Genomic DNA, 54,661 nt, shown 5'->3' on the forward strand with positions numbered 1-54,661 from the left:
AGCCCGGCAGCAGGCCCTGCCGTCCGTCTCACCGAGCTTCCTGCCCTTCATGCTGCTGCTGCCGCTCGGCCTCGCCGCCAACACCGTGCACATCTGGCGCCAGCGGATGCGCACCATGCAGACCGAGCAGGCCGCCGCCACCCAGCTCGCCGTCGAGCACGAAAGGGCCAGGATCGCCCGCGAGCTGCACGACGTCGTGACGCACAACGTCAGCATGATGACCGTGCAGGCCGGAGCCGCCCGCACGGTGCTGGACAAGGAGCCCGAGATGGCCCGCGAGGCGCTGCTCGCCGTCGAGGCCGCCGGTCGCGCCGCGATGGCCGAACTGCGGCACGTCATGGGCCTGCTGTCGATGACGACCACCGCGCCGGACACCCCCGGCGCAGGCGGACCCGGCACCGTGCCCGAGGCGGAGCTGGCCCCGCAGCCCGGACTCGGACAGGTCGGGGCGCTCGCCGACCGGGTGCGCGGCACGGGCGTGGCGGTCGCTTTCACCGTGACCGGCACCCCCGTCCCGCTGCCCGCGGGCGTGGACCTGGCGGCCTACCGGGTGGCGCAGGAGGCGCTCACCAACACCGTCAAGCACGCGTCGGGCGCGAGCGTCACCGTGAGCATCGCCTACCGCCCCGGCGAGGTGCAGGTCGAGGTGGCCGACACCGGCGGCGCCCCCTCCCCGGCCGCCTCCACCGGCAACGGCCGGGGACTGCTGGGCCTGCGCGAACGCCTCGCCGTCTACGGTGGGACCCTCGACGCCGGACGCCGCATATCCGGCGGCTACCGGGTCCGGGCCGTCATCCCGGTGGGGGACGCGTGAACGCAGCAGCGGAAGGGCCCCTGCGGGTCGTCATCGCCGACGACCAGGGCCTGGTGCGCACCGGCTTCCGGATGATCCTCACCGCCGCCGGCATCGAGGTCGTCGCCGAGGCCGCCGACGGCGAGGAGGCGGTGGCGGCGGTGCGCCGCACCCGCCCGGACATCGTCCTCATGGACATCCGCATGCCCGGACTCGACGGCCTGGAGGCCACCCGCCGCATCCTCAGCGGCGCCCCCGACGACCCCCAGGTCCTGATCCTCACGACCTTCGACCTGGACCGCTACGTCTACGCCGCTCTCGCCGCCGGGGCCAGCGGCTTCCTGCTCAAGGACGTCACCCCCGAGTACCTGGTCGCCGCCGTGCGCCTCGTCCGCTCCGGCGACGCCCTCCTCGCCCCCGCCATCACCCGCCGCCTCGTCGAACGCTTCGCCGCGAACCCCGGCGGGGCCTCCCCCGTCCACCGCGACCTCGCGGCGCTGACCCCGCGCGAATCCGAGGTCCTCCGCCACCTCGCGGGCGGCCTCAGCAACGCGGAACTGGCCGCGGGCCTGGGCGTGAGCGAGGCGACGGTCAAGACCCACGTGACCCGCATCCTCTCCAAACTCGGCCTGCGCGACCGCGCCCAGGCGGTGGTGGCCGCCTACGAGTCCGGCCTCGTCACCCCGGGCTCGGCCCGGCCCCGGTGAGGCGCCCCGCGCTCAGGAGGCAGCCGCCTCCAGGGCCTGGAACTGCTCGTCGGTGAGCTGGATGCCCGCCGCCGCGGTGTTCTCCTCCAGGTGCGCGACCGACGAGGTGCCCGGGATCGGGAGCATGGCGGGGGAGCGGCGCAGCAGCCAGGCGAGGGCCAGCTGCGAGGGGGCCGCGTCGTGCTCGATCGCGATGCGGGTCAGCGGGCTGTCGGTGCCCGCGAGGGCGCCCGTCGCCAGCGGGAACCACGGGATGAAGCCCAGACCGCGGGCCTCGCAGTGGTCCAGGACGTCCTCGGAGGCGCGGTCGGCCAGGTTGAAACGGTTCTGCACGGACACGATCGTCGCCGTGCGGCTCGCTTCCTCGATCTCCGCGACCGTCACCTCACTCAGCCCGATGTGCCGGATCTTGCCCTCCGACTGGAGCGCCGCCAGCTCCCCGACCTGCTCGGCGACCGGCAGCTTCGGGTCGATGCGGTGCAGCTGGAGCAGGTCGATGCGCTCGACCCCGAGGTGCCGCAGGCTCAGCTCGACCTGCTGCCGCAGGTACTCCGGCCGCCCCACCGGCACCCACACCCCGGGCGCGGGTCGGGTGAAGCCCGCCTTCGTCGCGATGACCAGGTCGTCCGCGTAAGGGTGCAGGGCCTTGCGCAGCAGCAGGTCCGCGGTGAAGGGCCCGTACGCGTCCGCGGTGTCGATGAAGTTGACGCCCAGCTCCGCGGTGCGCCGCAGGACCCGCACCGCCTCGTCCGGATCCGCGGGGTCCCCCCACACTCCCGGCCCGGTCAGCTGCATCGTCCCGTACCCCAGACGGGTGACGGGCAGATCCCCGCCCAGCAGAAAACTCCCGGACGCCAGGGCCACTGGCGTGGTGGGCTCAGACATTGACGTTCTCCCTTCGCTGACCTGACCTGACCTTATGCCTCCCCTCTGCGGGGCACCCCTTTTGCCGGGGGCACCCCCGCCCGCCGGGCACCCCGGGGGCGCGGGGCGCTGCCCTCCGCGCCGCCGGGCACCCCGGGGGCGCGGGGCGCTGCCCTCCGCAGAGGAGACGTCACCTCCGGGTCGCCCCGCGGACGCCCCCGCGTCGTACGCGGGCACGAGAGTGACGGCCGTGGGAAAGGGTTGGCGGGCCGCCGCCGCACTCGTACCGGGGGCCGCCCTCGGCGGCTGGGCCCTCGCGCACCGCGCGCTGCTCGCCACCGGGTGGCGGGACCTCGTCGCGGCGGACCGGACCTGGCTGTGCGCGGCACTCGCGGCGACCGCGCTCGGCTGGGTCGCCGTCGCACTCGCGCGACAGGGCACCGTGCTGGAGCCGCTGCCCGCGGGGCGCCTGCTCGCGACACAGTTCGCCGCGCAGGCCGCCAACCAGCTCACCCCCGCGGGCATCGGCGCCGGAGCGGTGAACCTGCGCTTCCTGCGCGGCTGCGGCCTGCCCCTGGGCCGTACCTCCGCCGCGCTCGCGCTGTACTCGCTCGCGGAATCCGTCGCCCGGGTGACGCTGCTCGCGACGCTGCTGCTGGCCTTCCCGCACGCGCTGCGGGTGCACGGGCTGGTGCCGACGGGCGGCACGGTCCTGGTGGTCGTCGCGGCGACCGCGGCCGCCGCCGTGCTCACCGTGGCCACCGCGGTGGCCGTACGCCCGCTGCGGCGGCTGCTGCGCGGCTTCCTGGCCACCGCGCTGGCGGACGCGCGCTCGCTGCATCTGCGGCCCACGCGGGCGCTCGCGCTGTGGGGCGGGTCGCTGGCCTTTCCGGCGCTCCAGGCGGCCGCGCTGGTCGCGGTGGCGCACGCCCTCGCGCTGCCCGTACCGGCCGCGCACGTGGCCATCGCGTACCTGGCCGCGACATGCCTGGCGGCGGGTGTGCCGACGCCCGGCGGCATGGGCTCGGTGGACGCGGCGCTCGGCGTCGCGCTGGTGGCCGCGGGGGCGCCCGCCGCGACGGCGACCTCGGCGGTGCTGGGCTACCGGATCATCACCGCGTGGCTCCCGGCGCTGCCCGCGGCGGTGATGCTGGGCGCGCTGGTGCGGCGCAAGGTCGTATAAAAGCGTACGGCGCCCGCGTGCGCGTCCCCCATAAGCGTGCCCGGCTGTTGACAGCACAGGTTTATCGGCAATACTGCCCGCCGTGGAGCAGCGCACAGGTTCGATCACACCGGCGATACACCCCGCAGGGACCGATCCGGCATTCGTGCCAGGTCTCCTGCCCCCGCGTTCCGACGCGGCCGAGGAGTCGGCCCCGGAAGCGGCCGACACGGATGCGCCGGAGGGCGCCACGGCGCCGGCGGCGGAGGACGCCTCCGCGGGCGCCGCGTCCGCCGTGCCCGAGGAGCGGTCCGAGGCGGAGGCGGCCGAGGAACCGGCCGCGGCCGAGGACGCCGACGACGCGGAGACGGACGAGGAACCGGACCGCGGCGAGCCGCTGTTCGAGGTCTCGGACCGCCGCGCCACGATCCTCGCCGACAAGGTGGGCATCGTCTTCCGCCTCGACGAGGAGGAGGCGGACTTCACCTGGGACGAGATCGGCGCCGTCGAGATCGACACGCCGCGTTTCGGCAAGCGGTTCAAGGTGACCGTCTACACCGGCCCGCGCCGGTGGTTCGAGGCGCACGTCGAGGCCAAGTCCCGCGGCCTGCTCAAGACCTGGACGGCCGAGCTGGACGCCGTCCTCGACGAGCACTTCGAGGACCCGGACGCCAAGGCCGAGGCTGAGGCTGAGGTCGAGACGGCCGAGGAGCCCGAGGCGACGGAGACCGGGACCGAGACCGCGGACACGGACACCACGGCGGAGACGGAGACGGAGACGGCGGAAGCCGACACCGACCCCGAAGCCGAGGCCGAGGCGACCGCTGACGCCGAGCCCGAGACCGCGGACGAGACCCCCGCCTCCGGCCTCACGGCCGACAAGCCCCTCAAGCCCGCCAAGCCCGCCACGTCGGCCAAGCCCCGCGGCAAGCGCACCGCATGAACCACCGCCGTCCGGCAAGCCCGTACGGCGTCAAGATCCCTCCCGCACGCGTTAAGAACGCGTATGGAAACCCCGCGCGGCTCCCCACGAGCCGCGCGGGCACCGCACTCTGACCGAGGCTTCCGTACGCGCCGCGGCCCCACCGGCCCGCGGCGCGCGCGGTGGCGCGCACGGTCGACGGCGACCAGACTGCGTAAATGACCAGGTCATCCCACCGATGGCCCGCCTCACCACGCCCTGTCGCCCCACGACGGCGCTGCACCTCTAGGAGCCCGGTCACCATGTCCACCACCGTCGGGGCGAAGGATCAGGACGCGCACCCGCATCGGACACGTCTGCGCGCCTGGATGCTCGAAGGCCTGTCCGACATGGCCAAGGACGAGCCCGCGGGCCGGAAGGCCGCCCCCGCCCCGGAGGAGAAGCCGCAGGCGCACGGCCAGCCCTGGTGGCGGGTCATGTGCCTGACCGGCGTGGACTACTTCTCCACCCTCGGCTACCAGCCGGGTATCGCCGCGCTCGCGGCCGGTCTGCTCTCCCCCGTCGCGACCGTCGTCCTGGTGATCGTGACGCTCGCGGGCGCGCTGCCCGTCTACCGCAGGGTGGCGGAGGAGAGCCCGCACGGCGCGGGCTCGATCGCGATGCTGGAGCGGCTGCTGTCGTTCTGGAAGGGCAAGCTCTTCGTGCTCGCCCTGCTGGGCTTCGCGGCGACGGACTTCCTGATCACGATCACGCTCTCGGCGGCCGACGCCTCCACCCACCTGGTGGAGAATCCGCACTTCTCGTCGGCGCTGCACAGCCACCAGATGCTCATCACGCTCGTGCTGGTGGCGCTGCTGGGCGCGGTCTTCCTCAAGGGCTTCCTGGAGGCGGTGAGCGTCGCGGTCGTGCTCGTCGGGGTCTATCTGGCGCTGAACGTCGTCGTGGTGGTGAACGGCCTGTGGCACGTGGTGACGGCCGGGCACCTGGTCACGGACTGGACGAGCGGGCTGACGGCCGAGCGCGGCAACGTCTTCGTCATGATCGGCGTCTCGCTGCTGATCTTCCCCAAGCTGGCGCTGGGCCTGTCCGGTTTCGAGACGGGCGTGGCGGTCATGCCGCATGTGAAGGGCGACCCGGACGACACCGAGGACCGGCCCGCCGGGCGGATCCGGGACACCAAGAAGCTGCTGACGACGGCGGCGCTCATCATGAGCGCGTTCCTGATCGCGACGAGCTTCATCACCACCGTCCTGATCCCGAAGGACGACTTCAAGACGGGCGGTCCGGCGAACGGCCGCGCGCTGGCGTACCTCGCGCACGAGAACCTGGGCTCGGGCTTCGGCACGGTCTACGACTTCTCGACGATCGCGATCCTGTGGTTCGCGGGCGCCTCCGCGATGGCGGGCCTGCTCAACCTGATGCCGCGTTTCCTGCCCCGCTACGGCATGGCGCCGCACTGGGCGCGCGCGGTGCGGCCGATGGTGCTGGTCTTCACGCTCGTCGCCTTCCTGGTCACGTGGATCTTCGACGCGAACGTCGACAAGCAGGGCGGCGCGTACGCGACCGGTGTGCTGGTGCTCATCAGCTCCGCGGCGATCGCCGTGACGATCGCGGCCCGGCGGGCGGGGCAGCGGCGCTGGACGGTGATCTTCGGGGTCATCGCGGTGGTCTTCCTCTACACGACGGTCGTCAACGTCACCGAGCGGCCCGACGGTGTGAAGATCGGTGCGTGCTTCATCGCCGGGATCATCCTGGTGTCGATCCTGTCCCGGCTCGCGCGGGCCTTCGAGCTGCGCGTCACGAGCGTGGAGCTGGATCCGCTCGCCGAGCGCTTCGTGCGCGACATCGCGACCCGCAAGGTGCGCTTCGTCGCGAACGAGCCGGGGCTGCGGGACGCCACCGAATACCGCGAGAAGCTCCAGCAGATCCGGCTGGACAACGACATCCCCGCCGAGGACGACCTGGTGCTGGTGGAGGTGACGGTGCCGGACGCGTCGGAGTTCGAGTCGGCGCTGAGCGTGCACGGGCAGGTGCTGCACGGGCGCTACCGGGTGCTGTCGATGGAGAGCGCGTCGGTGGCGAACGCGCTGGCCGCGCTGCTGCTGCACGTACGGGACGTCACCGGCTGCAAGCCGCACATCTACTTCGAGTGGACCGAGGGCAGCCCCTTCGCGAACTTCCTGCGCTTCTTCCTCTTCGGCCACGGCGAGGTCGCGCCCGTCACCCGCGAGGTGCTGCGCGAGGCCGAGCCGGACCGCTCCAGGCGGCCCCGCGTCCACGTCGGGTAGGCCCGCGCCACGTCCCGCGCGTCCGCGGCCGCCACCAGGTCCCGTACGGCGCCCGCGTCGGCGGCGGGCAGCAGGCCCGCGGTGTGCGAGCGGCGCACCCCCGTGTCGAGGGCGTGGCGCAGCAGCGGGCATTCGGCCAGCAGGAAGGTGTCCAGCTCGGCGCGCCGCCCGGCGGTGTCCCGCAGCAGCACCCGTTGTGCGGTGTGCCCTTCGACGCGGGCGGCGGCCAGCCGGTCCAGCCGCACCCGGTGCGACCGCAGCAGGGTGCGGACGGTCAGCTCGCCGCCGTCCGCGGTGATCCGCGGCGGGGCCAGCACGGCGAACAGGACGGCCGCGGCCGCCGCCCACAGCAGCGCCGCGGGCCAGGTGAGCCCGCCGGTGACGGCGCCGAGGACGAGGGCGGCGGCGAGCATGCCGCCGGAGAGGGCGGCCGCGAGCCGCAGCCGGGCGGGCCGGTCGCGGTCGAGGCCGCGCACCGGTCCCGCGCCGCGCCCGGGGGAGGAGGGGCGGCGGACCGTCGGGGGAAGGTATCCGCGCTGCACCCCTCCGACGCTAGGCACCGCGCGGCGCGCCCGGACCCCCGTTGACACCCCCCTGACGGCGCCCGAGCCCGTCCTGACGCTTCCCTTACGGCCCCCGGAACCGCTCAGCTCCAGCCGTACAGCTCCTTGAGCCGGTTCACCACGAGGTTGAAGCGGCCGCGGTCCAGGGCGCAGGCCTCGCGGCGCATGCCCTGTTCGTGCAGGCGCAGGACGCGGTCGACGTCGATCCAGGAGTCGCGGCCCTCACGGTCCCAGGGGCCGGCGCCTATCGCGATCCACTCGCGGTCGTGGTCGTGGCGCTTGCTGGAGAGCCGCACGGCGAGCAGCGTGCCGGCCGCCTCGCGGGCGACGACGAGGACGGGCCGGTCCTTGCCGCGGCCGTCGTTCTCCTCGTAGGGCACCCAGGTCCAGACGATCTCGCCCGGGTCGGGGTCGCCGTCGTGGACCGGGGCGTATTCGGTACGCACCCGGCCCACGTCCTTGGGATCCGCCTGCGTGGTGCGGTAGGGGCCACTGGCCCCGGGGAATTCGGCGTGGCTGTCGCTGTCGGTGAAGGTCGTCACCCGGATGACCGTATCGGCCGCCCCCGGGCCGCGTCACGGCCCTGCCGTCAGGCGCTCACCAGCGGTCGTGCACCTGGGCGCGGATGCGCCGGTCGTACAGGTCGCGCACGCCGTCCAGCACCGGCTGCGGCAGCGCGGGCAGTTCGGCCGCGGCGGCGTTCGCGCGGGCCTGCTCGACGTTGCGGGCGCCGGGGATGACGGAGGTGACGCCCGGCTGCTGGACGATCCAGCGCAGCGCGGTCTGCGCGGGGGTCGCGCCCTCGGGGGCGAGCGCGGCGAACTCGACGGCGGCCTCCAGGCCGGTCTCGTAGTCGACGCCGGAGAAGGTCTCGCCCTGGTCGAAGGCCTCGCCGTGCCGGTTGTAGGCGCGGTGGTCGTTCTCGGCGAAGACCGTCTCGCGGGTGTACTTGCCGCTGAGCAGGCCGGAGGCGAGCGGGACGCGCGCGATGATGCCGACGCCGGCGGCCTGCGCGGCGGGCAGCACCTTCTCCAGCGGCTTGAGCCGGAAGGGGTTGAAGATGATCTGCACGCTGGCCACGCCCGGCCGGGCGATCGCGGCGAGCGCCTCGTCGCACGTCTCGACGCTGACCGCGTACGCGGCGATGCGCTGCTCCTCGACGAGCGTGTCGAGCGCGTCGTAGAGGGCGTCGGAGGTGTAGACGGCGGTGGGCGGGCAGTGCAGCTGCACCAGGTCGAGGGTGTCGACGCCGAGGTTGGCGCGTGAGCGGTCGTTCCAGGCGCGGAAGTTGGCGAGGCTGTAGTTCTCCGGGAGCTGCTCGGCGCGGCGGCCCATCTTCGTGGCGACGAAGATCCCGGCGTCGGGGCGCTCCTTGAGGTAGCGGCCGATGAGCTGCTCGCTGCGGCCGTCGCCGTAGACGTCGGCGGTGTCGAAGAAGGTCACGCCGGACTCGACGGCGGCGTCCAGCACCGCGAGGGCGTCGGCCTCCTTGACGTCGCCCCAGTCGGAGCCGAGCTGCCACGTCCCGAGGCCGACGACGGAGACGGGTCGGCCGGTCCTGCCCAGTACACGCTGTTCCATGCCAGCGATGCTACGTCGCCGCCCGCGCCGGAGCCCCCGGCCCCGCCCGTTCGGCGAGCGGGCGGGACCGGGGGCGTGCTCCTCAGCGTCCGAGCGTCTCCAGCGCCCTGTTCAGGTCCAGGACGTTGACGCGCGGCTCGCCGAGGAAGCCCAGGTCGCGGCCGTGCACATGGGCGGCGACCAGGTCGTGGACCGCCGTGGGGGCGAGGCCGCGGGCCTTGGCGACCCGGTCGGCCTGCTCGTAGGCGTAGGCGGGCGAGATGTCCGGGTCGAGGCCGGAGCCGGAGGCGGTCAGGGCGTCGGCGGGGACGTCCTTGGGATCGACCCCGTCGAAGGCGGCGACGTCCTTGCGGCGCTGCTCGATCGCCTTGACCAGGTCGGGGTCGTTCGGCCCGAGGTTGGACGCGCCGGAGGCCAGCGGGTCGTAGGAGCCCGCCGAGGGGCGCGGCTGGAAGAACTTCGGGTCGGGGCGGGCGGCCTCGTTGGGGTCGTCGGGGTTCTTCTTCGGCAGGTCGAAGGTCTGGCCCAGCAGGCTGGAGCCGACCGTCCTGCCGTCCTGTTTCACGACCGAGCCGTTGGCCTGGTGGTGGAAGGCGGCCTGCGCGACACCGGTGACGGCGAGCGGGTAGAGCACGCCGGTGATCACGGTGAGCACCAGCAGCATGCGCAGCGCCGCGAGGTGCCGGCGGACGGGGGCGGGGAGGTGGTTGGCCATGGTGTGTGTCTCCTTTCGGTGCGGTCCGCCGGTCAGCGCAGGCCGGGGATGAACTGGACGACCAGGTCGATGACCTTGATGCCGACGAAGGGCAGGACGAGCCCGCCGAGGCCGTAGATCCGGATGTTGCGGCCGAGCAGCGCCCCCGCCGACGACGGGCGGTAGCGCACACCGCGCAGCGCGAGCGGGATCAGCGCGATGATGATCAGCGCGTTGAAGATGATCGCGGAGGCGATGGCCGAGGTCGGGCTGTGCAGCCGCATGATGTTGAGCGTGTCCAGGCCCGGGTAGGCGATCGCGAACATCGCGGGGATGATCGCGAAGTACTTGGCCACGTCGTTGGCGATCGAGAAGGTCGTGAGCGCGCCGCGGGTGATGAGCAGCTGCTTGCCGATCTCCACGATCTCGATGAGCTTGGTGGGGTTGGAGTCCAGGTCCACCATGTTCCCGGCCTCCTTGGCGGCCGAGGTGCCGGTGTTCATGGCCACGCCCACGTCGGCCTGCGCGAGCGCGGGCGCGTCGTTGGTGCCGTCGCCGGTCATCGCGACGAGCTTGCCGCCCGCCTGCTCGCGCTTGATGAGCGCCATCTTGTCCTCGGGCGTGGCCTCGGCGAGGAAGTCGTCGACGCCCGCCTCGGCCGCGATGGCCTTGGCCGTCAGCGGGTTGTCGCCGGTGATCATCACCGTGCGGATGCCCATCCGGCGCAGCTCGTCGAAGCGCTCGCGCATGCCCGCCTTGACGACGTCCTTGAGGTGGACGACGCCGAGCACCACCGCGGTCGTGCCGCCGTCGGCGTGGTGCACGACCTCGCCGACGACCAGCGGGGTGCCGCCGCTCGCGGAGATCGCGTCGGTCATCGGGCCGACCTCCCCGACCGGGTGGCCGCCGTTCTCCCGGATCCAGTGCATGACCGCGCTGGCCGCGCCCTTGCGCAGTTCGCGCCGGTCGCCGTCCTCGGTGAGGTTGACGCCGCTCATCCGGCTCTGCGCCGTGAAGGGCACGAATTCGGCCTGGCTGCCCAGCTCACGGCCGCGCAGCCCGTACTTCTCCTTGGCCAGCACGACGACGGAGCGGCCCTCGGGCGTCTCGTCCGACAGCGACGACAGCTGGGCGGCGTCCGCCAGCTCGTCGAGGGAGATCCCGCCGACCGGCAGGAACTCCGCCGCCTCGCGGTTGCCGAGGGTGATGGTGCCGGTCTTGTCGAGCAGCAGCGTGTTGACGTCACCGGCCGCCTCGACCGCGCGCCCGGACATCGCGAGCACGTTGCGCTGCACCAGCCGGTCCATGCCGGCGATGCCGATCGCGGACAGCAGCGCGCCGATCGTCGTCGGGATGAGCGCCACGACGAGCGCGACCAGCACGACGAGGGACTGCTCGGCGCCCGCGTAGATCGCCATCGGCTGGAGGGTGACGACGGCCAGCAGGAAGACCACGGTGAGCGAGGCGAGCAGGATGTTGAGGGCGATCTCGTTGGGGGTCTTCTGCCGGGCGGCGCCCTCGACCAGGGCGATCATCCGGTCGATGAAGGTCTCGCCGGGCTTGGAGGTGATCTTGACGACGATCCGGTCGGAGAGCACCTTCGTGCCGCCGGTCACCGCGCTGCGGTCGCCGCCGGACTCGCGGATGACGGGCGCGGACTCGCCGGTGATCGCCGACTCGTCGACCGAGGCGATGCCCTCGACGACGTCGCCGTCACCGGGCACGACCTGCCCGGCCTCGACCACCACGTGGTCGCCGAGCCGCAGGTTCGCCGCCGGGACGCTCTCCTCCGTCAGCGTGCTGTCGCCGTGCCGCCAGTCGGTCAGCCGGCGGGCGACGGTCTCGGTCCTGGTCTTGCGCAGCGTCTCGGCCTGCGCCTTGCCGCGGCCCTCGGCGACGGCCTCCGCGAGGTTGGCGAAGACCACCGTCAGCCACAGCCACACGGTGATCACCCAGGCGAAGACGCCCGGGTCCTTGATCGCGGAGAAGGTCGTCAGCACCGCGCCGACCTCGACGACGAACATGACGGGGTTCTTCGCCATGGCCCGCGGGTGGAGCTTGCGTGCCGCGTCGGGCAGCGACACCAGCAGCTGCTTGGGATCCAGCAGCCCGCCCGATATCCGGCGCTGCTCCTGCTTTCCGGGGGCGGCGCCTGCTCCGTGGCCGCCGGACGGGGCCGGCTGCTGCCGGCCGGTGGACAGGGACATCAGTGCAGACCTTCCGCGAGCGGACCCAGCGCGAGCGCGGGGAAGTAGGTGAGGCCCACGACGATCACGATGACGCCGGTGAGCAGGCCGACGAACTGCGGCCGGTGGGTGGGCAGGGTGCCCGCGGTGACGGGGACCGGCTGCTGTCTGGCCAGCGATCCGGCCAGCGCCAGGACGAAGATCATCGGCAGGAAGCGGCCGAAGAGCATCGCCAGGCCCAGCGCGGTGTTGTACCAGTGGGTGTTGACGCCCAGGCCCGCGAAGGCCGATCCGTTGTTGTTGGCCGCGGACGTGAACGCGTACAGCACCTCGGAGAAGCCGTGCGGGCCGCTGTTGAGCATCGCGGCGCGCTCGCCCTTGAGCGACATCGCCGCGCCCGTGCCGATGAGCACCACGGCGGGGGTCGCCAGGATGTAGAGGGAGGCGAACTTCATCTCCCGCGCCCCGAGCTTCTTGCCCAGGTACTCCGGGGTCCGGCCGACCATCAGCCCGGCCACGAAGACCGCGATGACCGCCAGGACGAGAATGCCGTACAGGCCCGATCCCGTACCGCCGGGCGCGATCTCGCCCAGCATCATGTTGAAGATCGTCATCCCCCCGCCGCCGGGCGAGTAGGAGTCGTGGAAGGAGTTCACCGCGCCGGTCGAGGTGAGCGTGGTGGAGGCGGCGAAGAGCGCGGAGGCCCAGACGCCGAACCGCTGCTCCTTGCCCTCCAGCATCCCGCCCGCGGTGTGGCCCGCGGTGCTGCTGACGCTGTGCAGCTCGTTGACGGTGATGAGGGCGACCGAGACGGCCCAGATCAGGCCCATGACGGCGAGGACGGCGTAGCCCTGCCGGTTGTCGCCGACCATCCGGCCGAAGGTGCGCGGCAGCGAGAAGGAGATGACCAGCAGCAGGTAGATCTCGATGAGGTTGCTGGTGCCGTTCGGGTTCTCGAAGGGGTGGGCGGAGTTGGCGTTGTAGAAGCCGCCGCCGTTGGTGCCCAGCTCCTTGATGGCCTCCTGCGAGGCCACCGGTCCGCCGGTGAGCGACTGCTTGTCGCCGATCAGCGTGCCGATCTCGTGGATGCCGTGGAAGTTCTGCACCGCGCCCAGCGCGACCAGCACGACCGCGAAGACGAACGCCATCGGCACCAGCAGCCGTACGACGATCCGGGTGAGGTCCACCCAGAAGTTGCCGATCCGGTCGGTGCGCTTGCGGGTGAAGCCGCGGATCAGCGCGGACACCACGGCGATGCCGACGGCCGCGGACACGAAGTTCTGCACGGCGAGCCCGGCCATCTGGACCAGATGGCCCATCGTGACCTCGCCGCTGTACGACTGCCAGTTGGTGTTGGTGACGAAGGAGGCCGCGGTGTTGAACGCCTGGTCCGCCTTGACCGGCGGGAAGCCCAGCGACAGCAGCAGGTGGTTCTGGAGCCGCTGCATCCCGTAGAGCAGGAGCAGCGAGACCGCCGAGAAGGCCAGCACACTGCGCAGGTACGTGCCCCACTGCTGGTCGGCGTCCGGGTCCACGCCGCCGAGGCGGTAGAGGCCCTTCTCGACCGCGAGGTGCTTGCCCGAGTCAAGAATGCGGGCCATGTAGTCGCCCAGCGGGCGGTAGGTGAGGGCCAGGGCCGCGACCAGGACGGTGATCTGGAGCCAGCCCGCGAGAGTGTCGTTCATCTAGAACTTCTCCGGAAAGACCAGGGCCAGCACGAGGTACCCGAGCAGGGCTGCGGCGACGACGAGCCCGATGATGTTGTCTGCGCTCACAGCCGCCCGACCCCCTTGGCGACAAGCGCGAGCACGGCGAAGACCGCGATCGTCACGGCGATGAATACGAGATCGGACATTTTCCGCGGCACCCCAGGTGGTGACAGTCGTGATGACGGCCGAGGACGGCACAGGGGCCCCGGTCGGGGCCCCGCCCATACGGTCACCCCCACGGAGGTGTGCGGACGCCTGCGTTGACGCTTCCCTTGCGCGGGCGACGGCGCCATTGACGTGCTCTTGACGCTCCGGCGCCCGGCGGGGTGTCGCAGCGGGGGTTTGCGCACGCTCTGGCCCGGCGTACCCTCGTAATGCGATCAAACTATCGTTAAACGGACATGCGCGTACGGGCGGAGGTGCGACGATGACGCCATTCGGAGGTCGGCGCGGGCCGGTGCAGGATCCGCTGGACGAGCAGTACCGCGGCCCGGACGCCGAAGCCGCGGCGGGTGAGGGGGTCGCGGCCGGCGACGGGGTCGCGCTCGACCCGGACGCCGCGCACCGGCAGGCCCTGGTGCTCAGCGAGGTGGCCGCCGAGGGGGCGGTGGGGCTCTTCCGCGTACTGCGCCGCGCCGCCTCCGGGGACGAGGACGCCGCGACGGTGCCCGTCTCGGCGCTGCTGCGGGCGATCCCCGGGATGACGCTGCTGGACTCGCACGACTTCCTGCTGCGCGCCCACATCCCGCCGACCGCGGTCGCGGGCACGCTCACCCCGGGGCAGCGGGTGGCCCTGGTCTACGTGGTGGACGGGACGCAGGTGTCGCGGCAGACGATCGCGTGAGACCCGTCCGTACCGGTCAGGCCCAGGTCATATCGATCTGGCGTTCGAAATTGACGTATCCGGCGCGGGCGAAGGCCCGCGCCATGGGGACGTTCCCGACGTCGGTGGACGCGCGGATCCGCGGGACGTCCTGCTCGCCCTGCGCGACCAGGACACGGGTGCCCTCGGCGAGGACGTCGTCGATGTAGCCGTTGCCGCGGTGCGCGGGGAGCACCCCGATGTACGCGATGATCGGGTTGTACGCGTTGCGGGCCGGGATCACGAAGCCGACCGGCTCACCGCTCCCCGGCAGCGTCGCGACCCGCCACCACGCGCGCGGCGACGCGTACCGCTCCAGTTCCTCCTCGTACTGCTGCTCCGCGGCCCGCTCCGCCGTCATCCGCGTCAGGTCGTCGCGGCTGTGCGCGTCCAGCGTCCCGTCGAGCACCTGCGTCATGAGGCCGACGAGTTCGGCCCGGTCCCGCACCTCGCGGTAGGCGAGACGGCCGGACGGCTCCGGGACGGCCGTCCCGCGCCGCCACTCCAGCCGCAGCCGCTCGACGAACAGCCGCCCGCCGGTCCGCTCGACCACCCGCATCCGCTGCTCGACGCCCTCCCGGACGGCCGCGTCCTCCCGCCAGTCCGGCGGCACGAAGCGCGTGTACCCGGGGCGCCCCGTCCCCTCCGGCAGCACGGCCGCCCCCGCCGTCTCCAGCAGCCGCACCGCGGTCCCGGCGTCCTCCCCCTCGGCGAGGTCCAGGATGTCCAGGAACATCGGCGCGTCCCCCGCCGCCCGCGCCCACCACGCCACCCGCGCGACGACCTCGCCGTCCCGCAGGGCGACCCACATCCACTCCGGCCGCCGCCGCCCGGCCGCGAGGTCGGCGGCCAGCTCGGCGTTCAGGACGTAGGGCAGCCGGGAGAAGAGGCCGAGTTCGTCGGCGCCGCTGATGGTGCGCAGGGTGAGATCGTTCACCCCCGGTTGACGCTCAGCGCACCCCGCACAGTTCCCGGTCCACCAGGCCGCTCATGGCCGCCTGGGTGTCCGGTCCGCCGTCGCTGGTCGCGTACACCACCGCGCTGCGCGTCCCGTCCGCGGTGACACCGCCCCAGGTGTGGTAGCCGAGCAGCTCCCCGGGATGCGCGTAGTAACTGCCGCCGCAGGACAGCGGGATGCGGCCGAGGCCGAGCCCGTAGTCCACCTGGAGGTCGGGCGCGGGCACGGTGGACGTCATCTCCGCGAGCTGCGCGGGCGCGAGCAGCCGGCCGCCGAGCAGGGCGGTGTAGAAGCGGGCGAGGTCGTGCGTGCTGCTGATCAGCGCGCCCGATCCGACGGCCATGCTCGCGTCCAGCACGGTGACGTCGGTGGGGGCGCTGGTGCCGTTGAACGTGGCGTAGGCGTCCGCGTGCGGCCCGGTGACGTACGGGAAGGCGCCCGGCGCGCTGGTGTCGCGCAGCCCCAGCGGCCGGATGATCCGGTCGGTGACCTCCTGCGCCCAATTGCGCCCGGTGACCTTGCCGATGACCATCGCGGCGAGCGTGTAGTTGGTGTTGGAGTACGTCCACCCGTCGCCGGGCACCCGCGGCTGCGTCATCGCGAGCGCCACCAACTGCTCGGGCGTGTAGGCCCGGTAGCGCCCGGCGGCATAGCCCTCCGCGGTGTTCAGCGCCGGTACCAGCGGTGCGACGTCCGGCACATGGCTGGTGTGCTGGAGCAACTGCCGTACGGTGATGGCCCGTCCGTCGTTGCCGTTGCCCCGGACGACGCCGGGCAGCCACTTCTCGACGGTGTCGTCGAGGGAGAGCCTCCCCTCGCCGACGAGCTGGAGCACGACGGCGGCGGTGAACGTCTTGGTGGCGCTGCCGATCCGGAACCGGCCGTCCGCGGGCATCGCCCGGCCCGTCCCCGCCGTCGCCGTCCCCGCCCGCGCGGTGACGTCCCCCTGCGGGGTGAGGACTTCGGCGCCGACCCCCACGACTCCGGTGGCCCGCACCGCGTCCACCTCCTGCTGCAACGCGCTCCGCGCGCCCGGCGCCGCCTCCCCCGGCGCGGCGGCCAGCAGCACCATGACGGCGCCGCCCAGCGCGGCCGCCCCCCGTACCCATCTCCGCGTCCCGAACACCGGCATGCCCTTCCCCCGTTCCGTCGCGCTCCTTCCCCCATCCCACCGGCGCCCCGGCCCGCGTCCCACCCGGCTGCCCCCCTGCTCCGGGCGGGGGTCAGCCCCCCTGACGCGGGGCGGTCCGCGTGACATGGGCGCGGCCCGGACGCTGGATGGTGGGAGCGTCCGGGCCGCGGGTCACGCGGATCCTCAGGGGAGGGTGAGGATCTGGTAGGAGTCGCCGTAGGTCTTCCAGTGCAGCGGCGGGTCCAGGTTGAGGTTGCCGGCCTGGAGGAAGGGGCGCTGCTCGGTGTCGACGCGGCTGGTGTCGTCGTGCGCGTCCTCCGTCTTCATCGCCGCCTTGCGGGCGTCGAGGAAGGCGTTGAGATAGGCGGTCTCGTCGCCGCCCTGCGCGGGGGTCTTGGCCTTCTTCATCGCGGTCTTGCGGATGCCGCCGAAGCTGACCGGGTCGTCGCCGGGGCCGTGCATCACGATCGCGTCGTAGTAGATGAACTGGCCGAGCGTGCCGATGCCGTCCGCCTTGCCCTGGTTCACGGCGGGGTTGAAGTAGACGTCGTCGCGCTCGTCGTTCTGGGCCTGCTGGAAGACGGTGTCCTTGGCGGCGGTCTTCCACGCGCTCACGAAGGCCGAGCCGAGGCCCGCGTGGGAGTCCGAGCCGTTGACGTCCTCCAGCGCGGGCAGGTACTTGGCCAGGACGTTGTTCGGCTCCATGTCCGTGTAGTGCTGGACGAGTTCGAGCATGTCACCGGTGCCGGAGCAGAAGCCGATGATGCCGGCGGTGTAGCCGCGGCCGTCGCCGATGTCCTCGATGTACTTGTACTGGGACTTCCAGTCCAGGGTGGAGTTCTCGGCGGAGGAGACCAGCTCCATCGCCATCTCCTTCTTGTGCGCGTCGGCGAGCCCGGCACCGGTCGCGTGCGGGGCGGCGGTGACGGCGGGCGTGGCCGCGGCGCCGGGGCCGGCCAGCGCGAGGGAGGTGCCGCCCGCCGCGAGCAGGGCGGTCGCGGCGAGCAGGGCGACCCGGCGGCGGGTGGCGCGGGTCGGGTGGGTCTCGTGGGTCGGGTGGGGGGAGGTGTGCACGTGCGTCTCCGTTTCCGGCCGCCGTGGCACCGCGAAGATGCGGTGGGGGGCGGCCCCGGGCGGGGGTGGGGCGTGCGTGACTGCGTGGACGTGCGGGGGTGTGGCGTTGGTGGTTAGGAAAGCTTCCTAACCACTGCATGGCATTGAAGCACCGGGGCGCCTGTGCGCCAAGGGGCCGGAGCGAAACCGTTCGCGGGACGGGGGACGCTCACCCGTCCGTGCACCCGTCCGCCGTACGCGCGCGCGCCGCTCGTACGTCCGTCCGCACCCCGCCGGGCGGGGCCGGGCCCGTTGTCGTACCCCCGCGGCACACTGGAGACATGTGCCGAAGCATCAAGACCCTGCGTCCCCCGATGACGCCCGAGGTCCACGACGAGGACATCCGGGCCGCCGCGCTCCAGTACGTCCGCAAGATCTCCGGCTTCCGCGCGCCCGCGAAGCACAACCGCGAGGCGTTCGACGCGGCCGTGGAGGCGGTAGCGGCGGCCACCGCGACGCTGCTGGACGAGCTGGAGATACGGGGGTCCGCCGCGAAGGCGGCAAGCTGACGGCCCGGTCCCGGTCCCGGTCCCCGGCCCGGCTCCGCGGCATGCCCCGCTCTGGGCTCTCGACGTCCGGCCGCCGACGGGCAGCGGGGCCGCCGGGCGGAAATCCGGCGGCCCCGCTCGTCCCGTACCCGCGCGCCTACCAGGCGAAGGCCTCCGGCGACGGGCCCGGCCCGGGGAAGATCGCGTCCAGCTCGGCGAGGAAGTCGGCGCCGAGGTCGAGGTCCAGCGCCCGCAGGGCCGAGTCGAGCTGCTCGGCGGTGCGCGGGCCGACGATCGGCCCCGTCACGCCCGGCCGGGTGAGCAGCCACGCGAGGGCGACCTCACCGGGCTCCAGCCCGTCCCGCGCGCACAGCTCCTCGTAGCGCCGGACCTGCTCCCGTACGGCCGGATCGGCCAGGCCCGCCGCGGACCGCCCGCCCGACGTCCGCGACCCGCCGCCCTCCCGCTCCTTGCGCAGCGCGCCGCCCAGCAGCCCCTGGTTGAGCGGCGACCACGGGATGACCCCGAGCCCGTACGCCTGCGCCGCCGGGATGACGTCCATCTCCGCGGTGCGCTGCGCGAGGTTGTAGAAGCACTGCTCGCTGACCAGCCCGTACGACCCGCGCGCCCGCGCGGTCTCGTTGGCCTGCGCGATGTGCCACCCGGCGACGTTGCTGGACCCGACGTAGAGGATCTTCCCCTGCGCCACCAGCACGTCCATGGCCTGCCAGATCTCCTCCCACGGCGTCGCCCGGTCGATGTGGTGGATCTGGTAGACGTCGATGTGGTCCGTCCCGAGCCGCGCGAGGCTCGCGTCCACCGCCCGCCGGATGTTCAGCGCCGAGAGCCGGTCGTGGTTGGGCCACGACTGGACGTTCCACGGCGTGCCGTCGTTCGTCATGTTCCCGTACAGCTTGGTCGCGAGCACGACCTTGTCCCGCCGCCCGCCGCCCTGCGCGAACCACCCCCCGAGGATCTCCTCGGTGAGCCCCTTGTGCCCGTCGGCCCCGTAGATGTTCGCAGTGTCGAAGAGGTTCACCCCCGCGTCGAGGGCGGTGTCCATGAGCCCGTGCGAGGTCGCCTCGTCCGTCAGCCCCCCGAAGTTCATGGTCCCCAGCACGAGCCGCCCGACCCGTAGCCCCGTCCGCCCCAGCTGCGTGTATCTCATACGCCTCACCCAACACCTTGGAGTGCACTTGAGGGCAAGCCCTTCCCCGGCCCCGGACGCCGGCCACCCGGACGCACGCGCGCCCTGAGCGCCCGGTCCGCCAGGAAGCGGAGTGGGCCGCGATGCTGCTGCAGGGCGCAGCTACACTGCGCGCAGCCGCGCTCTGAGCGGCCTGTTTCTGGGGGGTTATATGAAGCGAAGACGACTCCGCGCCATCGTCGTCGCGGCTGCGGCCGCGCTCGGGCTGAGCGCCGGTGCCATGGCGCCCGCGCACGCGGCTGCGACCGGTTGGAACCGGTGCCCGAAGGGCAGTTTCTGCCTTTTCGACGGCCTCAACGGCACCGGGTCCATGATCGCCTACACCTCGTCCCACTCCAGCCTCGGCTCGTGGGACAACAAGGCGGACTCGGTGTACAACCGCACCGGGATGCACGCGGTGTCCATGTACAGCCTGCCGGGCTACCGTTACGACGATCCGGTGCACGACGTCGTGGTCAACTGGGACGACTCGGGCGAGTCCCAGCTGAACCTCGACGGCTTCGCCGACGCCAACAGCCACATGCTGAACAACCTCAGTTCCTTCCGGCTCGCGCACACGGCCCGGGAGGCGGAGGGCGGGCCCGAGTACCTGCAGTGGCAGGATCCGACCTGGAGCAGTGGCGGATCCGGGCTGGCGTTCTCCGACCTCAACAACGACGGCAACAGCGACATGCTGCTGCGGACCTGGTCCGGCAAGCTGTGGTACCTGCCGGGCGACGGCTCGGGCACCCTGATCGGCTCCGGCTGGAACGCGATGTCCGCACTCACGCGGCACGGGGACTTCACCGGCGAAGGCAGCGAGGATCTGCTGGCACGCGACACCACGGGCAAACTGTGGCTGTACCCGGGCAACGGCAGGGGCGCCTTCACCAGCCGCAAGCTCATCGGCTCCGGCTGGAACGCGATGTCCGCGCTCCAGGCGGCCGGCGACCTCACCGGCGACGGCAAGGACGACCTGCTCGCACGCGACACCACGGGCAAACTGTGGCTGTACCCGGGCAACGGCAGGGGTGCCTTCACCACCCGCAAGCTCATCGGCTCGGGCTGGAACGCGATGCGTGCCTTCGCCGCCCCCGGCGACCTCAACGGGGACCGGCGGAACGACCTCGTCGTCAGTGACAGCGCAGGCAAGCTGTGGCTGTACCCGGGCAACGGCAAGGGCGCCTTCACCACCCGCAAGGCGCTCGGCGCGAGCGGCTGGGGCCGGTTCGACACGCTGCTGGGTTCGCACTACTCCGGCGGCAGCCGTCCCGACCTGCTCGCGATCGCACCCCCCGAGGACGGCGTGGTCTTCCTCTACGAGAGCCGCAGCGGCGGCACGCTCGCCGCGGGGCAGTACATCGACTACATCGAGACCGGCGACAAGCTGCTGTGAGCCGGGGCCGGGGGCGGCACCACCGCGGTCCCCGGCCCGTACACGACGCGGGCCAGGACTCCGGCCGGAGTCCTGGCCTCGTGGACGCGCTCTGCGGTGGGCGCTGGGGTGCGCGCTCTCCCGGCGTGCGGGCGGAACGCTAGTCCGCGTCGAGCTGGTGGTCCGCCCAGACGTACGTCTCCGGCAGCAGCTCGGCGATCGGTACCGCCCTCAGCGCCTCGCCCGTCCCGACGACGACGCGCACGCCGGGGAAGTAGTCCAGCATCACCTGGCGGCACCGGCCGCACGGCGGGATGACGCCGCGCTCGCGGTCCCCCACGGCGACGACCGTCTCCAGCTCGTACACCCCCTGCGTCGCCGCCGCCCCGATGAGCACCAGCTCGGCGCAGGGGCCGCCGGTGAAGTGGTAGGCGTTCACGGCGGTGACGATCCGCCCGTCCGCACCCCGCCCGGCGGCGGCGACGGTGTGGTTGTCCCCCCGGCACCGCTCCCGCGCGACCCGCGTCGCCGCCTCGACCAACTCCCGATCGACGTCGCCCATGTGCCCTGCCTCCGTTCGTGGGTGGGCCACCACGCTAGAGGTTCAGGTGCGCGTTGACCGCGCGGGCCGCCTCCGCCATGTCGGCGAGCTCGACGACCTCGATCCCCGCGGCCGCCATCTCCTCGACCCCCTGGCAGTCGGCGACGAGCAACGACGGCTCGCGCCAGGCGATCACCACCCGGGGGATACGCGCCTCGACGATCAGCCGCGCGCACGGGACGGGGTGGGAGGCGCGCTCCGAGCAGGGTTCGAGCGTGCTGTAGATCGTGGCCGACAGCAGGCGGGGATCGTCGCGGCCGAGCTTGGCGAGGGCCGACTCCTCGGCGTGCACGTGCGGGTCGCCGCCCTCGCGGCTGTAGCCGGTGGCGATCTCGTGGCCGTCGGCGTCGACGACGACCGCTCCGACGTTGAAGCGGTTCGCCACCGGCGGGCAGGACCGGGACAGCTCGATGGCGCGGGCCATCCAGTGGCGGTCGGTCTCGGGGGTGTGCGTCATGAGCGGATCTCCTCAGGAGTGGTCAGGAGGGGGTTTCGGGCCGCAGAGCGCGAGGCCGCGGGGCCCGTGCCGGGGGAGCCGGCCGACGCCGGGCTGGTGGCCGGCGCACGAAGAGCGGGCGACCGCCGTGTCAGAGCCCGCGGTGCGCGGCCCATTCGCATGCGGCGGCCGCCATCGCCTCGAGCCAGTCGGCCTCGGGCTTGCGGGCCGCGAAGGCGTCGCACATCCGGACGTCCGCCCGCACGAAGGCGTCGATCGCCCGGCGGTCCGCCTGCGCCCAGGCCGGGCAGCGGGACGCCCATGCCTCGGCCGCGGCGGGGTCGTGCCCCGCCGCGACGAGCTGGAGCACGAAGCAGGCGGGGTCGATGAAGCCCGCGCCCCGCGTGGGCCATGCCCAGTCCACGAGCCATGTGCGCTGCTCGCCGATCAGCACGTTGTTCGCGTTGACGTCGGTGTGCAGCAGCGTGTCCCCCCGGAACCACGCGGCATCACCCGCGTCGGCGACGTACGCGTCCCACCGGGTCTCCGGCCAGTGCCGTGCCACGTCGGGGAGTTCCAGTGTCCCGGCCGTCGACACGAGGTCGGCGATCAGCCCCAGATCCGCCGAGCCCGGCTCGATGTCCGACGGCCGCCCCTGGACCGCCTCGAATCCGAGCACGCACCAGGCGTCGTCCTCCGCGGACCACCGGAGCGCGGGAGCCACCTCCCGCACATGGGGGTTGACGTCCCGCTCACGCAGGAGCGAGTCACGGCGTCCGCCGGGCCTGTTGCGCATGGCCTTGACGAAGAAGGTCCCCTTCTCGCATTCGGCCAGGGCGGTCAGGTCGGAGCTGTACCCGTAGCGAGTGGGCCGCAGGGACAGCACTTCGCCCGCGTGTGCACGGACCAGTGCGGAGATCTCCTGCTCGGCGGTCATGAGGCTCACCTCTTCGGGTTGCATGTGCTCGGAGGCGTGCCAGGACTGCACTCCGCGTTGTCCTCCGGCCCGCACGGCTGCTGGGGGGCGTTGTCCGGGCCGCACGGGGCCGAGTCCGGGTGACAGGGCCGACCGGCCCGGACCGCTGTGCGGATGTCGGCACCGGCCTCCGCCATGGCGGCGCCGCCGAGGATATCGGCCAGCCGAGCCGTACGGACGTCGCCCACGTCCATGAACGTCGAGAAGACGCACGGCGACACCGTGCCGTCCGGCCCGACCGCGGCCCTGCCGTTCCCGCAGTCGCGGCACAGGCCGGAGAGATCCGGGGCGCGGCCCGCGGCGCCGCGGCCGAAGGGCCGTACGTGGTCGGTGCCGACGCGCGTCACGCCGAGGGCCCGCAGAACACCGCGCCGCGGCCGACGGCTTCGCCGCCGCCATCGGTACGCTGCCGCCCGCCTTCCGCCGTGACCGCGGCGTCTACCTCGCGCGGGCGGCCGTGGCCCAGGCCCGGTCCGGTGAGCCGGAACTCGCCGCGCGGACCGGCTCCCAGGCGCTGCCCCTCGCAGAGGAGACCCGGTCGGCCCGCATCTTCGGGGAATTGGCCTCCCTGGACTCGCAGTTGAGCCGATGGAATGCCCTGCCCGCCGTCTCGGACTTCCGCACCGCCCTCGACGGCATCCTGGTCCACGAGACCTGAACCCCAACCCCAACCACCCGGAACGGATGGACACATGGCCGAGCGCCCGTACGTCGTCCTGAGCGTCGCGACCTCCATCGACGGCTACATCGACGACACGTCCCCCGACCGGCTCATGCTGTCGAACGCCGACGACTTCGACCGCGTCGACCAGGTCCGTGCGGAGTCCGACGCCATCCTCATCGGCGGCACCACACTCCGCCGCGACAACCCCCGCCTCCTGGTGAAGAGCCCCGAACGGCGTGCCGCCCGGATCGCGGCGGGCAAGCCCGAATACCCGCTCAAGGTCACCCTCACCGGCAGCGGCGACCTCGCCCGCGACCTGAAGTTCTGGCACTACGGCGACGGCAAGGTCGTCTACACCACGGACACTGCCGCCCCGAAGCTGCGCGAGACGCTCGACGGCCTCGCGGACGTCGTGAGCACCGGCCCCGCCGTCGATTTCGGCGCCCTGCTCGACGACCTCGCCGGTCGCGGCGTGCGGCAGCTCATGGTGGAGGGCGGCGGCACGATCCACACCCAGTTCCTGGCGCAGGGCCTGGCCGACGAAGTGCACCTGGCCGTCGCCCCGCTGCTCGTCGGCCAGCCCGCCGCACCTCGCTTCCTCGGCCCCGCGGCCTTCCCCGGCGGCCCCACCCACCGCCTCACCCTGCTCGGCACCCGCACGATCGGCGACGTGGTGCTCCTCCGCTACGCACCCGCGAAGAACCTCTCGTAGGACCACCGCCGGCCGTTGTCAGTCCCCCCTGCTGTGATGGCAGGCAGCAGCAGCGACGCGGGCACCGAGCGGAGGCGGAGACGTGGGGACCTGGGGTGCGGGGAACTTCGACAGTGACACGGCGGCGGATCATCTCGGGGAGTTGGCCGAGCGGCTGGTGGCCGAGGTGGCGCGGGCGATGGACGGCGATCCGGTGGAGCTGGAGCCGGACGAGTACTGGAGGGTCGCCGTGCCCTGCAACCTGGAGCTGCTGCTCCTGCTGAAGCGCCAGGACTGGGTGGGCGTGACGCTTCCGCCCGCGGCGACGATACGGGGCTGGCAGGCGGCATTCCTGGCGGTGTGGGAGGGGTCGATCGACGGACTCGGGCCCAAGCCCGGGTACAAGGAGGAGCGCCGGGCGGTGCTCACCGGCACGTTCGAGCGGCTGGCGCAGGCGGCGGAGGCGGCGGAGACGGCGGAGACGGCGGAGACGGAGGCCGTGGAATAGAGGTCGCAGCCCGCATCCCCGGGCCGGGCGCCCCCGTCCCCACAGCTAGTGCCGCACCAATCTCGGGCGGGTAGCCACCGCGCTCGGCCCACTGGCGTCCGGGGTGGGGGCATCAGGTTGCGCGGCTCGAACTCGTCCGCGCAGAAGACCACTTCGGGCTCGTCGTCCTCGGGTATCACCTCGCCGTCGGCGATCGCGTAGAGGTGCTCGACCCGTGCGTCCCGGACCCGGTCGTCGCTGGTGAACGACACCTCGGCGATCTTCGCCACCGGCATGCCCTGCGCGGACAGCCGGACCATTTGGACCCGCCGTCAGGTCACCACCGACCCGGTGCCCCGGCGGATGATCCGAAGCAGCCGTCTGCCCTCGTCATCGTCGATCTCACGCACTCGCACCCGCTCCGCCACCTGAGCACCGTGGGTGTCAGCCGCGACTGGTGTCGATGACGCAGAAGCGGTTGCCCTCCGGATCGGCGAGCACGACAAAGTCGGCGTCGTCCGGATAGAAGTCCCAGTCGACGCGTTCAGCGCCCAGGGAGATGAGTCGTGCCACTTCGGCTTCCTGATCGGCGGCGTCGCCGGCATAGAGGTCGAGGTGGACTCTCGGGTGTTCCTGCACGGGCGTCGTACTGAGGTCGAGAGCCAGCGCGGCGCCGGAGCCGTCGGCCGGCACCAGCACCACCCAGTCATCCTTCACCTCACCATCGCGAGGGACGTAGCCCAGTGCCCGGCTCCAGAACTCCGCGGCCCGCCGTACATCGGTGGCCCCCATCACGATCGTTCCGATGTTCAGCATCCGCCGATTCTCGCAGACCCAGGCAGTCCCACGGCGTGAATCGCTTCCCCCGCTACGAGGCAAACGTTGCCTGACACGGCACTGGATCGAGCGGCCTCGGCGAAGAACGTCAGGTCCTCGCGTTCCGGGTGATGCGGTACAGCACGTTCGGACGCAGCGGCTCGCCAGCGGCGCAGGACGAGGCGGTCGGTGCGCAGTTCAGCCATGGTGCCCAGCCGACAACTGCTCTGGTTCGGCGGCAATCTCATTTCCCCGGGCGGCACCCCGGAAGCACCGTTCGCGCCGAGCGTGAACGTGCCCCCCAACTCGGCGAACCGCAGTGCCCGGCGCCGCGCCCGTCACGACCTGGTGGCCGCCCGGTCCGACGCGCTGCGCAGCACGCAGAACTCGTTGCCCTCCGGGTCCGCCAGGACCGCCCAGCCCGTGCCGTCGGGCTCGCGGCGGTCGGCGACCAGGGTGGCGCCGAGGGTGAGCAGGCGGGTGACCTCTTCCTCGCGGGTGGTCTCGGGGCGCAGGCACAGGTGGAGGCGGTTCTTGACGGTCTTCGGCTCGGGGACCTGGTTGAAGTAGAGGGCCGGGCCCTCCGCCAGGAGAACGCGGGTCTCCTCGTCGCCGGGGCGGGCGTCGGCGTCCAGCGGGCGGCCCGTCACCTCGCTCCAGAAGCGCGCCAGCGCGTACGCGTCCGCACAGTCGATCGCCACGTTCTGCACCACGGATGCCATGCGCGTCAGCCTTCCGGAAAGCCGGGCCGGGCGCCGGCGTGGCCTCCGGGCCGCTGTCAGAATTCGTCGGGCGCGGGCCGCCTGGGCCGGCCGTCGTCGTCGGGCGCTTCGTCCGCCGGAGGCAGTTCCGGCCTCGTGCCGTCGTCCGGGAGCATCACCAGGCGGACGGCCATCTGGTGGGCGTCCGGCGGGTGTTCGCCGGGCGCGGTGGCGTACTTGTGCAGCAGGGACTCGTACTCCTCGGCGAAGGAGGCCACCTGTTCCTTCGTCATGCGCAGGCCCGCGCGATGGATCTGGTTCCAGCCTGCCCCGGTGTCGTATCCGGCGTAGGCCTTCACGACCAGGCTCAGGTCGTGCGTCATCTTGAGGGCGCCGAGTTTCACGGCGGCCTCGCGCTCGTCCTCGGCCAGGTGCAGGCCGGGCGGGGTGTGGATGTTGGTCATCAGCGACTTCCACCAGCGCTCGCGCCCGTTGGCGCGTTCGTCGACCTCGGCGATCAGTTTGAGGTCGGCGAGCTTGCGCAGGTGGTAGCTGGTGGTGCCGGTGGATTCGCCGAGGGCCTTGGCGACGCTGGTGGAGTTCGCCTCGCCGTGCTCGCCGAGGTAGCTCAGGATGTCGCGGCGCACCGGGTTGGACAGCGCCTTGTAGAAGGCTTTGAGGTCCGGGCCGGTGAGCACTCTGCGCTCGGGACGCTCGCCCATGGCCGCCAGCATAGTGCAGAGCTTCTCTGCAACCATCGCAGAAGTTGTTTGCAGAATATCTCTGCAATGCCTACGGTGGTCAGGAGGCGCCACCGGCGCCGCGGGATGCGGGGGACCCATGTCTGACGCGCTGGACGCCCGGCTGCGGGACGAGATCGACGACCAGGTGGCGGAGGCCTTCGACGCCTACCTGTCCGACCGCCTGAGCGAGCCCGGCCCGCTGCGTACCGCCCTGACCGGGGCGCGCGGCGCCCGGGTCGTGCTGGGCACGGTCGCGCTCGGCGCCCTGGCGACGGCCTTCGCACCGGACGGCGGCGCTGCCGTCTACTGGATCTGGGGCGGCATAGCCGCGATCGACATCACCTGGCTCCGGGCCGGCCACCGCCGCTGACAGCCGCCGGGGCCCGCGAGCAATGCCGCGGGGCCGGCGCGGGCGCCCCGGAAGCTCAGAGTGGCACGACGTCCAGCGCCTGCTCCAGGCCCTTGAAGTCGTCGGCATTGCGTGTGAAGAGGGGGAGCCCTCGCACGGAGGCGACGGCGGCGATCATCAGGTCCAGCCTGCGGGGCCGGGGGTCCCGGCCGGACGCGAGGGTGAGCGCGACGAGGGTCCCGTATCGGGCGGCCGCGTCGCCGTCGAAGGGCAGCGGGTCGAAATCCGCGACGGCCGCACCGAGCTTTTCCATCCGGGCCGCTCGGGTCGCGGGATCCTTCGCCATGGCCACGCCTTGCTGGAGTTCGGCCAGCGTGACGGCCGTCAGTTCCGGCGCGTGGGGAAGGTCCGAGGCATCGAGGAGGCCCAGGTCGATATAGGTGCAGGTGTCCAGGACACCGGACTGGTGGCGCTCAGTCACGAGTACGCTCCCAGGGGTCCTGATCGTTGTCGCCCACGCGGTCGGCAGTGCCGAAGAACTCTTCCGCTTCCTGACGCATCTGCTCGTAGTCGACCTGCGGCAGCCCCCGATGCCGCGCCACCAAATCCTCCGCGCTCGGCCGTCGCCGCCGGACCAGCGGACGCAGCTCGGCGACCTCGGTCCCGTTACGCGTGATGTGGTACGTCTCGCCCGCCTCGACCGCGTCCATGACTGCTGCGGAGTTGTTGCGGAACTCGCGCTGAGTAATGGTCTTCATTTCATGACCGTAGCACACTGTGTCCCAGTGGGCTACACGCAAGGGCGGGACTGCCCCGTCCCGAGGCGGCCCAGGGAGATGCCGGGCCTCCCGCAGAGGGAGGCCCGGCGGGGCCTCAGCAGCAGCCGTCGTGGCGGTGTTCCGGTCGGTGCCACCAGTAGGCCTTCTGGGCCGGGGTCCGGGGGACGTCCTCGGAGCGGAGGGGGGTGGAGGGGGCCGGGCGGGGTGGGGTCGAGGTCAGGGAGTCGACGGAGTGGAGGGCTCCCGCCGTCATCACGTGGTGGACGGCGGCCGCGGCCTGGATGTCGGTCAGGGGGTCGCCGGCGACGAGGGAGAGGTCGGCGAGTTTGCCGGGTTCGACCGTGCCGAGGTGGGGGGTCATGCCGAGGGTGCGGGCGGCGGTGACGGTGGCGGCGCGGAGTGCCTGGTAGGGGGTGGCGCCGTAGCGGACCATCGTCTGGAGGTTGAGGTGGTAGTAGATGGCCGCGGGGACGAGGGGGCTGTCGGTGCCGACGCCGACCTGGGCGCCGCGGGCCAGCAGGGCGGCGACGGTGGCGCCGTGGTGGGAGGTGAAGGCGATCTCGTCGACGGGCTCGGTCGCCTGGGCGGCGGCGACGGCCCCGCTGAAGTCGGCGTATTCGAGGGTGTTCATGAGCGAGGTGAGGCGCGGGTCGCCGACGGCCCACTCGGCGTAGCGGAAGAGGCCCGCGCGGGTGGTGGCCAGGCCCGCGCCGGACAGGCCCATGGTCGGGGTGAAGGACATGCCGGAGGCGACGAGCGGTTCGGTGACGTCCTCGTGGGTGTGGCCGAGGAAGGTCTCCTTCTGGCGGCGGCCGTAGCGGCTGGTGCCGCCGAGGTGTTCGGCGCCGTCCGCGCCGAAGGTGAGCGGGCCGAAGAGGTAGTGGGAGGTGGCGGGCAGGCCGAGGCGGTGGACGGAGCGGACGGCGGCGCGGTGCAGCGCGTACGGCAGCCGGACGTACGCCTTGAGCAGGTCGTGGCCGAGGGCCTCGGCCTTGGCGACCTCGCGTTCGACCTCCTCCTGGCTGGTGGTGGGGCGGCCGACGCCGTAGTAGAGGCGGTTGCCCTCCAGGGCGTCGCCCGCGGCGAACAGGCGGGGGCCGACGCGGCGGCCGGAGTCGACGGCCTCCTTGGTCTCGACGGAGACGTAGTGCGCGCCGCCCGGGGAGCGCAGGGTCGTGACGCCGAAGGCCAGCCACAGCTTGAGGGTCTCGGCGCGCTGCCAGGGCGCGTGCTCGTGCAGGGCGACGAGGCCGGGCATCGCGGTCAGTTCGCGCGCGTCGACGGTGCGGTGGCCGGTGACGGCGCCGCGCCGGACGACCTCGGCGACGCGGTTGCCGTCCACGACCACGTCCACGTCGTGCCGCAGCGACGGCGAGGTGCCGTCCCACAGCGCCCCGACCTGGACGACGATGCGGCCGGACGGGCGGGCCTGGCGCCACGTCAGCTTCGTCGGGACGGTCGTGGCGCGGCCGGTGCGCGCGTCGGCGAGCCGGATCGTGCCGTCGCGCAGGTAGACCAGGGAGCGCGAGTCGGCGCTCCAGCCGGGCGCGTCCGCGGTCTCGCCGTTCAGTTCGCGCGCGGGGCCGGTGGGGCGCCCGGCGGTGTCGAGGGCGCTGACGTGCAGGGTGCCGCCGACGACGTACGCGGTACGGGTGCCGTCCGGGGAGTGGACGGGCCCGGCGTCTATCCGGTTGGACAGGCACGCGCCCGGCACCGGGTCGTCGTAGACGACTTCGCCGCTCGCGAGGTCGACGGTCAGGACACGGTTGGCGCCCTCGCGGTAGCGGGCGGTCGCGGGCACGAGCGAGACGACCGACAGCTTGCGGCCGTCCGCGGTGTAGGTGGGCTTGCCGAAGCCGCTGAGCGGGCCGGTGACGTTGCGGACGGCGCCGGTCGCGACGTCCACCGTCATCAGGATGCTCGACCAGTAGAGGAAGGCGACCGTGGCGCCGTCGGGGCTGAAGACGGGCGCGGACAGATACCCCTGGAGGTCGGTGAGCTGCCGGTTCGCGCCGGTGGTGAGGTCGTGCAGCCACAGGTCGGCCGCGTTGCCGCCGCGGTCGCTGACGTGCACCAGCGAGGTGCCGTCCGGGTGCCAGGCCGGATCGGTGTTGACCGCGCCGTCCGAGACGACGGCCCGCGGCGCCGAGCCGATCCGGCCGACCCAGATGTCGCCGAGCGCGGCGAAGGCGATACGGCCGCCGTCCGGCGCCAGGCACGGGCCGATGACGCCCTTGACCTCGCGCGGCGCGGTGGAGTCGAAGTCGCGCGGCGACGGCCGCTCGGGGACGCGCGGCACGGTGAGGTGGGCGGCGAACGGCACGTCCCGCACGGCGGCCGCCGCGCCGAGCGTACGGCGGCGGATCCGGCCGTCCGCGGTGTAGAGCACCGCGTCCGCGCCCGTCCAGCGCGCGGCGAACGGGAAGACCTCCTCGCCCTCGGCGGAGACCGCCGTACCGTCCACGACGAGCCGGGCGGCGGACGAGGTGAGGTGGACGTACGCGAGCTTCGTGCCGTCCGGGGAGAAGGACGGGCCCGCGACCTGGCCCTCCGGCACGGTGACCAGCGTGGTGCGCACCCCGTCGGCGTCGACCTGGACGACGGACCGCGGGGCGTCGGCGGTGCCCGCGGTGAAGACCAGGGCCCGACCGTCCGGGCGCCAGGACGGCTGCGCCTCCTGGACGGTGACGTCAGTGCCGGTGGTCCAGCGGCGGGCCTCGCCGGTGTGCAGGTCGAGGACGTGGACGACGTAGTGGCCGTCCGTCTCGGCGGTGTACGCGACGCGGGTGCCCTCCGGGGAGAAGCGCGGCTCGCGGTGGTCGAGGGCGCCCTCGGTGAGGCGGCGGGCGCCGGTGCCGTCGATACGGGCGAGCCACAGCTGGAAGTTGGCCTCGGCGTAGGACTGGTAGACCAGGTGGCGGCCGTCCGGGGAGACGTCGGGCTCGCTGGCCTCGGTGTCGATGCCGGTCAGGCGGCGGGCCTCGCCGCCCGCCGCGGGGAGCGTCCACAGCATGTTGAGCAGGTCGAGGACGATCGTGCGGCCGTCCGGGGTGAGCACTGCGGAGGCGTTGGTGGCGGAGGTGACGGTGACCGGGCGCGGGGAGCCCTCGGCTAACGCCGGGGAGCCGTCGGGTTCGGCGGTGGCCGCGGCCGCGTCGGGGGCGAGCCCCGCGAGCGGACCGCCCAGCCAGACCGCGCCTGCGCCGGCCGCGGCGGTGCCGCCCTGCCGGATGAGTGATCTCCGGGAAATCTCCACGGATGTGCCCCCTGTTCGTCGGATGGCGCTCGGCGCACCGGCCGGGCCGCGCGGCTGGAGGGTGGCACACACCCCTTGAGCGGGTCTTGCTGATCGTTTTGCCGCGCGGCTAGGGTCACCGTGACGACGGGAGAGATCCGATGTCTCCCGTTGCGCCGGCGCCCCGCACTCCACCAGGAAGTCCCCGCATGCTGCGCTATCAGCTCACCCACCCGACGATTCTGGCCGCCCTGGCGTCCGCGGGGCACGGCTCCCGGATCCTGATCAGCGACGGCCACTACCCGCACACCACCGGCGCCCACCCCGCCGCCGAGCGCGTCTACCTCAACCTCGCGCCCGACCGGCTGCTGGTCACCGAGGTGCTGGCCGCGCTCGCGGACGCGGCCCCGATCGAGGCCGCGACCGTCATGACGCCGCCCGAGGGCACCCCGGAGCCGGAGGTCTTCGCCGAGTTCCGCGCCGCGCTCCCGCAGCTCCCGGCGCTGGACACGCTCGACCGGTTCGCCTTCTACGACGCCGCGCGCGGCCCCGACACGGCCCTCGTCGTCGCCACCGGCGACCGCCGCACGTACGCCAACCTGCTGCTCACGCTGGGCGTCCGGCAGGGCTGACGGGCGCGAGCGGCAGCCGGACGCGGAAGGTCGCGCCGCGGCCCGGCGCGGTGTCCAGCTCGACATGGCCCGCGTGCGCGGCGACCAGCGCGGCGACGATGGAAAGGCCCAGGCCCGCGCCGCCGCCGCCCGCCCTCGTCCGGGAGGCGTCGGTGCGGTAGAAGCGCTCGAAGACGCGGGCGGCCTGCGCCTGCGCCAGGCCCGGCCCGGTGTCGGCGACCTCCAGCACCCCGTAGCCGTCCTGCGTGCCGACGCCGATCCGGACGGGCGACCCCGGCGGGGTGTGGGCCACCGCGTTGCCGACGAGGTTGGCGACGACCTGCCGCAGCCGGGCCTCGTCCCCGAGCACGGGCGCGGCGGCGGGCGCGCCCTCGCCGCCGGGGCCGGTGAGGGCGACCTTGCGGGCCGGGTCCAGCGCGGTCGTGTCGTGCAGCGCGTCCACCGCGAGGGTGCGCAGGTCCATCGGGGCGAGCTGGACGGGCCGCAGCTCCTCGGTGCGCACGAGCGTGAGCAGGTCCTCGACGAGCCCGCCGAGGCGTACGGCCTCGCTCTCGATACGGGCCATGGTCCGTCTGACGTCCGCCTCGTCCGGCAGCGCCCCCATCCGGTACAGCTCGGCGAAGCCGCGGATGCCCGCGAGCGGGGTGCGCAGCTCGTGGCTGGCATCGGCGACGAAGCGGCGCATCTGCTCCTCGGACTCCGCGCGCGCCGCGAAGGCCGACTCGATCTGCGCGAGCATGCCGTTGAGGGCGGAGGCCAGGCGGCCCGCCTCGGTGTGCGGGGAGGCCGCGGGCATGCGGTGCGACAGCGGGCGGCCCTCGGCGATTTCCACCGCCGTCGCCTCGATGCGCCGCAGCGGCCGCAGCCCGGCCCGTACCGCGAACCAGCCCGCCACCCCGAGCAGCGCGGCGACCACCGCGCCGATGAGCCAGAAGGCGGTGCTCAGGCGGGAGGTCGTGGACGACACGTCGTCCAGCGAGGCCGCGACGACGACACCCGCGGGCGGGGTGCGGCCCGACGCGGACGCGGTCGCCGTGACCGGCATGATGAGCACCCGCCAGCGCCCGCCGCCGTGGTCGCTGGCGACGTCGAAGGGCTTGCCGAGCCGCCCGGCGAGGGTGTCGGCGTCCAGCCGCGGCCACAGCGGGCGCGGGTCGCCCGCGGCGACGGGCAGCCGGAACTGGTCGGAGATATGGCCGTCCGCCGACGCGAAGGCCACCACGAACTGGCTCGGCAGCCACGGCCGGTTGCCGGGCCGGATGGTGCGCGGCTCCGGGACGCCCTCGGTGCCGAGCCGCTGCGCGAGCGGGCCGCCGTACCGCTCCAGCTGCTGGTCGACGCGCTGCACCAGCCGCCCGCGCACCGAGCCGAGCACCACGGTGTCGCTCACCGCGAGGCCCAGCAGCACGAGGACGAGCGACAGCAGCACCAGCCGGGAGCGCAGCGACAGCGCGGAGGGGCGCCATCGCGTCAGCCGGGTGCCCATGTCAGTGCTGCGGCTGCGGCGGGCGGCGCAGCACGTAGCCGACCCCGCGCACGGTGTGGATGAGCTTGACCGCGCCGTCCGTGCCCGCGTCGACCTTGCGCCGCACGTACGAGATGTACGACTCGACGATGCTGAGGTCGCCGCCGAAGTCGTACGCCCACACGTGGTCGAGGATCTGGATCTTGGAGACGACCCGGTCGGCGTTCGCCATCAGGTACGCCAGAAGTTTGAACTCGGTCGGCGACAGCGACACCGCGCGGCCCGCGCGGGTCACCTGGTGGCCGACGGTGTCCAGCTCCAGGTCGCCCGCGACCAGCCGGCCGTCGTCGGTGGGGCCACCGGTGCGGCGCAGGATGGCGCGGATGCGGGCGATCAGCTCCTCCAGGCTGAAGGGCTTGGTCACGTAGTCGTCGCCGCCCGCCGTCAGACCGCTGATCTTGTCCTCGACGCCGTCCCGCGCGGTGAGGAAGAGCACGGGGATGTGGTCGTCGGCGGCCGCCCTGCCGTGCCGCCCGGCCTCCTCGCGCAGCCGCCCGACCACGGCGAAGCCGTCCATGTCGGGCAGCATCACGTCGAGGACGACGAGGTCGGGCCGCTGCCGCGCGACGGCCGCGAGCGCCTCCGTGCCGGTCGCCGCGGAGTCGACGTGGAAGCCGACGAAGCGCAGCGACGCGGACAGCAGCTCCCGGATGTTCGGTTCGTCGTCGACGACGAGGAGCCTGGCCTCGGGCGTGTCCATGGTGCGGCCTCCTGGACCTTCGGAGTCGGTGTCCTGCCGGTCCGGTCAAACGGAAGAACGGTGGGGCGGTGGGGCGGTGGGGCGGCCGGGCGGCCGGGACGGACGTACGGTGGCGCGGCCTGGTGTCGGCCGCGCCACCGTACGTCCCGGAGCTGTGAACGCCTCCGGTCAGTTGCCGCCGCCCGTGCCACCGGTGGCGCCGCCCGCTCCGCCGCCCGCGCCTCCGCCGCCTCCGAAGCCGAAGCCGCCGCCGAAACCGGTCGGCAGGGTCGCGCCCTCGGTGACGGTGGTCGCGGAGAGGTTGCCGGAGGAGTCGGTGGTGCCGCGGACGGTCACCGTCTGCCCGGCCTTGAGGTCGGAGACCTTGCCCTCCTTGGACTCCGTGACCTTCGTCGAGCCGCTGGTGGTGACCTTGACGGTGTTGCCCTGCGCGTCGGTGAGGTAGATCGTGTCGCCGTCGACGAGCTTGACCGTGCCGAAGGTCAGCCCGCCGCCCGCGCCCTGGCCCGTACCCGTGCCCGTACCGGCACTCGTGCCCGTGCCCGTACCGCCGAAGCCGAAGCCGCGGCCGCCGGTGCCGGCCGTGGCGTCCGCGCCGCTGCGCGCGTTGCCCGCGGCGGCGAAGGGGTTGCCGGACGACGAGCCCTTCGCGTGGTGCTTCTCGACGTACACGCCGCCGATGAAGGCGCCCGCCGCGACGATGCACGCCGACAGGGCGAGCGTCAGCCAGGGCAGCGCGCGGCGCGGCGGCGCGGCCAGCTCCGCCGAGATGTCGCGGGCGTCCGGCGGCTCGGCGAGGATGTCCTCGGGCCGCACCGCGGGCAGCCCGCCGCCCTCGATCACCTCGGAGCCGCGCTGGACCACCACGGCGCCGGTGTGCTCCTCCGGGACGAGCGGCAGCAGCTCCGTGTCGGAGTCGTCCGCCTTGACCAGCTCGGAGCGGCGTCGCGCCATGGCGGCCCCTTCCTCTCGTTCCTCGTGTCTGATCGTCGTCATCGTGATGTCACTCGTGCCGCAGGGCCTCGATGGGCCGCAGGCCCGCGGCCCGGTTGGCGGGGTAGCCGCCGAAGAACAGGCCGATGGCCACGGCGATGGCGAAGGCGCCCCACACCGACTCCGGGATGATCACCGGTTTGATCCCGACGATCGTGAAGTGCGAGCCGATGAGCCCGCCGACCACCCCGAGCCCGCCGCCGATGAGCGACAGCAGCGTGGACTCCGCCAGGAACTGCCCGAGGATCAGCCCGCGGGGCGCGCCGATCGCCTTGCGGATGCCGATCTCCCGGGTCCGCTCGGTCACCGTCACCAGCATGATGTTGGTGATGCCGATCCCGCCGACCAGCAGCGAGATCGCGGCCACCGCGCCGAGCAGCACCGTGAAGGTCTTGTTGGTGTCGGACTGCGTGTCCAGCAGCGACTGCTGGCTGCTGACCTGGAAGTCCAGCGAACTGGCGTCCTTGAGCCCGTGCTGCGCCATCAGCACGGTGGTGATCTCGCTCTGCGCGTCGGTGGTCGCGCCCGAGGAGGTCGCCTCGACCAGGATCTGGTTGACCGAGCCGAAGCCGGTGAAGGCGTTCTGCACGGTCGGCAGCGGGGCGATCACCGTGTCGTCCGGGTCCTGGAAGCCGGTGCCGCCCTTGGTGGCCAGCACACCGACCACCGTGAAGGGGGTGCCGCCGATGACGACCTTCTTGCCGACGGGGTTCACCGTGCCGAACAGGTCGGTCGCGGTCGTCGAGCCGATGACGGCGACCTTGCGGGTGTTGAGGACGTCGTCGGCGGAGAAGTAGTCGCCCCTGTCCACCTTGCTGTTGGACGCCTCGAAGTACGCCGGGTAGGTGCCGACGACCTGGCCGACCGTGTGCGACGTGCCGTCGTACACCGCCGTCTGGGACGTCGTGACCTCCGGCGCCACCGACTTCACGTGCGGGGCGGACGTGGTGTCGGCGAGCGCCCGGGCGTCGTCCACGGTCAGCGGCTTGGTGCCGGTCGAGGAGGACGCGCCGCGGCCGCCGCCGAAGCCCGTACCGGAGGTGATGGTCAGCGAGTTGGTGCCGAGCTTCTCGATGGAGTCCTTGACGGACTGCGAGGAGCCGTTGCCGACCGCCAGCAGGATGATGACGGCGGCCACGCCGATCAGCACGCCCAGCATCGTCAGCGCCGAGCGCACCTTGTTGGCGGCCAGGCCGCCGACCGCGAAGCGCAGCGTCTCCAGGGGGTTCACCGCGCACCCCCCGCCGGTCCGGCGATCGCCTGCGGAACGGTCCGGGGGGCGCTGCCCGTCTGCGGGGCGCTGCTCGCGAAGAGCGCCGCGTCGCGCAGCGCGGGCGGCGGGCCCTCGACGGGCGCCTGCCGGACGTCGGCGACGATCTGCCCGTCCACCAGCCGCACGACGCGCTTGGCGTGCCGGGCGACCTCGTCCTCGTGGGTGATCAGGACGACGGTGCGCCCCGACGCGTTGAGCCGGTCCACGATCGAGAGCACTTCCTCCGTGCTGTGGCTGTCCAGGTTGCCGGTCGGCTCGTCGGCCAGCAGCATCGCGGGCGCCGTGACCAGCGCGCGGGCCACGGCCACGCGCTGCTGCTGGCCGCCGGACAGCTCGTTGGGCCGGTGGTCCATCCGGTCGGCGAGGCCGACCAGCTCCAGCGCCGCCATCGCCCGGCGGCGCCGCTCGGCGGTCTTCACCCCGGCGTAGGCGAGGGGGAGTTCGACCTGCGCGAGCGCGGGGGTGCGCGGCACCAGGTTGAACGACTGGAAGACGAAGCCGATCTTGCGGTTGCGGACGAGCGAGAGCTGGTGCTCGTCGAGACCGCCGACGTCGATGCCGTCCAGCAGGTACCGTCCGGCGGTCGGCACGTCCAGGCAGCCCAGGATGTTCATGAGCGTGGACTTGCCGGAGCCGGAGCTGCCCATCACCGCGACCATGTCGCCCTGTTCGACGACCAGGTCCACACCGGGCTCCTCGCCGGACACCGCGTCGGGCGGGCCGCCGAGCGCGCGCACGGTCGCGTCACCACTGCCGTACGTCTTGCGCAGCGACCGCACCTCGATGACCGGGGGCGGGCCCCACGGGCTCTCCTCCACCGCTTCCTCGGGCGGCGCCGCGCCCCCTCTGCGGTGGGCGCCGCCGCCCAGGCCGAACCTCATCAGCGGCCACCCGCGCCCTGCCGGAAGCCACCGCCGCCGCCCGCGCCGCCGAAGCGGTTGCCGCCGCCGAGGTTGCCGAGGCCACCGGGGAAGGCGCCGCTCGGGAAGCCGCTGCTGCCGGTCGAGGCGACCGTCGGGATCTGCACCTGCTGACCCTCCGTCAGGCCCGCGGTGATCTGGTCCGTCGAGTCGCCCTCGACGCCCACGGTCACGGAGGTGCGGGTGGTGGAGCCGTCCTTGTTGACGAGCAGCACGGTGCGGTTGGTGCCCGTGCCGGACACCGCCGCGGTCGGCACGGTGAGCGTGTCGGACGCGGTCGCCGTCGTGACCTGGATGCTGGCGCTCAGCCCCGTCCGCAGCGCGGACGTGTCGCTGGTGATCTGGAGCACCGCCGGATACTGCACGGCGCTGCCGGACGAACCCGCCCCGGACCCCGAACTGCTGCTCGCCGGGAGCGAGCTGATGGACAGCACCTTGGCGTCCAGCACGGTGCCGGACTGCGCGTTGAGGGTCACGGTGGCGGCCTGGCCGGCCTTGATCTTGAGCGAGTCGGCCTCCGAGAAGTTCGCGGTGACCTGCATGTTCGCCGGGTTCGTCAGCACGATGAAGCCGCTGAGCGAGCTGGAGGAGGAGCTGCTCCCGGTGCTGGAGCTGCCGGAGCTGCCGCCGCTGCCTCCGTTGCCGGAGCCGCTGCCGGACGTGCCGGAGACGGTGTCGCCCTTCTCGCCGTCGACCGAGGCGACCGTGCCGGCGACCGGGGCCTTGAGCGTGGTGCCGTCGACCGCGCGCTGGGCGGCGTCCACGGCGTTCTGCGCCTGCGTGAGCTGGGCCTGCGCCTGCGCGAGCTGCACGGGATCGACCGTCGGCGTCGGCGAGGGGGTGGGCGAGGACTGCCCGCCGCTGCGCCCGGAGTTGCTGTCGGAGTTGCTGCCGGAGGAGGACGAGGCGGGCACCTCACCGGCCTCGACCTTCGTGAGGTTGGCCTCGGCGGCGTCGAGCGTCGCCTGGTCCTGCTGGAGGGTCGCCTTCGCGTCCGTCGCGTCGACCTTGGCCAGCACCTGGCCCTTCTTGACCTTGTCGCCCGGCTTGACCTTCACCTCGGTGAGCGTGCCGCCCGTGGTGAAGTTCAGGCCCGCGTCACTGGGCGAGACAAGGGAGCCGGAGCCGGAGACCGTGGCGGAGACCGATCCCCTGGAGACCGTCGCCACCCGCGCGGTGCCGCTGCCGGTGGACTTGGCGCCGTCGTCGTGGACGGCCGCGTAGGCGCCGCCGGCGCCCGCGAGGACGACCACGCCGAGCACCGAGTTGATCAGGGCGGCCCTGCGCCGCCGTGGGAGCACCTTCATGGTCCGCATCCTGGCGGGACACTCCTTTGATGCCCTGGGAGGAGCCTGGGAGTTCCCTGGGAGGACAAAAGCCCCTTGTCCGCCAATACGCCGCATCCCGCCCGCAGGCGTGCCCGTCTCATCCCCTCCGTACGGTTCTGCTCCCCGGGAACTCACAGGCCGCGGTCGGGCGGCGCCTACGTGCGTGCGGTTCAGTCATGGGCTGCCGCCGCGCGCGTGCGGGGCGGCTCCCCCTGCCCTCCGCTCCCGAGGAGACCGGCCATGACCTGGACCCCCACCACCGCACTGCGGGCCGGCGCCTCGGTCGCCGTCCTCGCCTCGGGAGCGCTGCTGCTCGCCGCGTGCTCCTCCGGCGGGGGCTCGGGCTCGTCCTCCGACGCGAAGTCCTCCACCGGGACGTCGGCGTCCGCCACCGCGTCGGGGGCCGCGGACATGGCCGCGTACCGCGACTGCCTCGCGAAGAACGGCGTCCAGCTCCCCAGCTTCTCCCCCGGCGCCCGCCCCTCCGGCCGCCCGAGCGGCATGCCCTCCGGCCGCCCCACCGACGGCAAGGGCTTCCGCGGCGGCTTCCCCGGCTTCGGCGGCGCGTCCGCCGACCCCAAGACCCAGAAGGCCATGCAGGCCTGCGAGTCCCTGCGCCCCCAGTTCAACCGCGGCAACGGCGGCGGCGCCGACTCCAGCGCGTTCGCCGCCTTCACGAGCTGCCTGAAGGACCACGGCGTCACCCTCCCCACCTCCACCGCCTCCCCCAACGCCTCCGGCCGCCGCGGCGGCGGCATGTTCAACGCCCTCAACACCTCCGACCCCAAAATCGCCAAGGCCTACGAAACCTGCAAGGCCCTCCTCCCCTCCCGCCCCACCCCCTCAGCAACCTGACCCCGCCCCCGCGCCCGTAAGACGTCTGCCCCCTCCGCCGGAACGGAGGGGGCAGACGTCTTCAGGTCACCACGCACCATGGCCCAGCCGGACGAACGCGCCCTACGCCGGACCGCAGTCGGGGCCGTCGTCCGTGCACAAGGCCCAGACCATCTTCCCGACGCCCTCCCGATCGCTCACCCCCCACCGCCCACCGGTGATCGCGTCCACCAGCGCCAGCCCGCGCCCCGACTCCTCCTCGCCGGACACGTCCCGCTGCTCGGACTTTGACTCGTCGGCGTCGTGCACCTCGATGCGCACCCCTCGCCCCAACCGCTCGAACTGCGTACGGATCACATGTCAGCCGCGTGGGGAGCGAGCCCATGAGCGACCATCAGCCGAACGAGGGTCTGATGCGGCTGTACCGCGAGACCGGCTGGACGCTGCGCCAACTGGCCCAGGAAGTGAACAAGGTCGGTACCGAACGGGGGACGCCGACCCGTTACCAGCCGCCATCGGTTCATCAGTGGCTGGACGGGCACCTGCCCAAGGAGAGCGCGCGTCCGCTTGTTCTCGAAGCTGTCGCACGGCGGTTGGGCAGGCCCGTCACCCCGGCCGAGGCCGGATTTCCGCCGTTGACGGGCCGGGAGAGCGGTGGCGAAGCTGGCATGGTGGAAGACCTCGTCAGCATGGGGAGGGAAGACATGGACCCGTCCCGCCGGAAGGTTCTCGCCGCGAGTCTTTACGCCGCCGCGCTGCCCGTACCCGCATACGCGGAGCTGGTGGGTCGGACGAAGGCCGGTGCCGCTGGGCGAACCGCCAGGATCGGGGCGGGGGAGGTGGGCACCGTCCGCACGATGACCGAGCGCATCGCGGACATCCTCGACGAGCTGGGGGGCGGGCACGCCAGGCCCATGGCCGCGGCCTTCCTCGTCAACACCGTCGGGCCGTATCTGCACGCGCAGGCTTCGGACGAGGTGCGGAAGGACCTGCTGTCGGCGGTGTCCGACCTGGTCTACCTCACCGGGTGGATGGCGATGTACGAGCGGGCGCACGGGCTGGGGCAGCGGTACTACCTGCACGCGCTGAAGCTGGCCGCCGCCGGGGAGGACCACGTCACGTACTGCCGGACGCTGCGCGGCATGGCCCTCCAGGCGGCCAACCTCAAGCACGCCGGGAAGGCCCTGTCGCTGGCGGACGCCGCCGCCGAGGCCGCGCCCAAGGCCGGGCCGCGTCTGCACGCCTTCCTCGCGGGGCAGCAGGCGCAGGGCGCCGCACTCGTCGGGGACAAGCGGCTCGCGTTCACCCGGCTCGCCGAGACGGAGGCGGCCCTCGCGAAGGCGGACGACCGCCGGGACGCGATCGGCGGCTACGACCGGGCCGCGTACCTCTTCCACGTCTCCGGCGTCCGCTACGCCCTCGGTGACGTCCACGGCTCGATCACGTCCCTGCAGGAGTCCAACCGCGTCCGCCCGCCGGTGGAGAAGCAGGGCCGCGCCCACGCCAACGGCCTGCTCGCCCAGCGACAGCTGGAGGTCGGGCACCTCGAAGCCGCCTGCGCGACGTGGCAGGCGTTCCTCGACGACTACGAGCACCTGTCCTCGTCCCGCGCCGACGAGCACTTCGCCACCCTGCGGACGTCCCTCCGCCCCCACCTCACCCACCCCGGCGCCCGGCAGGTGCACGAGCGCGCGCGGCATGTGGCCCGGCTGAAGGCGGCCTGAACGGCGGGTTCGCCGCAGGGGCGGGCGGTCGCCCGGTGGCTCGTCGGGTCGGGGCGACTGATCACCACCCGGGATCTGCTCGCTCGGCTTCCGCCGACGGCGCACGCGCCGGTGCTGGAATAGCGGTATGGCGGAGAGTGCGGATCTGGTCATCGTCGGGGGCGGGCCCGCCGGGTGTGCGGCGGCGGGTGCGGGCCGACCACCGGGTGACCTCGTGCCGGACGCGGCCGGCTACTGCCCGCCGGGGCGGCAGCACCCCCGCGTCCTCACCGCGGGGGACCTGCGCTCCGCCCGCTTCCAGCGCATCATCGCCGCCACCGGCTCCGGCGGCGAGGCGGCCCTGCGGGCGTACTACGGCCTACGCGACGTGCCGAAGGGGCGGCCTCAGCCGTAGGAGAGCTTGCTGCACGGGTCCGCGTCGGCCGAGCGGGCGGACTTGCTGATGCTCGTCGGGAGGGGGGTGGGGGTCGAGGAGGCGGGGGTCTTCGCGGCGACGGCGGCGTAGTCGGAGCCGAGGACGACGTTGATGCCGCTGGTGTTCAGGGGGACGAGCTGGGCGCCGGGGAAGAGCTTGGCGACGGTCTTGGCCTGGGCCTCGTCCGCGGTGCCGTACTCGATGCGGGTGACGGCGTGGTCGCGGGACTTGGCGTTGGTGGTGTCGAGGACCGTGAAGCCGTGGGCCTTCAGCAGGTCGCCGCCCTTGCCGGCCAGGCCCGTGGTGAGGGTGCCGTTGTAGACGGAGACGTCGATGCCGGTGCCGTCGACCGTGGCGCTGGGGGACGGGGTGGCGGAGGCGCTGGGGGTGGTCTTGCCGGAGGCGTTGACACCGTCGAGGGTCTGGTCGGCGCGCAGGGTGGCGAAGAGGTCGTCGACGTCGGGGTGGACCAGGTCGATACGGGCGCCCGCGTACTTCCAGGGGGCGGTGATGAACTGGATGTTGTTCAGGTCGATGCCCTTGAGGGACAGCCCGAAGGAGACCAGCTTGGCGGCGTTGCCGATGCCCGGGTCGACGGTGAGGGACTTGGTCGCGGCGTTGGCGAGCGGCAGCAGCGTCGTGGGGTTCATGCCCTGGCCCTTGATCTTCTTGATCAGGGCGGAGAGGAAGGCCTGCTGCCGCAGCATGCGGCCGACGTCGGAGTTGTCGCCGACACCGTGCCGGACACGGACGTAGTCCAGGGCGTCCTGGCCGGAGAGGTTCTGCATGCCGGCCTTGAGGACGACCTTGCCCTTGTGGCCGAGGTTGGGGTTGAGGTCCCCCTGGTAGATGTTGTTCGGGACGCAGACCTCGACGCCGTGGACGGCGGAGGTCATGGACGCGAAACCGGCGAAGTCGACGACCATCGTGTGGTCGACCCGCATCCCGGACAGCTTCTCGATGGTGTTCTGGGTGCACGCGGGGTTGCCCTTGGCGGTGCTGCCCATGGAGAACGCGGAGTTGAACATCGCGGACGGCTGGTCCTTGGACCACTTGCCGTCGGGGAGCAGACAGGGCGGTATCTCGACGAGCGAGTCGCGGGGTATGGATATGCCGACCGCGTGTTTGTGGTCGGGGTAGACGTGCAGCAGGATCGTCGTGTCGGAACGGCCTATGTCGCCGGACGCGGAGCCGCCGAGTTTGCCGTTCTCACCGGAGCGGGTGTCGGAGCCTATGAGCAGGACGTTGACGGCCTTGTCGCCGTTGGCGTCCGCTTTCGTCTCGGCGGGACGGTCCTTGCTGATGCCCGCGGAGTCGAAGGTGTCGATGTTCGCGTTGAGTTTGAGATAGATCGCACCCGCGCCGCCGACGAGCAGCACCACGAACGACACCACTATCGCGATGATCCAGCGTTTGCGGCTGTGCTTGCGCTCCCGCTTCCGCCCACGAACGCCCATCTGCCTTTACACCTTCGGTCCGGTGGCACCCGCACACATCACGACGAAGCCCCAACTTCTACCAGTTGATCCGGCTTGGCCGTATGACCCGGGTCACAGGCCGCCGGGGAGGGCGTCTGCCCAGCCAGACGCCCAGCCAGACACTGTACGACGTCAACATTTGGGTGACGTGTGTAAAGCGTGGAGTAACGGGGCGGGCCCGCGGCGGACTTTCGGTGGAGCCCCGGGAAACTCCCAGCGGGCCCTCAGGGGAGCAGTGCCTCGTCGAGGGTGCGGACGGGGTGGAAGACGGCGTCGAGGCCGGTGAGCGCGAGCAGCCGCAGGGTCTGCCGGTGGTGGCACACCATGGCGGTGCGGCCGCCGCGGTCGAGCACCCGGCGGTGGGCGCGGACGAGCAGGGTGAGCCCGTAGCAGTCGATGAACTCCAGCGGCCCGAGGTCGAAGACGACGAGCGGCGGGGCGGGCGCGAAGGCGGCGGCGTCCAGGTGCGGGTGCACGGAGTAGGCACTGCCGAGGTCGATCTCCCCGGCCAGTTCCACGACGGTGGCGCGCGCGAGGCGGTAGGAGCGCGCGTACGCGGTGGGCGGCGGCAGCCCCTCCTCGCCCTGTGGCGGCAGCCCCTCTTCGTTCACCCGAGTCCCCCGTCCCCCTGGCGTGACTCGCGCCACCGTAACGGGGCCGCGGCGCGGCTGGGGAGGGCGCACGGGGCGCGCGGGCCCGTTGTTCACCCGGACGGATGAACAACGGGCAAAACGACCGATTCCGGCCCCGGGCTCAACGGCTCCGGGGCCGGACCCGCCTCACAGCTCGCGCCGGAGTTCGGCGAGCCAGTCCAGCGAGTCGGCGGGGCTGAGCGCGATACGGCCCAGCGTGGTCATGGCCTTGTCGTACTCCACGACCTCGTCGTGCTTGTCGATGTAGAGCGCGCCCGTCAGCTGCTCCAGGTACACCAGGTCCGGAAGGTCGGACTCGGGGAAGCTGAGCAGCGTGAAGGCGCCGCCGCCCGCGGCGTGCCCGCCGATGGCGAAGGGCAGGACGCGCACCTCGACGTTGGGCGCGTCCGCGGCCTCCAGGATGTGCGCGACCTGGTCGCGCATGCCCTGCCGGGTGCCGAACGGGCGGCGCAGCGCGCCCTCGTCCATCACCGCGACGAAGTGCGGGGCCCGCTCGGAGACGAGCAGCTTCTGCCGCTCCAGGCGCAGTCCGACTCGCCTTTCCACCCAGGCGTCGGCCGCCTCGGGGTGACCGAGTCGGATCACCTGCCTTATGTAGTCCTCCGTCTGCAGAAGACCGTGCACGAACTGCACCTCGAAGGTGCGGATCAGCGCGGCGGACTCCTCCAGGCCTACGTACGTCTGGAACCACGTCGGCATGACTTCGCCGTAGCCGTGCCACCAGCCGGCCGCGTTCGCCTCCCTCACGAGTCCCAGCATGGCGAGCCGCTCATCCTCCTCGGTGACGCCGTACAGCGTCAGCAGATCGGCGACATCCCGCTCCTTGAAGCTGACTCTTCCCAGCTCCATGCGGCTGATCTTCGACTCCGAGGCCCTGATCGAGTACCCGGCGTCCTCCCTGGTGATCCCCCGCGACTCACGCAGCCTCCGCAGCTGCGCTCCGAGCAGCATTCGTCGCACGATGGACCCGCCTCCCGGCTGCCCTGCGCTCATAGGTCACGCTCCGCCCTTGGTTCATCAGCAGTCTGCCACTAATGGCTTGCGGGCAGTACCCGTCTCGTCACTCTCGAACGACACGTGCATCAATTCCTTGCAGATGCACGTGCAGCTGCCCTTGCATCCTCGGGTGCCGATCCATGAGCATGGTGACCGTGCAGATACCCCGGGGGCAGGTATGAACGCGGAGACCGCACCCGCGCTCTATCCGTTATGGCAAGGCGTGCTCGCGCCCGAGCGGCTTGCCGCGGGTGACGGCGCCACGTGCGAACTTCCCGCCACCCCGGAATCGGTGCGCGAGGCGCGCCGCTTCACGCGTACGACACTTCAGCGCTGGGATCTCGCCGCGCTGCTGGATTCCATGGAGCTGGTCGCCTCCGAACTGGTCACCAACGCGCTGCGCTACGCGGTGCCGCCGGACGCCCCGGGCACCCCGGTGCGGCTGAGCCTGGCCCGCTGGACGAGCCGGGTGGTCTGCGCGGTGCGCGATCCCAGCGAGGTGGCACCGGTCGCCAAAGAGGCGGATTTCGTGGCCGAGACGGGCCGCGGGCTGCACCTGGTGGACTCGTTCAGCGAGAAATGGGGATGGCACCCGCTCGGCGGTACCGGAAAAGTGGTCTGGGCGCTGTTCCTCGCCGCCCCGGCCGTTCCGCGTCTGCAGGCCTGAGGGGCGGAAGATCAGGGTCCCGGCATGAGGTGGTCGAACTCACCCGCCTTGACCCCGATGATCATCGACTCGATCTCGGCGCGGGTGTAAATCAGCGCGGGGCCGTCCGGAAAGCGCGAATTGCGTACGGCCACGTCTCCGTCGGGCAGTGCGGCGAACTCCACACACGTGCCATTGGCATTGCTGTGCCTACTCTTCTGCCAGACCACACCCGCGAGGTCATCGGCGGGCATTCCATTGTGCGTCCGGCGCATCAGCCACTCTCCAATAGTGCCGTGTGGTACAGGAGATGATAACTCGGAGCGGGCGCACGTGCATCTGCACGTGCAAGTGCACGTGCAGTCACGGCGCGTGACGCACATACCCGCTCTGACCCGAACCTGCCCGGTATGAGAAACGCGGTGGCGGTCCCCCCGCTACGGTCCGATACGATTGACGGTCCGTAGATGAATTCCTCACTCCACGCTACGAATTGGGAGCAGCCTGCAATGGCTCGTCACCTCATCACCTCAGCCCTGCCCTATATCAACGGGATCAAGCACCTGGGCAACATGGTGGGGTCCATGCTCCCCGCGGACGTCTACGCCCGGTATCTGCGCCAGCGCGGGCACGACGTCCTCTACATCTGCGCCACCGACGAGCACGGCACCCCGGCGGAGCTCGCCGCCAAGGAGGCCGGACTCCCGGTCGACGCGTTCTGCGCGCAGGCCCACGACGCCCAGAAGGCGATCTACGACGGCTTCGCGCTCTCGTTCGACTACTTCGGCCGCAGTTCCTCGCCGCAGAACGTCGAGATCACCCAGCGTTTCGCGCGCCGCCTCAACGAAAACGGCTTCATCGAGGAGCGCGCCATCCGCCAGGTCTACTCGCTGGCCGACGAGCGCTTCCTGCCCGACCGCTACATCGTCGGCACCTGCCCGTACTGCGGCTACGACAAGGCGCGCGGCGACCAGTGCGAGAACTGCACCCGCGTCCTCGACCCGACCGACCTGATCGAGCCCCGCTCGGCGATCAGCGGAAGCACCGCGCTGGAGGTCAGGGAGACCAAGCATCTCTTCCTCCTCCAGTCCAAGCTCGCCGCCGAGGTCGAGTCCTGGCTCGACGCGAACAGCGCCGACTGGCCCACCCTGTCGTCCTCGATCGCCCGCAAGTGGCTCACCGAGGGCCTGCACGACCGCGCGATCACCCGCGACCTCGACTGGGGCGTGCCCGTGCCCGCCGACACCTGGCCGGAGCTGGCCGCCGACGGCAAAGTCTTCTATGTCTGGTTCGACGCCCCGATCGAGTACATCGGTTCCACGAAGGAATGGTCCGACGCCGCCCCCGAAGGGGAGACGCGCGACTGGCAGTCCTGGTGGTACGAAGCCGCGGATGTGCGCTACACGCAGTTCATGGCCAAGGACAACGTCCCCTTCCACACGGTCATGTTCCCCGCGACCCAGATCGGAACCAGGGAACCCTGGAAGATGGTGGACTACGTCAAGTCGTTCAACTGGCTGACGTATTACGGCGGAAAGTTCTCCACCTCGCAGCGCCGCGGTGTCTTCACCGACGCGGCGCTCGACGTACTCCCCGCCGACTACTGGCGGTACTTCCTGATGGCCAACGCGCCCGAGTCCGACGACTCCTCCTTCACCTGGGAGCTGTTCACCGCGGGCGTCAACAAGGACCTCGCCGACACCCTCGGCAACTTCGTCAACCGCGTGCTGTCCTTCTCGCGCAAGCGCTTCGGCGACGAGGTCCCGGCGGGAGCGGCCGCCGGCGAGGCCGAGGCGAAGCTCGGCGAGCAGGTCGCGGCGCTGCTCGCGGAGTACGAGGGCCACCTCGACACCCTCCAGTTCCGCAAGGCGGCGCAGTCGCTGCGCGCCCTGTGGAGCGCGGGCAACTCCTACCTGGAGGAGAAGGCCCCCTGGATGGCGATCAAGACCGACCCGGACGGCGCCGCCCTCACCCTGCGCACCGCGATGAACCTCATCCGCCTCTACGCGGTCGTCTCCGAGCCCTTCATCCCCGCCTCGGCGGCCGCGATGCGGGCGGCCTTCACCCTCCCCGCCGACGACGCCCGCTGGATCACCCCGCAGGAGGCCCGCGCCCTCGACGCGGTCCCCGCCGGAACGCCCTTCACCGTCCCGCCGGTGCTCTTCGCGAAGATCACCGAGGACGACCTGGCGTCGTACGTCACCCGCTTCGGCGGCGACCCGGACGCCGTCTGACGCAGGGCGGGAGCGCCCGCCCCGCGTCAGCCGAAGACCGCCGAGTCCAGGAGGTAGCGCGCCTCCTGGACGCGGGTCTGGGAGGGGTCGGCCAGACAGGCCACCGTCCAGACGATCGTGCCGTCGGGGGCGACCATCGTGCGGGTCAGCTGACGGGTGCCGCCGACCGTACGGCACGCCTGGTACGGGGAGTCCTCCGTGAGCGGGACCTCGTAGTCGCGGGCCTTGGCCGACGGCATCTTGGACGGCTGGCGGCGGAACATCACCAGCGCCCCGTCCTTCTTCAGCGCCAGCGCCAGCGGAGTGCAGAAACCGTCCAGGGCGTGCGCGCAGCCGCCCTCCGGCAGCACCATGCGCTGCGTGCCCAGGAAGAGGCTCGCCGTCTTGGGGTCCGCGAGCGTCTGCCAGCCGTTGCCCGGGGGCATCTGCAGCACCAGACCGCCCATGCCGTCGGGCCGGTAGCCGGACGGCGGCGTGCTCAGCGGCGTACTGGGCCGCGGGGTCGCGCTCCCCACCACCGCGGGGGCCGCGTGGCCGCCGCCGTGCGGCCCCACCAGCCCGGGCACCGCCACCAGGGCCGCCGCGAGGGCCAGCACCGCGCTCCCCGTCACCACGGCCGTACGCCGGCGGCGGCGCCACCGGATCCGCTCCCGGATCCGCTCCAGCCGCTGCGCGGGCGCGGGCAACTGCGGCACCGCGCGCTCCAGCAGGGCACGCAGCTCCCGCTCCACGCCCTCCGCGCCCTCCGCGCCTTCCGCGCCTTCCGCGCCCTGCGTCCCGGTACGCTCCGGCTCACTCATCCGCGCTCACCGCCCTCCGCCAGGACCGCCGCCTCCGGCAGCAGCCCGCGCAGCGTGCGCAGCGCCTTGGACGCCTGGCTCTTGACCGTGCCCTCCGAACACCCCAGCGCCTCCGCGGTCTCGGTCACGCTCAGATCCTCGAAGTAGCGCAGCACCACGACCGCCCGCTGCCGCACCGGGAGCGCCCGCACGGCCGCGGCGAGCGCCTGCTCCAGGTCCACCCCTGCGTACGCGTCCGGCGCGGACGCCCGGTCCGGCACATCGCCGTGCGGCACCTCCCCGCGCCACCGGCGCCGCCACCAGGAGGCGTGCGTGTGCACGAGGGCCTGGCGGACGTACGCCTCGGGGTTCTCGTCGGCGATCCGCGGCCACTTCGGCCAGACCTTCGCCAGGACGGTCTGCAGCAGGTCCTCTGCGAGGTGGGCGTCGCCGGTGAGCAGCCAGGCGACACGCAGCAGCCGTTGGCCGCGTGCCGCGACGAACTGCTCGAACCCGCCCTCGCCCACGCCGCTTCCTCCCCACACCCTCCTAACGCGCCGTCCCCGCGCCCGGGTTGCCGCGCGGGGTACGCGTTTTGCGCTGCCGCGCCGGGCGAACGTTTTCAGGCCGCGCCGGGCGAGCGTTTTTGGGGGCGCGAGGAACTGCGCGGCCAGCCCCCACCGGGGCGCGGGCCGTCACCGACCCGAAGGGGCAGTACGGTCCGTACCGGACCACCGGCCGGTGGACGGCTGAGCGCGCAGTTCCCCGCGCCCCTGGTGCGTGCCCGGCGCGGCAGCGCAAACGCCCCCCGCGCGGGGCCCAGGCGCCTACTTCCGGCGGAGCTGGATGTGGAGTTCGCGGAGGCGGGTCTCCGAGACCTCCGACGGCGCCCCCATCAGAAGATCCTGCGCCTGCTGGTTCAGCGGGAAGGCGATCGTCTCGCGGATGTTCGGCTCGTCCGCGAGCAGCATGACCATGCGGTCGACGCCCGGCGCGATGCCGCCGTGCGGCGGGGCGCCGAAGTGGAACGCGCGCAGCATCCCGCCGAACTCCGCCTCGACCGTCTCGCGGTCGTACCCGGCGATCTCGAAGGCCTTGTACATGACCGCGGGCTCGTGGTTGCGGATGGCGCCGGAGGACAGCTCGATGCCGTTGCAGACGATGTCGTACTGCCAGGCGAGGATGTCGAGCGGGTCCTTGGTCTCCAGGGCCTCCAGGCCGCCCTGCGGCATGGAGAAGGGGTTGTGGGAGAACTCGATCGCGCCGGTGTCCTCGTTGCGCTCGAACATCGGGAAGTCGACGATCCAGCAGAACCGGAAGACGTCCTCCTCGAACTGGCCGACGCGCTTGGCGGCCTCGACCCGGACCGGGCCCATGATCTTGGAGACCTCGTCGAACTCGCCCGCGCCGAAGAAGACCGCGGTGCCGGGCTTGGCGCCGACCGCGTCGACGAGCGCGGTGACGTCGTCCTCGGTGAGGAACTTCGCGATGGGGCCGGTCAGCGCGTTGTCCTCGCCGACGCGGACCCAGGCCAGGCCCTGCGCGCCGAGCGAGACGGCGTACTCGCCGAGCTGGTCGAAGAACTTGCGGGGCTGGTCGGCGGTGTCCGGCACGGCCAGGGCGCGGACGTGCTTGCCGGCGAAGGCCTTGAAGCCGGAGCCGGCGAAGACGTGGGAGACGTCGACGAGTTCGAGGGAGGTGCGCAGGTCCGGCTTGTCGTTGCCGTACTTGAGCATGGACTCGCGGAACGGGATGCGCGGGAAGGGCGAGGTGACGCGGCGGCCGCCGCCGAGCTCGGTGAAGAGGTCGGTCATGACCTTCTCGATGACGCCGAAGACGTCCTCCTGCTCGACGAAGCTCATCTCGACGTCGAGCTGGTAGAACTCGCCGGGCGAGCGGTCGGCGCGCGAGTCCTCGTCGCGGAAGCAGGGCGCGATCTGGAAGTAGCGGTCGAAGCCGGAGATCATCAGCAGCTGCTTGAACTGCTGCGGGGCCTGCGGCAGGGCGTAGAACTTGCCGGCGTGCACGCGCGAGGGCACCAGGAAGTCGCGCGCGCCCTCGGGGGAGGTGGCGGACAGGATCGGGGTGGCCATCTCGTTGAAGCCGAGGGCGGTCATCTCGCGGCGCAGGAAGGAGATGACCTGGGTGCGCAGCATGATGTTGCGGTGCATGCGCTGGCGGCGCAGGTCGAGGAAGCGGTTGGTGAGCCGCATCTCCTCGTTGGCGCTGTCCTCGGGGAAGACGGGGAAGGGCAGCTGGTCGGCGGCGCCGAGCACCTCCAGGGAGGCGACCTCGACCTCGACCTCGCCGGTGGGCAGCTCCGGGTTGACGTTCTCCGCCGAGCGGGCGACGACGCGGCCGTCCACGCGCAGCACGGACTCCTTGGACTGGCTGCTCAGCGCCTCGTAGGCGGGCGAGCCGGGGCGGGCGACCAGCTGGGTGAAGCCGTAGTGGTCGCGCAGGTCGACGAAGAGGATGCCGCCCAGGTCACGGCGATTGTGCAGCCAGCCGGACAGGCGGACGTCGGTGTCGACGTCGGTGGCGCGCAGCTCTCCGCAGGTGTGTGACCGGTACCGGTGCATCGTGGGTTCGTCCAAGTCGTCAGGTCGTCGCGATGGTGGGGGAACCCCCACAGCCTACCGGCGGCGGGTGGCGCTCCTCATCCCCGTATCCCCCCTCCGGGCGGCCCCGCGGCCGGGCCGCAGAAGGGGCACACTCGCCCATGCCATCGCATTCCTCTTAAAATAGGCCAATGCACACCGAGGACGTGCTCGCGGCCGTGGGGTCGGGGGTGTGGCAGTGGGAAGAGGCGACCGAGCAGATCGCGGTGGACGCGCGGGCCGCGCACCTGCTCGGGCTGCAGGACGGCGCCGGGTCGTACCGTACGGCCGCGGTCCGCGCCTGCCTGCACGCCGCGGACTACGTGTCGGTGTCCGCCGAGGTGGAGCTGGCCGCGGCCGAGGGCACGGTCGCGGAGCAGCTGGTGCGGGTCGTCGGGCCGGACGGGGCGGTGCGGCGCACGCTGCGGGCCCGGATCGCGCCGCGTCCGCCGGGGCAGATCAGCGGCACGCTGCACGAGGTGCCGGTCGGCGGCAGCCGGTCGGGCCGCCCGCCGCGGGACTGGCGGCGGGCCCGGGAGGCCTTCCTGCTGGACGCCGGGCGGGCGCTCGCCGAGGCGGACTCCACCGAGGAGGTCATGCGGGTCGCGGCGACCTTGTCCATGCCGGGCTTCTCGCCGGACGGCCACGCGGTCTTCGGCGTGGACAGCGACCGCCTCCAGGTCATCGGCCACCACGGGCAGGAGGTCATCGACCCGAGCATCCTGGACATGCCGCTGTCCGCGGACTACCCGGCCGCGGTCGTCGCCCGCACCGGCCAGGCGGTCTACCTGCCGACGCCCCGGTCGTACGCCGAGCGCTTCCCCGCCACCTGGCCGCTGGTGCGGCCGTACGGGCGCGTGTCGTGGTCCTACCTGCCGCTGACCGTGGCCGGGACGACGATCGGGGCGTGGATGGCGGCCTTCCGCGAGCCGGTGGAGTTCACGCCCGACGAGCGCGCGGTGCTCACCACGGTCGCCCGGATGCTGGGCCAGGCGCTGGCCCGCGCGGGCCAGCACGAGTCGGAGCGGGCGCTGAGCGACGGCCTCCAGCGCACGATGCTGCCCACCCGCAAGCCCGACGTCACCGGAATGGCGGTGGCCGCCCGCTACGTCCCCACCGGGGGCGGCCTCCAGGTCGGCGGCGACTGGTACGACATGATCGACCTGCCCTCGGGGCGTACCGCGATCGTCATCGGCGACGTCCAGGGCCACGACGTGCGGGCCGCGGGCATCATGGGCCAGCTGCGGATCGCGCTGCGCGCCTACGCGGCCGAGGGGCACGGGCCGGACGCCGTCCTCAGCCGCACCTCGCGCTTCCTCGCCGGGCTCGGCCGCACCTCCGCCGACGCGCGCTTCGCGACCTGCCTGTACGCCGAGGTGGACCACCTCACCGGCACCCTGGAGATGGTGCGCGCCGGGCACCCCGAGCCCGCGGTACGGCTCGGCGACGGCACCACGATCGTGCGCCGCACGGCGGTGGGCCTGCCGCTGGGCATCGAGCCCGACGCGGACTACCCGACCACCCGGATGGTCCTGGAGCCCGGCGAGGTGCTGCTGCTGTGCACCGACGGCCTGATCGAGACCGGCGGCCACGACCTGGACACCGGCTGGCAGCGGCTGTCGCGGGCCCTGACCGCCGGTCCCGCGGGCGATCTGGAGGTCCTCGCCGACTCCCTGGTGGACGCCGTGCACGGCCCGGCCTCGCACCAGACGACCGGCCCGCTCACCGACCGCCGCGAGGACGACATCGCGCTGGTGCTGCTGCGCCGCGACCCCGAGGGCCCCACCTGCGCGGTCCCGGTGCGCCGCACGGTGCTGACGGTGCCGCAGGACGACCCGGGCCGGATCCGCTCGGCGCGCGCCGACATCCGCGCGCTGCTGCACGACTGGTCCTCGCCCGACCAGGTGGAGTCCGCGGTGCTGCTGGTCTCGGAGGCCGTCACCAACGTCCTGGTCCACACCGACGGTGACGCCGTGCTGCTCGCCCAGGTCACGGGCATGCCCGGCACCCGCCGTCTGCACGTCGACGTCGGCGACCGCTCCGACGAGATGCCGCACCGCCGCTCCCCCGGCGAGATGGCCTCCTCCGGCCGCGGCCTGCTGCTCATGGAGGAGCTGGCGGACGCCTGGGGCGTGGACCCGCGCGGCGACGGCAAGGCGACCTGGTTCGAGCTGTACGAGACGCTGCCGTCGGCCGCGGTCGCGGGGTGACGGGCGGACCGGTGGGCGGACCGGCGGGCGGACCGGCGGGCGAATCGCCGGGAAGGGGCTGTGCGGGCGGGTTATCGTATGGGCTGAGGGATTCCGGGCGTCGGGGGAAGGGGGAGCCGCGATGGGCTCACCGGATGCGCAGGAGTTGACCACGCGGGCCGCGCAGTTGCGGGGGCTGGCCGCCGACATCGAGGCGCTGCCCGACAAGGCGCGGACGTTCGCGACGCAGACGATGACGAAGTGGGAAGGCCCGCACGCGGACCGCACCCGGGGTGAGATGAACACCTGGCGGAACACCTGCCACACCGTCGCCGAGCACCTGCGGACGGAGGCGAACACCTGCGAGCAGGACGCCAAGGACCTCAACAAGAAGCACTAGGGCGGGCCTTGCGGACACCCGCAGCGCACCGCCCGGGCCGGCGGGCGTACGCACAGCACGGCCGGCGTACGCGCACCACGGCCGCACACCGACCGACCGCGACAGGGAGCACCTCACCATGCCGTCCTACGACAGTTCCCGTGCCCGGCTCCGGCTGGCGGACCGGCATGTGGCCGTCCTCGGCCACCTCGCGGACGGGGAGACACCGCCCGCCGAACTCGCCGAGCCGCTCGCGGAGTTGCAGCAGATCGGGCTCGTCGGCGAGGAGGGCGAGCTGTCCCCCCTGCTGAAGGACCTCGTCGTCACCTTCGCCGACCCGATGGTCATGGTCCAGGTGGAGGTGACCGGCGAGCACGGGGCCGTCAGCCACGGGATCGTCATCGGGCAGGACGCCGTCGTGGTGCACGACGGGTGGCCGGGCCAGGAGGAGTCGGAGTACGTCTCCGCCGAGCCGAGCATGCTGCTGTGGGAGCTGGCCCGGCTGGTCAACCTGCGCACCGGCGAGACCGTCGAGGCGCCCGTGGAGCGTGTCGAGACCACCATGGGCGTGCTGGACGCCGCCTTCGTCGCGCTCGGCGAGACACCGGGCGTCGAGATCGCCGAGGGCGCCGAGCTGGCCCGCAAGGCCGTCGCCGAGGCGGGCGGGCCCGCCGAGCCCGCGCTGTCGCTCTTCGCCGACCTCGTCGCGGCCCTCAACTGCACCTGGCGCGTCACCGCCGTGTGGGGCGGGCGGCAGGACGGCGAGCCCGCCACGAGCCTGCGCGCGCTGGCCGTCTGGGACTGCGGGCCGCTCGGCTACTGGGTGCGCGAGCAGCCCGAGGAGCCGATCCTTCCCGGGCAGGTCACCCCGGACAGCCCGCTGCACCTCGCGCGCGTCACCGCCGCCGAGGTGTGGGAGCGGCTGACCGATTTGCTGCCCGACAGCGAGGACCTGCTGGACGCGCCGGGCGGGTTCACCCCCGCGTCCTAGTCCTCTGAGTCGGGAGTTCAGTGTCACCGACGAGCAGGTCGCCGACCCGGAAGATGGGGGCGCCGACGGGCGGCGGCTCGGCGGTGGCGGGGGCGCCGGGTCAGGGCGCTGTCTGGCGTTCGCCAAATATGCGCAAAGGGAACGGGTGTTCGTGCGGGATCGGGCGCATTTGGGCCCGGGCGGCGAGGAGTTCGGCGTGGTTGTTTGTCAGTGCCGGTCCCTAGCCTGTGTCGCGTACGTCCTGTGAACACTCTGTGGGAAAGCCCAGTGGGGGGAACCGTATGAAACACAGCTCGAAGCGCCGTGCCCTG

The 54,661-nt window shown here is 72.7% G+C and carries 56 protein-coding genes and 2 pseudogenes (2 of these 58 running past the window's edge); 22 read left to right on the forward strand and 36 right to left on the reverse strand.

All coding sequences use genetic code 11. From position 1 onward, the window contains the following. Positions 1-814, forward strand: partial view of a sensor histidine kinase gene (locus ACH4PY_RS01710; protein ID WP_398174652.1) — the 3' portion only. The gene continues 635 nt to the left of window position 1, outside the view; only the last 814 of its 1,449 coding nucleotides appear in the window; its start codon lies beyond the left edge, outside the window; its stop codon occupies positions 812-814. A gap of 71 nt (positions 815-885) precedes the next feature. Further along, positions 886-1,500, forward strand: coding sequence for a response regulator (locus tag ACH4PY_RS01715; RefSeq protein ID WP_398176020.1), 615 nt, complete (start codon positions 886-888; stop codon positions 1,498-1,500). Between the two features lie 12 nt (positions 1,501-1,512). Here the strand turns inward: ACH4PY_RS01715 and ACH4PY_RS01720 are convergent, their stop codons facing one another. Next, complete coding sequence (locus tag ACH4PY_RS01720) at positions 1,513-2,385, reverse strand: aldo/keto reductase (RefSeq protein ID WP_398174655.1); 873 nt, start codon at positions 2,383-2,385, stop codon at positions 1,513-1,515. A gap of 229 nt (positions 2,386-2,614) precedes the next feature. Between ACH4PY_RS01720 and ACH4PY_RS01725 the strand changes: the two genes are divergently transcribed. From ACH4PY_RS01725 to ACH4PY_RS01735, 3 genes are all read left to right on the forward strand, one after another. Next, positions 2,615-3,547: a YbhN family protein gene (locus ACH4PY_RS01725; protein ID WP_398174658.1), complete on the forward strand. Its 933-nt coding sequence runs from the start codon at positions 2,615-2,617 to the stop codon at positions 3,545-3,547. A gap of 145 nt (positions 3,548-3,692) precedes the next feature. Next, a complete protein-coding gene (locus ACH4PY_RS01730) occupies positions 3,693-4,469 on the forward strand; it encodes a hypothetical protein (RefSeq protein WP_398174661.1) in 777 nt (258 codons plus the stop codon). A gap of 281 nt (positions 4,470-4,750) precedes the next feature. Then, positions 4,751-6,736 (forward strand): amino acid transporter, encoded by a 1,986-nt coding sequence (locus ACH4PY_RS01735; RefSeq protein WP_398174664.1) that lies wholly within the window; start codon positions 4,751-4,753, stop codon positions 6,734-6,736. Positions 6,737-7,382: 646 nt separating this feature from the next. Here the strand turns inward: ACH4PY_RS01735 and ACH4PY_RS01740 are convergent. The 6 genes from ACH4PY_RS01740 to kdpF all read right to left on the reverse strand — a co-directional run bounded on the left by ACH4PY_RS01740 (position 7,383) and on the right by kdpF (position 13,535). Continuing rightward, positions 7,383-7,841, reverse strand: a complete 459-nt coding sequence (locus ACH4PY_RS01740; RefSeq protein ID WP_398174667.1) for a type II toxin-antitoxin system PemK/MazF family toxin — start codon at positions 7,839-7,841, stop codon at positions 7,383-7,385. Between the two features lie 55 nt (positions 7,842-7,896). Further along, positions 7,897-8,880: an aldo/keto reductase gene (locus tag ACH4PY_RS01745; RefSeq protein ID WP_398174670.1), complete on the reverse strand. Its 984-nt coding sequence runs from the start codon at positions 8,878-8,880 to the stop codon at positions 7,897-7,899. A gap of 82 nt (positions 8,881-8,962) precedes the next feature. Then, positions 8,963-9,595, reverse strand: a complete 633-nt coding sequence (gene kdpC, locus ACH4PY_RS01750) for a potassium-transporting ATPase subunit KdpC (protein ID WP_398174673.1) — start codon at positions 9,593-9,595, stop codon at positions 8,963-8,965. A gap of 32 nt (positions 9,596-9,627) precedes the next feature. Beyond that, positions 9,628-11,781, reverse strand: a complete 2,154-nt coding sequence (gene kdpB, locus ACH4PY_RS01755) for a potassium-transporting ATPase subunit KdpB (RefSeq protein WP_398174676.1) — start codon at positions 11,779-11,781, stop codon at positions 9,628-9,630. Further along, positions 11,781-13,445, reverse strand: a complete 1,665-nt coding sequence (kdpA, locus tag ACH4PY_RS01760; RefSeq protein WP_398174679.1) for a potassium-transporting ATPase subunit KdpA — start codon at positions 13,443-13,445, stop codon at positions 11,781-11,783. The genes kdpB and kdpA overlap by 1 nt, the downstream gene beginning before the upstream one ends. Then, a complete protein-coding gene (gene kdpF / locus ACH4PY_RS01765) occupies positions 13,446-13,535 on the reverse strand; it encodes a K(+)-transporting ATPase subunit F (protein ID WP_398174683.1) in 90 nt (29 codons plus the stop codon). A 361-nt stretch (positions 13,536-13,896) separates the two neighbouring features. Here kdpF and ACH4PY_RS01770 point away from each other — a divergent pair, with 361 nt between their 5' ends. After that, positions 13,897-14,313 (forward strand): hypothetical protein, encoded by a 417-nt coding sequence (locus tag ACH4PY_RS01770; RefSeq protein WP_398174686.1) that lies wholly within the window; start codon positions 13,897-13,899, stop codon positions 14,311-14,313. 16 nt (positions 14,314-14,329) lie between these two features. Here ACH4PY_RS01770 and ACH4PY_RS01775 read toward each other — a convergent pair whose 3' ends face one another. The 3 genes from ACH4PY_RS01775 to ACH4PY_RS01785 form a co-directional block, all read right to left on the reverse strand. After that, on the reverse strand, positions 14,330-15,268 hold the full coding sequence (locus ACH4PY_RS01775) for a GNAT family N-acetyltransferase (RefSeq protein ID WP_398174689.1): 939 nt from the start codon (positions 15,266-15,268) through the stop codon (positions 14,330-14,332). Between the two features lie 13 nt (positions 15,269-15,281). Then, the gene (locus tag ACH4PY_RS01780) at positions 15,282-16,421 is read right to left on the reverse strand and encodes a serine hydrolase domain-containing protein (RefSeq protein ID WP_398174692.1); all 1,140 of its coding nucleotides are present in this window, start codon (positions 16,419-16,421) and stop codon (positions 15,282-15,284) included. A 183-nt stretch (positions 16,422-16,604) separates the two neighbouring features. Next, a complete protein-coding gene (locus ACH4PY_RS01785) occupies positions 16,605-17,495 on the reverse strand; it encodes a chitosanase (RefSeq protein ID WP_398174695.1) in 891 nt (296 codons plus the stop codon). Positions 17,496-17,815: 320 nt separating this feature from the next. On the opposite strand from ACH4PY_RS01785, the gene ACH4PY_RS01790 reads away from it, so the two are divergent. After that, entirely contained in the window at positions 17,816-18,043 is a 228-nt protein-coding gene (locus ACH4PY_RS01790; protein ID WP_398174698.1) for a DUF2277 domain-containing protein, read from the forward strand. A gap of 136 nt (positions 18,044-18,179) precedes the next feature. On the opposite strand, the gene ACH4PY_RS01795 is transcribed toward ACH4PY_RS01790, so the two are convergent. Beyond that, entirely contained in the window at positions 18,180-19,190 is a 1,011-nt protein-coding gene (locus ACH4PY_RS01795) for an aldo/keto reductase (protein ID WP_398174701.1), read from the reverse strand. 190 nt (positions 19,191-19,380) lie between these two features. On the opposite strand from ACH4PY_RS01795, the gene ACH4PY_RS01800 reads away from it, so the two are divergent. Continuing rightward, on the forward strand, positions 19,381-20,604 hold the full coding sequence (locus ACH4PY_RS01800) for an FG-GAP-like repeat-containing protein (RefSeq protein ID WP_398174704.1): 1,224 nt from the start codon (positions 19,381-19,383) through the stop codon (positions 20,602-20,604). 139 nt (positions 20,605-20,743) lie between these two features. Here ACH4PY_RS01800 and ACH4PY_RS01805 read toward each other — a convergent pair whose 3' ends face one another. From ACH4PY_RS01805 to ACH4PY_RS01820, 4 genes are all read right to left on the reverse strand, one after another. Next, a complete protein-coding gene (locus ACH4PY_RS01805; RefSeq protein ID WP_398174707.1) occupies positions 20,744-21,145 on the reverse strand; it encodes a cytidine deaminase in 402 nt (133 codons plus the stop codon). Positions 21,146-21,179: 34 nt separating this feature from the next. Then, positions 21,180-21,641: a deaminase gene (locus tag ACH4PY_RS01810; RefSeq protein WP_398174709.1), complete on the reverse strand. Its 462-nt coding sequence runs from the start codon at positions 21,639-21,641 to the stop codon at positions 21,180-21,182. A gap of 130 nt (positions 21,642-21,771) precedes the next feature. Further along, positions 21,772-22,557: a protein kinase gene (locus ACH4PY_RS01815; RefSeq protein ID WP_398174712.1), complete on the reverse strand. Its 786-nt coding sequence runs from the start codon at positions 22,555-22,557 to the stop codon at positions 21,772-21,774. Between the two features lie 5 nt (positions 22,558-22,562). Beyond that, entirely contained in the window at positions 22,563-22,943 is a 381-nt protein-coding gene (locus ACH4PY_RS01820) for an SPASM domain-containing protein (RefSeq protein ID WP_398174715.1), read from the reverse strand. A 110-nt stretch (positions 22,944-23,053) separates the two neighbouring features. Here ACH4PY_RS01820 and ACH4PY_RS01825 point away from each other — a divergent pair, with 110 nt between their 5' ends. From ACH4PY_RS01825 to ACH4PY_RS01835, 3 genes are all read left to right on the forward strand, one after another. Next, positions 23,054-23,254 carry a hypothetical protein gene (locus tag ACH4PY_RS01825; protein ID WP_398174718.1) on the forward strand — a complete coding sequence of 67 codons (201 nt, stop codon included), beginning with the start codon at positions 23,054-23,056 and terminating at the stop codon, positions 23,252-23,254. A 34-nt stretch (positions 23,255-23,288) separates the two neighbouring features. Beyond that, positions 23,289-23,972: a RibD family protein gene (locus ACH4PY_RS01830; RefSeq protein ID WP_398174721.1), complete on the forward strand. Its 684-nt coding sequence runs from the start codon at positions 23,289-23,291 to the stop codon at positions 23,970-23,972. A gap of 82 nt (positions 23,973-24,054) precedes the next feature. Then, positions 24,055-24,459: a DUF4259 domain-containing protein gene (locus ACH4PY_RS01835; RefSeq protein WP_398174724.1), complete on the forward strand. Its 405-nt coding sequence runs from the start codon at positions 24,055-24,057 to the stop codon at positions 24,457-24,459. 73 nt (positions 24,460-24,532) lie between these two features. Here ACH4PY_RS01835 and ACH4PY_RS01840 read toward each other — a convergent pair. From ACH4PY_RS01840 to ACH4PY_RS01855, 4 genes and pseudogenes are all read right to left on the reverse strand, one after another. Next, a pseudogene (locus ACH4PY_RS01840) lies at positions 24,533-24,758 on the reverse strand (hypothetical protein); the annotation flags it as partial. Positions 24,759-24,882: 124 nt separating this feature from the next. After that, a complete protein-coding gene (locus tag ACH4PY_RS01845; protein WP_398174727.1) occupies positions 24,883-25,254 on the reverse strand; it encodes a VOC family protein in 372 nt (123 codons plus the stop codon). 338 nt (positions 25,255-25,592) lie between these two features. Beyond that, complete coding sequence (locus ACH4PY_RS01850; RefSeq protein WP_398174730.1) at positions 25,593-25,976, reverse strand: VOC family protein; 384 nt, start codon at positions 25,974-25,976, stop codon at positions 25,593-25,595. 56 nt (positions 25,977-26,032) lie between these two features. After that, the gene (locus ACH4PY_RS01855; RefSeq protein ID WP_398174733.1) at positions 26,033-26,677 is read right to left on the reverse strand and encodes an ArsR/SmtB family transcription factor; all 645 of its coding nucleotides are present in this window, start codon (positions 26,675-26,677) and stop codon (positions 26,033-26,035) included. Between the two features lie 118 nt (positions 26,678-26,795). Between ACH4PY_RS01855 and ACH4PY_RS01860 the strand changes: the two genes are divergently transcribed. Next, a complete protein-coding gene (locus ACH4PY_RS01860) occupies positions 26,796-27,068 on the forward strand; it encodes a hypothetical protein (RefSeq protein ID WP_398174736.1) in 273 nt (90 codons plus the stop codon). 55 nt (positions 27,069-27,123) lie between these two features. On the opposite strand, the gene ACH4PY_RS01865 is transcribed toward ACH4PY_RS01860, so the two are convergent. The 3 genes from ACH4PY_RS01865 to ACH4PY_RS01875 form a co-directional block, all read right to left on the reverse strand. After that, positions 27,124-27,528 (reverse strand): type II toxin-antitoxin system VapC family toxin, encoded by a 405-nt coding sequence (locus tag ACH4PY_RS01865; RefSeq protein ID WP_398174739.1) that lies wholly within the window; start codon positions 27,526-27,528, stop codon positions 27,124-27,126. Beyond that, positions 27,521-27,805 carry a type II toxin-antitoxin system Phd/YefM family antitoxin gene (locus tag ACH4PY_RS01870; protein WP_398174742.1) on the reverse strand — a complete coding sequence of 95 codons (285 nt, stop codon included), beginning with the start codon at positions 27,803-27,805 and terminating at the stop codon, positions 27,521-27,523. The genes ACH4PY_RS01865 and ACH4PY_RS01870 overlap by 8 nt, the downstream gene beginning before the upstream one ends. Positions 27,806-27,920: 115 nt before the next feature. After that, the gene (locus ACH4PY_RS01875) at positions 27,921-31,082 is read right to left on the reverse strand and encodes an amidohydrolase family protein (protein ID WP_398174745.1); all 3,162 of its coding nucleotides are present in this window, start codon (positions 31,080-31,082) and stop codon (positions 27,921-27,923) included. 188 nt (positions 31,083-31,270) lie between these two features. Between ACH4PY_RS01875 and ACH4PY_RS01880 the strand changes: the two genes are divergently transcribed. Next, a complete protein-coding gene (locus tag ACH4PY_RS01880; RefSeq protein ID WP_398174748.1) occupies positions 31,271-31,693 on the forward strand; it encodes an RbsD/FucU family protein in 423 nt (140 codons plus the stop codon). Here ACH4PY_RS01880 and ACH4PY_RS01885 read toward each other — a convergent pair. The 6 genes from ACH4PY_RS01885 to ACH4PY_RS01910 form a co-directional block, all read right to left on the reverse strand. Next, complete coding sequence (locus ACH4PY_RS01885; protein WP_398174751.1) at positions 31,668-33,179, reverse strand: sensor histidine kinase; 1,512 nt, start codon at positions 33,177-33,179, stop codon at positions 31,668-31,670. The two genes, ACH4PY_RS01880 and ACH4PY_RS01885, sit on opposite strands and share 26 nt — an antisense overlap. A gap of 1 nt (position 33,180) precedes the next feature. Then, entirely contained in the window at positions 33,181-33,918 is a 738-nt protein-coding gene (locus ACH4PY_RS01890; protein WP_398174754.1) for a response regulator transcription factor, read from the reverse strand. Between the two features lie 168 nt (positions 33,919-34,086). Further along, entirely contained in the window at positions 34,087-34,872 is a 786-nt protein-coding gene (locus ACH4PY_RS01895; RefSeq protein WP_398174757.1) for a hypothetical protein, read from the reverse strand. A gap of 49 nt (positions 34,873-34,921) precedes the next feature. Continuing rightward, a complete protein-coding gene (locus ACH4PY_RS01900) occupies positions 34,922-36,142 on the reverse strand; it encodes an ABC transporter permease (protein WP_398174760.1) in 1,221 nt (406 codons plus the stop codon). Then, positions 36,139-37,065 (reverse strand): ABC transporter ATP-binding protein, encoded by a 927-nt coding sequence (locus ACH4PY_RS01905; RefSeq protein WP_398174763.1) that lies wholly within the window; start codon positions 37,063-37,065, stop codon positions 36,139-36,141. The genes ACH4PY_RS01900 and ACH4PY_RS01905 overlap by 4 nt, the downstream gene beginning before the upstream one ends. Then, entirely contained in the window at positions 37,065-38,420 is a 1,356-nt protein-coding gene (locus ACH4PY_RS01910; protein ID WP_398174766.1) for an efflux RND transporter periplasmic adaptor subunit, read from the reverse strand. Before ACH4PY_RS01910 ends, ACH4PY_RS01905 begins: the two co-directional genes overlap by 1 nt. 252 nt (positions 38,421-38,672) lie before the next feature. On the opposite strand from ACH4PY_RS01910, the gene ACH4PY_RS01915 reads away from it, so the two are divergent. Next, positions 38,673-39,287, forward strand: coding sequence for a hypothetical protein (locus ACH4PY_RS01915; protein WP_398174769.1), 615 nt, complete (start codon positions 38,673-38,675; stop codon positions 39,285-39,287). A gap of 102 nt (positions 39,288-39,389) precedes the next feature. On the opposite strand, the gene ACH4PY_RS01920 is transcribed toward ACH4PY_RS01915, so the two are convergent. Further along, the gene (locus tag ACH4PY_RS01920; RefSeq protein ID WP_398174772.1) at positions 39,390-39,623 is read right to left on the reverse strand and encodes a hypothetical protein; all 234 of its coding nucleotides are present in this window, start codon (positions 39,621-39,623) and stop codon (positions 39,390-39,392) included. A gap of 26 nt (positions 39,624-39,649) precedes the next feature. On the opposite strand from ACH4PY_RS01920, the gene ACH4PY_RS01925 reads away from it, so the two are divergent. Continuing rightward, positions 39,650-40,990, forward strand: coding sequence for a hypothetical protein (locus tag ACH4PY_RS01925; RefSeq protein ID WP_398174775.1), 1,341 nt, complete (start codon positions 39,650-39,652; stop codon positions 40,988-40,990). Positions 40,991-41,189: 199 nt separating this feature from the next. Next, positions 41,190-41,384, forward strand: a pseudogene (locus ACH4PY_RS01930) (pyridine nucleotide-disulfide oxidoreductase); the annotation flags it as partial. Here ACH4PY_RS01930 and ACH4PY_RS01935 read toward each other — a convergent pair. The 3 genes from ACH4PY_RS01935 to ACH4PY_RS01945 form a co-directional block, all read right to left on the reverse strand. Further along, positions 41,375-42,862 carry an LCP family protein gene (locus ACH4PY_RS01935; RefSeq protein WP_398174778.1) on the reverse strand — a complete coding sequence of 496 codons (1,488 nt, stop codon included), beginning with the start codon at positions 42,860-42,862 and terminating at the stop codon, positions 41,375-41,377. The pseudogene ACH4PY_RS01930 and the gene ACH4PY_RS01935 overlap by 10 nt on opposite strands. Positions 42,863-43,107: 245 nt before the next feature. Beyond that, positions 43,108-43,494 carry an anti-sigma factor antagonist gene (locus tag ACH4PY_RS01940; RefSeq protein ID WP_398174781.1) on the reverse strand — a complete coding sequence of 129 codons (387 nt, stop codon included), beginning with the start codon at positions 43,492-43,494 and terminating at the stop codon, positions 43,108-43,110. Positions 43,495-43,662: 168 nt separating this feature from the next. After that, the gene (locus tag ACH4PY_RS01945) at positions 43,663-44,529 is read right to left on the reverse strand and encodes a helix-turn-helix domain-containing protein (protein ID WP_398174784.1); all 867 of its coding nucleotides are present in this window, start codon (positions 44,527-44,529) and stop codon (positions 43,663-43,665) included. A 181-nt stretch (positions 44,530-44,710) separates the two neighbouring features. Between ACH4PY_RS01945 and ACH4PY_RS01950 the strand changes: the two genes are divergently transcribed. Further along, positions 44,711-45,199: an ATP-binding protein gene (locus tag ACH4PY_RS01950; RefSeq protein ID WP_398174787.1), complete on the forward strand. Its 489-nt coding sequence runs from the start codon at positions 44,711-44,713 to the stop codon at positions 45,197-45,199. Positions 45,200-45,210: 11 nt separating this feature from the next. Here ACH4PY_RS01950 and ACH4PY_RS01955 read toward each other — a convergent pair whose 3' ends face one another. After that, positions 45,211-45,453 carry a DUF397 domain-containing protein gene (locus tag ACH4PY_RS01955; protein ID WP_031522044.1) on the reverse strand — a complete coding sequence of 81 codons (243 nt, stop codon included), beginning with the start codon at positions 45,451-45,453 and terminating at the stop codon, positions 45,211-45,213. A 234-nt stretch (positions 45,454-45,687) separates the two neighbouring features. Between ACH4PY_RS01955 and metG the strand changes: the two genes are divergently transcribed. Continuing rightward, complete coding sequence (gene metG / locus ACH4PY_RS01960; protein ID WP_398174791.1) at positions 45,688-47,412, forward strand: methionine--tRNA ligase; 1,725 nt, start codon at positions 45,688-45,690, stop codon at positions 47,410-47,412. Positions 47,413-47,438: 26 nt separating this feature from the next. Here metG and ACH4PY_RS01965 read toward each other — a convergent pair whose 3' ends face one another. The 3 genes from ACH4PY_RS01965 to aspS form a co-directional block, all read right to left on the reverse strand. After that, the gene (locus ACH4PY_RS01965) at positions 47,439-48,212 is read right to left on the reverse strand and encodes a hypothetical protein (RefSeq protein ID WP_398174794.1); all 774 of its coding nucleotides are present in this window, start codon (positions 48,210-48,212) and stop codon (positions 47,439-47,441) included. Next, positions 48,209-48,718, reverse strand: a complete 510-nt coding sequence (locus ACH4PY_RS01970) for a SigE family RNA polymerase sigma factor (protein WP_398174797.1) — start codon at positions 48,716-48,718, stop codon at positions 48,209-48,211. Before ACH4PY_RS01970 ends, ACH4PY_RS01965 begins: the two co-directional genes overlap by 4 nt. 300 nt (positions 48,719-49,018) lie before the next feature. Then, a complete protein-coding gene (aspS, locus tag ACH4PY_RS01975; protein WP_398174800.1) occupies positions 49,019-50,773 on the reverse strand; it encodes an aspartate--tRNA ligase in 1,755 nt (584 codons plus the stop codon). Positions 50,774-50,943: 170 nt separating this feature from the next. Here aspS and ACH4PY_RS01980 point away from each other — a divergent pair, with 170 nt between their 5' ends. The 4 genes from ACH4PY_RS01980 to ACH4PY_RS01995 form a co-directional block, all read left to right on the forward strand. Further along, positions 50,944-53,001, forward strand: a complete 2,058-nt coding sequence (locus ACH4PY_RS01980; RefSeq protein WP_398174803.1) for a SpoIIE family protein phosphatase — start codon at positions 50,944-50,946, stop codon at positions 52,999-53,001. Positions 53,002-53,122: 121 nt separating this feature from the next. Then, positions 53,123-53,380 (forward strand): hypothetical protein, encoded by a 258-nt coding sequence (locus ACH4PY_RS01985; RefSeq protein ID WP_031522061.1) that lies wholly within the window; start codon positions 53,123-53,125, stop codon positions 53,378-53,380. Between the two features lie 118 nt (positions 53,381-53,498). Further along, on the forward strand, positions 53,499-54,350 hold the full coding sequence (locus ACH4PY_RS01990) for a hypothetical protein (protein WP_398174807.1): 852 nt from the start codon (positions 53,499-53,501) through the stop codon (positions 54,348-54,350). Positions 54,351-54,631: 281 nt separating this feature from the next. Then, on the forward strand, positions 54,632-54,661 hold the beginning of the coding sequence (locus ACH4PY_RS01995) for a hypothetical protein (RefSeq protein WP_398174810.1). 1,344 nt of this gene lie beyond the right edge of the window; the window shows 30 of its 1,374 coding nt (coding positions 1-30); the start codon lies at positions 54,632-54,634; its stop codon lies off the right edge, out of view.

This window comes from Streptomyces sp. NPDC021224, from assembly GCF_044332905.1.
Taxonomy (GTDB): Bacteria; Actinomycetota; Actinomycetes; order Streptomycetales; family Streptomycetaceae; genus Actinacidiphila.

What these genes read in the sequence shown, in the direction of transcription:
- ACH4PY_RS01895 (WP_398174757.1), bottom strand. Translation starts at nt 34,872, where the DNA reads ATGGCGCGACGCCGCTCCGAGCTGGTCAAGGCGGACGACTCCGACACG.
- ACH4PY_RS01980 (WP_398174803.1), top strand. Translation starts at nt 50,944, where the DNA reads ATGCACACCGAGGACGTGCTCGCGGCCGTGGGGTCGGGGGTGTGGCAG.
- ACH4PY_RS01800 (WP_398174704.1), top strand. Translation starts at nt 19,381, where the DNA reads ATGAAGCGAAGACGACTCCGCGCCATCGTCGTCGCGGCTGCGGCCGCG.
- ACH4PY_RS01795 (WP_398174701.1), bottom strand. Translation starts at nt 19,190, where the DNA reads ATGAGATACACGCAGCTGGGGCGGACGGGGCTACGGGTCGGGCGGCTC.
- ACH4PY_RS01945 (WP_398174784.1), bottom strand. Translation starts at nt 44,529, where the DNA reads ATGAGCGCAGGGCAGCCGGGAGGCGGGTCCATCGTGCGACGAATGCTG.
- ACH4PY_RS01770 (WP_398174686.1), top strand. Translation starts at nt 13,897, where the DNA reads ATGACGCCATTCGGAGGTCGGCGCGGGCCGGTGCAGGATCCGCTGGAC.
- ACH4PY_RS01870 (WP_398174742.1), bottom strand. Translation starts at nt 27,805, where the DNA reads ATGAAGACCATTACTCAGCGCGAGTTCCGCAACAACTCCGCAGCAGTC.
- ACH4PY_RS01735 (WP_398174664.1), top strand. Translation starts at nt 4,751, where the DNA reads ATGTCCACCACCGTCGGGGCGAAGGATCAGGACGCGCACCCGCATCGG.
- ACH4PY_RS01905 (WP_398174763.1), bottom strand. Translation starts at nt 37,065, where the DNA reads ATGAGGTTCGGCCTGGGCGGCGGCGCCCACCGCAGAGGGGGCGCGGCG.
- ACH4PY_RS01715 (WP_398176020.1), top strand. Translation starts at nt 886, where the DNA reads ATGATCCTCACCGCCGCCGGCATCGAGGTCGTCGCCGAGGCCGCCGAC.
- ACH4PY_RS01860 (WP_398174736.1), top strand. Translation starts at nt 26,796, where the DNA reads ATGTCTGACGCGCTGGACGCCCGGCTGCGGGACGAGATCGACGACCAG.
- kdpA (WP_398174679.1), bottom strand. Translation starts at nt 13,445, where the DNA reads ATGAACGACACTCTCGCGGGCTGGCTCCAGATCACCGTCCTGGTCGCG.
- ACH4PY_RS01745 (WP_398174670.1), bottom strand. Translation starts at nt 8,880, where the DNA reads ATGGAACAGCGTGTACTGGGCAGGACCGGCCGACCCGTCTCCGTCGTC.
- ACH4PY_RS01830 (WP_398174721.1), top strand. Translation starts at nt 23,289, where the DNA reads ATGGCCGAGCGCCCGTACGTCGTCCTGAGCGTCGCGACCTCCATCGAC.
- ACH4PY_RS01815 (WP_398174712.1), bottom strand. Translation starts at nt 22,557, where the DNA reads ATGACCGCCGAGCAGGAGATCTCCGCACTGGTCCGTGCACACGCGGGC.
- ACH4PY_RS01850 (WP_398174730.1), bottom strand. Translation starts at nt 25,976, where the DNA reads ATGGCATCCGTGGTGCAGAACGTGGCGATCGACTGTGCGGACGCGTAC.
- ACH4PY_RS01790 (WP_398174698.1), top strand. Translation starts at nt 17,816, where the DNA reads ATGTGCCGAAGCATCAAGACCCTGCGTCCCCCGATGACGCCCGAGGTC.
- ACH4PY_RS01985 (WP_031522061.1), top strand. Translation starts at nt 53,123, where the DNA reads ATGGGCTCACCGGATGCGCAGGAGTTGACCACGCGGGCCGCGCAGTTG.
- ACH4PY_RS01915 (WP_398174769.1), top strand. Translation starts at nt 38,673, where the DNA reads ATGACCTGGACCCCCACCACCGCACTGCGGGCCGGCGCCTCGGTCGCC.
- ACH4PY_RS01935 (WP_398174778.1), bottom strand. Translation starts at nt 42,862, where the DNA reads ATGGGCGTTCGTGGGCGGAAGCGGGAGCGCAAGCACAGCCGCAAACGC.
- kdpC (WP_398174673.1), bottom strand. Translation starts at nt 9,595, where the DNA reads ATGGCCAACCACCTCCCCGCCCCCGTCCGCCGGCACCTCGCGGCGCTG.
- ACH4PY_RS01855 (WP_398174733.1), bottom strand. Translation starts at nt 26,677, where the DNA reads ATGGGCGAGCGTCCCGAGCGCAGAGTGCTCACCGGCCCGGACCTCAAA.
- aspS (WP_398174800.1), bottom strand. Translation starts at nt 50,773, where the DNA reads ATGCACCGGTACCGGTCACACACCTGCGGAGAGCTGCGCGCCACCGAC.
- ACH4PY_RS01880 (WP_398174748.1), top strand. Translation starts at nt 31,271, where the DNA reads ATGCTGCGCTATCAGCTCACCCACCCGACGATTCTGGCCGCCCTGGCG.
- ACH4PY_RS01885 (WP_398174751.1), bottom strand. Translation starts at nt 33,179, where the DNA reads ATGGGCACCCGGCTGACGCGATGGCGCCCCTCCGCGCTGTCGCTGCGC.
- ACH4PY_RS01910 (WP_398174766.1), bottom strand. Translation starts at nt 38,420, where the DNA reads ATGCGGACCATGAAGGTGCTCCCACGGCGGCGCAGGGCCGCCCTGATC.
- ACH4PY_RS01950 (WP_398174787.1), top strand. Translation starts at nt 44,711, where the DNA reads ATGAACGCGGAGACCGCACCCGCGCTCTATCCGTTATGGCAAGGCGTG.
- kdpB (WP_398174676.1), bottom strand. Translation starts at nt 11,781, where the DNA reads ATGTCCCTGTCCACCGGCCGGCAGCAGCCGGCCCCGTCCGGCGGCCAC.
- metG (WP_398174791.1), top strand. Translation starts at nt 45,688, where the DNA reads ATGGCTCGTCACCTCATCACCTCAGCCCTGCCCTATATCAACGGGATC.
- ACH4PY_RS01925 (WP_398174775.1), top strand. Translation starts at nt 39,650, where the DNA reads ATGAGCGACCATCAGCCGAACGAGGGTCTGATGCGGCTGTACCGCGAG.
- ACH4PY_RS01810 (WP_398174709.1), bottom strand. Translation starts at nt 21,641, where the DNA reads ATGACGCACACCCCCGAGACCGACCGCCACTGGATGGCCCGCGCCATC.
- ACH4PY_RS01965 (WP_398174794.1), bottom strand. Translation starts at nt 48,212, where the DNA reads ATGAGTGAGCCGGAGCGTACCGGGACGCAGGGCGCGGAAGGCGCGGAA.
- ACH4PY_RS01990 (WP_398174807.1), top strand. Translation starts at nt 53,499, where the DNA reads ATGCCGTCCTACGACAGTTCCCGTGCCCGGCTCCGGCTGGCGGACCGG.
- ACH4PY_RS01720 (WP_398174655.1), bottom strand. Translation starts at nt 2,385, where the DNA reads ATGTCTGAGCCCACCACGCCAGTGGCCCTGGCGTCCGGGAGTTTTCTG.
- ACH4PY_RS01955 (WP_031522044.1), bottom strand. Translation starts at nt 45,453, where the DNA reads ATGCGCCGGACGCACAATGGAATGCCCGCCGATGACCTCGCGGGTGTG.
- ACH4PY_RS01845 (WP_398174727.1), bottom strand. Translation starts at nt 25,254, where the DNA reads ATGCTGAACATCGGAACGATCGTGATGGGGGCCACCGATGTACGGCGG.
- ACH4PY_RS01890 (WP_398174754.1), bottom strand. Translation starts at nt 33,918, where the DNA reads ATGGACACGCCCGAGGCCAGGCTCCTCGTCGTCGACGACGAACCGAAC.
- ACH4PY_RS01805 (WP_398174707.1), bottom strand. Translation starts at nt 21,145, where the DNA reads ATGGGCGACGTCGATCGGGAGTTGGTCGAGGCGGCGACGCGGGTCGCG.
- ACH4PY_RS01780 (WP_398174692.1), bottom strand. Translation starts at nt 16,421, where the DNA reads ATGCCGGTGTTCGGGACGCGGAGATGGGTACGGGGGGCGGCCGCGCTG.